53 protein-coding genes (2 of these 53 running past the window's edge) are annotated in these 57671 nt (G+C 39.6%); 39 read left to right on the top strand and 14 right to left on the bottom strand.

Translation table 11 applies throughout. From position 1 onward, the window contains the following. Nucleotides 1-1375 carry the 3' portion of a bifunctional folylpolyglutamate synthase/dihydrofolate synthase gene (locus HXT59_RS06650; RefSeq protein ID WP_012913956.1) on the top strand. 83 nt of this gene lie to the left of the window's left edge, so 1375 of the gene's 1458 nt are visible here — the last part of the coding sequence; its start codon lies off the left edge, out of view; it ends in the stop codon at nucleotides 1373-1375. A 17-nt stretch (nucleotides 1376-1392) separates the two neighbouring features. Here HXT59_RS06650 and HXT59_RS06645 read toward each other — a convergent pair whose 3' ends face one another. The 4 genes from HXT59_RS06645 to HXT59_RS06630 all read right to left on the bottom strand — a co-directional run bounded on the left by HXT59_RS06645 (nucleotide 1393) and on the right by HXT59_RS06630 (nucleotide 6143). After that, complete coding sequence (locus HXT59_RS06645; protein WP_076002693.1) at nucleotides 1393-2121, bottom strand: aspartate/glutamate racemase family protein; 729 nt, start codon at nucleotides 2119-2121, stop codon at nucleotides 1393-1395. Nucleotides 2122-2156: 35 nt separating this feature from the next. After that, complete coding sequence (locus HXT59_RS06640; protein WP_081378923.1) at nucleotides 2157-3398, bottom strand: carboxylate--amine ligase; 1242 nt, start codon at nucleotides 3396-3398, stop codon at nucleotides 2157-2159. A 134-nt stretch (nucleotides 3399-3532) separates the two neighbouring features. Continuing rightward, nucleotides 3533-5338 carry a UDP-N-acetylmuramoyl-L-alanyl-D-glutamate--2,6-diaminopimelate ligase gene (locus HXT59_RS06635; RefSeq protein ID WP_102155356.1) on the bottom strand — a complete coding sequence of 602 codons (1806 nt, stop codon included), beginning with the start codon at nucleotides 5336-5338 and terminating at the stop codon, nucleotides 3533-3535. Between the two features lie 25 nt (nucleotides 5339-5363). Next, nucleotides 5364-6143, bottom strand: coding sequence for an exonuclease domain-containing protein (locus tag HXT59_RS06630; RefSeq protein ID WP_012913960.1), 780 nt, complete (start codon nucleotides 6141-6143; stop codon nucleotides 5364-5366). Between the two features lie 278 nt (nucleotides 6144-6421). On the opposite strand from HXT59_RS06630, the gene HXT59_RS06625 reads away from it, so the two are divergent. Then, on the top strand, nucleotides 6422-6970 hold the full coding sequence (locus tag HXT59_RS06625; RefSeq protein WP_410310530.1) for a sigma-70 family RNA polymerase sigma factor: 549 nt from the start codon (nucleotides 6422-6424) through the stop codon (nucleotides 6968-6970). A 68-nt stretch (nucleotides 6971-7038) separates the two neighbouring features. Here the strand turns inward: HXT59_RS06625 and HXT59_RS06620 are convergent, their stop codons facing one another. The 4 genes from HXT59_RS06620 to HXT59_RS06605 all read right to left on the bottom strand — a co-directional run bounded on the left by HXT59_RS06620 (nucleotide 7039) and on the right by HXT59_RS06605 (nucleotide 10154). Beyond that, on the bottom strand, nucleotides 7039-7113 hold the full coding sequence (locus HXT59_RS06620) for a 50S ribosomal protein bL37 (protein WP_369803150.1): 75 nt from the start codon (nucleotides 7111-7113) through the stop codon (nucleotides 7039-7041). Between the two features lie 137 nt (nucleotides 7114-7250). Next, entirely contained in the window at nucleotides 7251-7751 is a 501-nt protein-coding gene (ybaK, locus tag HXT59_RS06615) for a Cys-tRNA(Pro) deacylase (protein WP_004105119.1), read from the bottom strand. A gap of 179 nt (nucleotides 7752-7930) precedes the next feature. After that, nucleotides 7931-8986 carry a type I glyceraldehyde-3-phosphate dehydrogenase gene (gene gap / locus HXT59_RS06610; RefSeq protein ID WP_004573912.1) on the bottom strand — a complete coding sequence of 352 codons (1056 nt, stop codon included), beginning with the start codon at nucleotides 8984-8986 and terminating at the stop codon, nucleotides 7931-7933. 370 nt (nucleotides 8987-9356) lie between these two features. Further along, nucleotides 9357-10154, bottom strand: coding sequence for a thiamine diphosphokinase (locus tag HXT59_RS06605; protein WP_033888660.1), 798 nt, complete (start codon nucleotides 10152-10154; stop codon nucleotides 9357-9359). Nucleotides 10155-10453: 299 nt separating this feature from the next. On the opposite strand from HXT59_RS06605, the gene asnB reads away from it, so the two are divergent. From asnB to HXT59_RS06555, 10 genes are all read left to right on the top strand, one after another. Beyond that, nucleotides 10454-12340, top strand: a complete 1887-nt coding sequence (gene asnB / locus HXT59_RS06600) for an asparagine synthase (glutamine-hydrolyzing) (RefSeq protein WP_076002696.1) — start codon at nucleotides 10454-10456, stop codon at nucleotides 12338-12340. A gap of 253 nt (nucleotides 12341-12593) precedes the next feature. After that, nucleotides 12594-13331: a translation initiation factor IF-3 gene (infC, locus tag HXT59_RS06595; protein WP_174182828.1), complete on the top strand. Its 738-nt coding sequence runs from the start codon at nucleotides 12594-12596 to the stop codon at nucleotides 13329-13331. Continuing rightward, entirely contained in the window at nucleotides 13312-13506 is a 195-nt protein-coding gene (rpmI, locus tag HXT59_RS06590; protein ID WP_004128670.1) for a 50S ribosomal protein L35, read from the top strand. Before infC ends, rpmI begins: the two co-directional genes overlap by 20 nt. Nucleotides 13507-13573: 67 nt before the next feature. Next, nucleotides 13574-13957 (top strand): 50S ribosomal protein L20, encoded by a 384-nt coding sequence (rplT, locus tag HXT59_RS06585; RefSeq protein WP_004105106.1) that lies wholly within the window; start codon nucleotides 13574-13576, stop codon nucleotides 13955-13957. Between the two features lie 94 nt (nucleotides 13958-14051). Beyond that, complete coding sequence (gene xerD / locus HXT59_RS06580; protein ID WP_102155769.1) at nucleotides 14052-15011, top strand: site-specific tyrosine recombinase XerD; 960 nt, start codon at nucleotides 14052-14054, stop codon at nucleotides 15009-15011. Nucleotides 15012-15059: 48 nt separating this feature from the next. After that, a complete protein-coding gene (locus tag HXT59_RS06575; protein WP_004110398.1) occupies nucleotides 15060-15899 on the top strand; it encodes a ParA family protein in 840 nt (279 codons plus the stop codon). A gap of 190 nt (nucleotides 15900-16089) precedes the next feature. Then, nucleotides 16090-18015, top strand: coding sequence for a translational GTPase TypA (gene typA, locus HXT59_RS06570; RefSeq protein ID WP_064621387.1), 1926 nt, complete (start codon nucleotides 16090-16092; stop codon nucleotides 18013-18015). A gap of 43 nt (nucleotides 18016-18058) precedes the next feature. Continuing rightward, nucleotides 18059-18466, top strand: a complete 408-nt coding sequence (locus HXT59_RS06565) for an alcohol dehydrogenase (protein ID WP_102155352.1) — start codon at nucleotides 18059-18061, stop codon at nucleotides 18464-18466. A 137-nt stretch (nucleotides 18467-18603) separates the two neighbouring features. Then, nucleotides 18604-19599 carry a prephenate dehydratase gene (locus HXT59_RS06560; RefSeq protein ID WP_102155350.1) on the top strand — a complete coding sequence of 332 codons (996 nt, stop codon included), beginning with the start codon at nucleotides 18604-18606 and terminating at the stop codon, nucleotides 19597-19599. Then, nucleotides 19593-20696: a prephenate dehydrogenase gene (locus HXT59_RS06555; RefSeq protein ID WP_102155348.1), complete on the top strand. Its 1104-nt coding sequence runs from the start codon at nucleotides 19593-19595 to the stop codon at nucleotides 20694-20696. Before HXT59_RS06560 ends, HXT59_RS06555 begins: the two co-directional genes overlap by 7 nt. A gap of 23 nt (nucleotides 20697-20719) precedes the next feature. Here HXT59_RS06555 and HXT59_RS06550 read toward each other — a convergent pair whose 3' ends face one another. Further along, nucleotides 20720-21013, bottom strand: coding sequence for a DUF6725 family protein (locus tag HXT59_RS06550; protein WP_102155346.1), 294 nt, complete (start codon nucleotides 21011-21013; stop codon nucleotides 20720-20722). 85 nt (nucleotides 21014-21098) lie between these two features. Here HXT59_RS06550 and HXT59_RS06545 point away from each other — a divergent pair, with 85 nt between their 5' ends. From HXT59_RS06545 to HXT59_RS06460, 18 genes are all read left to right on the top strand, one after another. Beyond that, on the top strand, nucleotides 21099-22067 hold the full coding sequence (locus tag HXT59_RS06545) for a tyrosine recombinase XerC (protein ID WP_102155345.1): 969 nt from the start codon (nucleotides 21099-21101) through the stop codon (nucleotides 22065-22067). Nucleotides 22068-22453: 386 nt separating this feature from the next. Next, nucleotides 22454-24082 (top strand): peptide ABC transporter substrate-binding protein, encoded by a 1629-nt coding sequence (locus HXT59_RS06540; protein ID WP_004110383.1) that lies wholly within the window; start codon nucleotides 22454-22456, stop codon nucleotides 24080-24082. Nucleotides 24083-24283: 201 nt separating this feature from the next. Next, nucleotides 24284-25210 carry an ABC transporter permease gene (locus tag HXT59_RS06535; protein WP_004105077.1) on the top strand — a complete coding sequence of 309 codons (927 nt, stop codon included), beginning with the start codon at nucleotides 24284-24286 and terminating at the stop codon, nucleotides 25208-25210. Between the two features lie 12 nt (nucleotides 25211-25222). Continuing rightward, a complete protein-coding gene (locus HXT59_RS06530) occupies nucleotides 25223-26215 on the top strand; it encodes an ABC transporter permease (RefSeq protein ID WP_004110381.1) in 993 nt (330 codons plus the stop codon). A gap of 24 nt (nucleotides 26216-26239) precedes the next feature. After that, nucleotides 26240-28264: a dipeptide ABC transporter ATP-binding protein gene (locus tag HXT59_RS06525; protein WP_102155343.1), complete on the top strand. Its 2025-nt coding sequence runs from the start codon at nucleotides 26240-26242 to the stop codon at nucleotides 28262-28264. Nucleotides 28265-28418: 154 nt separating this feature from the next. Further along, the gene (locus HXT59_RS06520; protein ID WP_012913973.1) at nucleotides 28419-29285 is read left to right on the top strand and encodes an exodeoxyribonuclease III; all 867 of its coding nucleotides are present in this window, start codon (nucleotides 28419-28421) and stop codon (nucleotides 29283-29285) included. Between the two features lie 179 nt (nucleotides 29286-29464). Beyond that, nucleotides 29465-30229, top strand: a complete 765-nt coding sequence (locus HXT59_RS06515) for a DUF3710 domain-containing protein (protein WP_102703420.1) — start codon at nucleotides 29465-29467, stop codon at nucleotides 30227-30229. Between the two features lie 24 nt (nucleotides 30230-30253). Beyond that, nucleotides 30254-31075: a DUF3159 domain-containing protein gene (locus HXT59_RS06510; protein ID WP_421784317.1), complete on the top strand. Its 822-nt coding sequence runs from the start codon at nucleotides 30254-30256 to the stop codon at nucleotides 31073-31075. A gap of 37 nt (nucleotides 31076-31112) precedes the next feature. Then, nucleotides 31113-32531 carry a class I SAM-dependent RNA methyltransferase gene (locus HXT59_RS06505; protein WP_421784316.1) on the top strand — a complete coding sequence of 473 codons (1419 nt, stop codon included), beginning with the start codon at nucleotides 31113-31115 and terminating at the stop codon, nucleotides 32529-32531. A gap of 399 nt (nucleotides 32532-32930) precedes the next feature. Further along, nucleotides 32931-33401 carry a GNAT family N-acetyltransferase gene (locus tag HXT59_RS06500; protein ID WP_004111719.1) on the top strand — a complete coding sequence of 157 codons (471 nt, stop codon included), beginning with the start codon at nucleotides 32931-32933 and terminating at the stop codon, nucleotides 33399-33401. 195 nt (nucleotides 33402-33596) lie between these two features. Then, complete coding sequence (locus HXT59_RS06495) at nucleotides 33597-34214, top strand: SAP domain-containing protein (RefSeq protein ID WP_421784315.1); 618 nt, start codon at nucleotides 33597-33599, stop codon at nucleotides 34212-34214. Nucleotides 34215-34708: 494 nt separating this feature from the next. Beyond that, entirely contained in the window at nucleotides 34709-35302 is a 594-nt protein-coding gene (locus tag HXT59_RS06490; RefSeq protein WP_421784314.1) for a DUF4097 family beta strand repeat-containing protein, read from the top strand. 91 nt (nucleotides 35303-35393) lie between these two features. Then, nucleotides 35394-35678 (top strand): hypothetical protein, encoded by a 285-nt coding sequence (locus HXT59_RS06485; protein ID WP_421784313.1) that lies wholly within the window; start codon nucleotides 35394-35396, stop codon nucleotides 35676-35678. A 105-nt stretch (nucleotides 35679-35783) separates the two neighbouring features. Further along, nucleotides 35784-36077, top strand: a complete 294-nt coding sequence (locus HXT59_RS06480) for a hypothetical protein (protein ID WP_219620829.1) — start codon at nucleotides 35784-35786, stop codon at nucleotides 36075-36077. Nucleotides 36078-36232: 155 nt separating this feature from the next. Beyond that, a complete protein-coding gene (locus tag HXT59_RS06475) occupies nucleotides 36233-36751 on the top strand; it encodes a ClbS/DfsB family four-helix bundle protein (protein ID WP_010248268.1) in 519 nt (172 codons plus the stop codon). Nucleotides 36752-37168: 417 nt separating this feature from the next. Next, nucleotides 37169-37927, top strand: a complete 759-nt coding sequence (locus tag HXT59_RS06470; RefSeq protein ID WP_064340703.1) for a hypothetical protein — start codon at nucleotides 37169-37171, stop codon at nucleotides 37925-37927. 10 nt (nucleotides 37928-37937) lie between these two features. After that, the gene (locus HXT59_RS06465; protein WP_421784312.1) at nucleotides 37938-39686 is read left to right on the top strand and encodes an InlB B-repeat-containing protein; all 1749 of its coding nucleotides are present in this window, start codon (nucleotides 37938-37940) and stop codon (nucleotides 39684-39686) included. A 624-nt stretch (nucleotides 39687-40310) separates the two neighbouring features. Further along, a complete protein-coding gene (locus HXT59_RS06460; protein ID WP_421784342.1) occupies nucleotides 40311-42284 on the top strand; it encodes a Dam family site-specific DNA-(adenine-N6)-methyltransferase in 1974 nt (657 codons plus the stop codon). A gap of 103 nt (nucleotides 42285-42387) precedes the next feature. Here HXT59_RS06460 and HXT59_RS06455 read toward each other — a convergent pair whose 3' ends face one another. From HXT59_RS06455 to HXT59_RS06435, 5 genes are read right to left on the bottom strand one after another with little or no spacing between them, the layout of a single operon-like run. Continuing rightward, nucleotides 42388-44124, bottom strand: a complete 1737-nt coding sequence (locus HXT59_RS06455; RefSeq protein ID WP_101892204.1) for a restriction endonuclease FokI C-terminal domain-containing protein — start codon at nucleotides 44122-44124, stop codon at nucleotides 42388-42390. A gap of 11 nt (nucleotides 44125-44135) precedes the next feature. Continuing rightward, a complete protein-coding gene (locus HXT59_RS06450; protein WP_064340555.1) occupies nucleotides 44136-44339 on the bottom strand; it encodes a helix-turn-helix domain-containing protein in 204 nt (67 codons plus the stop codon). Between the two features lie 18 nt (nucleotides 44340-44357). After that, nucleotides 44358-46643 (bottom strand): AAA family ATPase, encoded by a 2286-nt coding sequence (locus HXT59_RS06445; protein WP_421784311.1) that lies wholly within the window; start codon nucleotides 46641-46643, stop codon nucleotides 44358-44360. Nucleotides 46644-46654: 11 nt separating this feature from the next. Further along, nucleotides 46655-47290 (bottom strand): hypothetical protein, encoded by a 636-nt coding sequence (locus HXT59_RS06440; protein WP_421784310.1) that lies wholly within the window; start codon nucleotides 47288-47290, stop codon nucleotides 46655-46657. Nucleotides 47291-47300: 10 nt separating this feature from the next. After that, nucleotides 47301-48221 (bottom strand): hypothetical protein, encoded by a 921-nt coding sequence (locus tag HXT59_RS06435; RefSeq protein ID WP_410310750.1) that lies wholly within the window; start codon nucleotides 48219-48221, stop codon nucleotides 47301-47303. 458 nt (nucleotides 48222-48679) lie between these two features. On the opposite strand from HXT59_RS06435, the gene HXT59_RS06430 reads away from it, so the two are divergent. From HXT59_RS06430 to HXT59_RS06390, 9 genes are all read left to right on the top strand, one after another. Continuing rightward, complete coding sequence (locus HXT59_RS06430; RefSeq protein WP_421784309.1) at nucleotides 48680-49297, top strand: hypothetical protein; 618 nt, start codon at nucleotides 48680-48682, stop codon at nucleotides 49295-49297. A 12-nt stretch (nucleotides 49298-49309) separates the two neighbouring features. Next, nucleotides 49310-50068 carry a phage antirepressor KilAC domain-containing protein gene (locus HXT59_RS06425; RefSeq protein ID WP_421784308.1) on the top strand — a complete coding sequence of 253 codons (759 nt, stop codon included), beginning with the start codon at nucleotides 49310-49312 and terminating at the stop codon, nucleotides 50066-50068. Continuing rightward, nucleotides 50061-50429: a hypothetical protein gene (locus HXT59_RS06420; RefSeq protein WP_410310748.1), complete on the top strand. Its 369-nt coding sequence runs from the start codon at nucleotides 50061-50063 to the stop codon at nucleotides 50427-50429. Before HXT59_RS06425 ends, HXT59_RS06420 begins: the two co-directional genes overlap by 8 nt. A 185-nt stretch (nucleotides 50430-50614) precedes the next feature. Beyond that, nucleotides 50615-52642, top strand: a complete 2028-nt coding sequence (locus HXT59_RS06415) for a phage/plasmid primase, P4 family (RefSeq protein ID WP_421784307.1) — start codon at nucleotides 50615-50617, stop codon at nucleotides 52640-52642. A 397-nt stretch (nucleotides 52643-53039) separates the two neighbouring features. Continuing rightward, complete coding sequence (locus HXT59_RS06410; RefSeq protein ID WP_421784306.1) at nucleotides 53040-53375, top strand: hypothetical protein; 336 nt, start codon at nucleotides 53040-53042, stop codon at nucleotides 53373-53375. Beyond that, nucleotides 53347-53637: a VRR-NUC domain-containing protein gene (locus tag HXT59_RS06405; RefSeq protein ID WP_421784305.1), complete on the top strand. Its 291-nt coding sequence runs from the start codon at nucleotides 53347-53349 to the stop codon at nucleotides 53635-53637. Before HXT59_RS06410 ends, HXT59_RS06405 begins: the two co-directional genes overlap by 29 nt. Beyond that, nucleotides 53618-55057 carry an SNF2-related protein gene (locus tag HXT59_RS06400; RefSeq protein WP_421784304.1) on the top strand — a complete coding sequence of 480 codons (1440 nt, stop codon included), beginning with the start codon at nucleotides 53618-53620 and terminating at the stop codon, nucleotides 55055-55057. Before HXT59_RS06405 ends, HXT59_RS06400 begins: the two co-directional genes overlap by 20 nt. After that, complete coding sequence (locus HXT59_RS06395; protein WP_421784303.1) at nucleotides 55017-55445, top strand: sigma factor-like helix-turn-helix DNA-binding protein; 429 nt, start codon at nucleotides 55017-55019, stop codon at nucleotides 55443-55445. The genes HXT59_RS06400 and HXT59_RS06395 overlap by 41 nt, the downstream gene beginning before the upstream one ends. 142 nt (nucleotides 55446-55587) lie before the next feature. After that, a protein-coding gene (locus tag HXT59_RS06390) for a glycoside hydrolase domain-containing protein (RefSeq protein WP_421784302.1) crosses the window boundary here: on the top strand, nucleotides 55588-57671 show its 5' portion. Its footprint extends 127 nt past the window's final position; the window shows 2084 of its 2211 coding nt (coding positions 1-2084); its start codon is at nucleotides 55588-55590; its stop codon lies beyond the right edge, outside the window.

The following is a 57671-nucleotide window of genomic DNA, read 5'->3' as shown; positions in this document are numbered from 1 at the left end:
TAAAACTAATCTCGACTTGGATCGCATGCGTCTTATTCTCGATATTTTAGGTCATCCAGAGCAGTCTATGCGTGTTATTCACATAACTGGTACGAACGGCAAAGGTTCTACTGCTCGAATGGCTGAGTCAATTTGTCGAGCATACGGTTTGCGAACCGGATTATATACTTCTCCACATTTGGAGCGCGTAAACGAGCGCATTATGATTGACGGACAGGAAATTAGTGACAATCAGTTCGTTGATGTGTGGGATCAAATGAAAGACATTATCGACATGGTTGACGCTCGCATGGAAGCTGACGGTAAGCCAAAAATGAGCTTTTTTGAAGTGCTTACAGCCATGGCAATTTGGGCTTTTGCGGACGCTCCTGTTGATGTTGCTGTTATGGAAGTTGGCATGGGTGGCGAATGGGATGCCACTAATGTTATGAATGCTGATGCTGCAATTATTGGGCCGGTTGATATGGATCACATGCAATGGCTTGGAAACACTGTTGAAGAGATTGCTCGCACGAAGGCTGGTATTATTAAGCCAAATTGCACTGTTATTTTGGGTCCTCAGCCGCATGAAGCTAAGGTTTTGCCAATTATTAAGGAAGTTGCAGAGCGCAACCATGCTACATTATTGCGCGATTCTTCTTATGGCGATGGCGAACTTGAAGTTGTGTCTCGTACTCCTGCAGTTGGTGGACAGGTTGTTACTTTGCGTACACCTCTTGGCACTTATGAGGATGTTCCGGTTGACAAGTTTGGCAAGCATCAGGCTCATAATGCTTTGGCAGCTCTTGCTGCTGCGGAGGTTGTGCTGCCTGTAAGTGGTGCTTTGGATGGCGATTTAGTTGCAGAGGCTTTAAGTCAGGTTAAGGTTCCTGGGCGTATTGAGCAGGTTCGTACTTCGCCGACAATCATTATTGATGGTGGACATAACGTGAATGCTGCCGAGTCTCTTCGTGAAACTATTGAAGAAAACTATCATTTTGAGCAGCTTATTGGCGTTGTGGCAATGATGGCAGATAAGCAAGTTGAAGAATACTTGGGTGTTCTTGAGCCTATTTTGACGAAGATTATTGTTACGCGTAATTCTTGGCGCGACCGCGTAATGGATCCGGAAGAACTCGAAAAGATTGCTGTAGGCGTATTTGGCGAGGATCGCGTAATTCGTGTTGACGAGCTTCCGGATGCTATTCAAACTGCTGTTGATTTAGTTGATGAAGACGATGAGCTTGGTGTTGGCTATGGTCACGGAGTGCTTATTTGCGGTAGTTTCGTCACTGCAGGAGACGCGCGCACAATGCTTGTTGAGCACGTGAATCCGGATTTAAAAAAGCCGAAGGATCAGCGCGTAGCAATCCACCCAAATATTGACGAGTCCTGAAAATTAAGCTATTTCTGCTACTTCATTCGCAAAGATTTAGCTTTTTCTACAGTATTTTTTACGAGTACTGCTTGAGCGTCAACTAACGGTATTTGCGGAAGAGGGAAAGCTTCATTAAGCACGCTTAATTCTGTGCAACCCAAAATAAGTGCGTCGCAACGGCACGTTCCTGCAGGGTCGAGCATGTCGCTTAAAACGGACTCGTAACGGCGTAAATTAAGATTGCCTGTGCCTTTTACATCATCATAAATAAGTGATGTAATGCGTTTTTGCAAATCGTCGTCGGGTGCTACGAATGTGTATCCTGCTTCTTCTATAGCGCGCTGATACACTCCAGCTTTACGCGATCCTGCAGTACCTAAGAATCCAATACGGTTACATTTAGACTTTGGGTAACGTTTAGAAACTTCAGCTACAGCACCACGCGGCATATGTATAATTGGCACGTCGGTGAGTGCTTGGAACTTATCGTAAAAGTAATGCGCAGTATTGCACGTGAGCACAATAAATGAAGCACCTATCGCAGTTGCTTTAGCTATGTCGTCTGCAAGAGTAGGGAATGGGCTTTCGGATGATTCGCCAACAATATATGCTGTTCTATCTGGCACAGAAGCATCATTGAATACCACATAATCTAAAAACTCTTGATCGTTATGTGCATGCGTTTCTTTATTAAGTAAACGAATATAGCTTTCTGTTGCAAGTGTGCCCATGCCGCCAAGTACAGCAAAAAACGGACGTTTCATTGTCTCATATTCCCTTCAAAGTTACGTAATAATTTTCACGCTTTATTGCGGAAAAATTCTGCGTAACGCCTTGTGTAAATTGAAAACATATGACGAATCATCAACCAGCGTAGCAGATTCATATCTTTTTTATATTCTAGCGTAGTGCCCCAATCGCCGCGACGAATCATATTAAGACCGCGCTTCTTTTCATCGCCTTCTGCTACATAATTGCAAAATATCGATCGCGGAATCTCCATCCACAACTTTTCTCCACGACCGAACACAGTATTTCCGTCAAAAGGCTTATGGTCAATTAAATCTTCAACAAAATATTTAGCAATATTAAATCCGTTTAAAGTGACGAAATAGCTTGAACGGCCTTGGCGTAAATTGATTTCAAAAAGCTTATATTTTCCGTCTCTCTCATCGTATTTCATATCAAAATTAGCTACGCCAACGTAATGTATATCTTCCAAAAATGCTTTAATATTTTGGAAAACTTCTTCATTGTAGTCTGGAATAATAGCTGCATAATTGCCAATCGCTTCTGGAGTTGGATCCTCCAGCAGAGGGTGTCCTAGAAACATCATGCGCACATGATGATTGCTATCAACGTAAGCGTTTAGCACACGCATGCGGCTGTCGTCTCCAGGAATAAAGTCTTGCAAAATCATTTCGTCATCGTAGCCAGCTTTGTACGAGCGTTGAATAAGAGTATCAAGTTCTTGCGGAGTATTGATAATAAAAGCTTTTTTGCGTCCCTCAAAATCAATATCAAGCCATTTAGTGCTATTCGCTGGTTTCATAGCAATAGGGAAGCTGAATGGCAAATCTTCATAAGCGTGCGCTGCTACTTCTTGAGCGTTTACAACTTTAGTTTTTGGATGAGGAAGATTGTATTTTTCACAAGTTTTATAGAATGAGCTTTTAAGGCTAAGCTGGCGATTGAGCGAATTTGGCAATGTGTGGAAAGCAAAATATTCGTGCAATTCATCACCGCATTGGCTTAGAAGGTTCGCATATACGTCGCCGCAAGGAATAAGCAGAAGTTTGGTATTAGGATGCTCTTGATGCCATGATTTAGCAAAATTAAGCATTGTATTGCGGAATGTAGGAAGTTCTCCAAAGCCTGGAACAATTCTCACATCGACAATTTTGCTAAATTTCGTAGGTGAAAGTTGGAAGTGCGCAAAAGCAATTGAAGTAATGCCATATTCTTCATGGAATGCTCGAGCCATGCCGTATGCGTTTATATCGCTACCGAGTAACACAGGTTGAAATCGTTGATTCTTCATTTGTATCTTCTTCATTTGTTTTAATTTGTTATTTAACTTGTTTGTTATTTAGTTTGTTAGCTAGCTTGTTAGTTAGTTTATGTAGTAATTGCGTTTATTTTATTCGTATATTTTCATACTTTCGCATAAGCGTATTACAGACCAAAAAGACGCTTTATTACGAATGAATCACCCTCATACGGCACATGCTTTCGTTTGTTTTTAATCCAACGTTCATCGCCCTTACCAATAGCAAGAAGAATGTTTAATCTTCCATTTTTTTGTTCGCTACTTGCTGCATCGTTGTAAGCGCATTCTATTGCTTCAGCTCTGTCGATAATAATGCGTGAAGAAACATTTGGGTTCGTAACATAACTTTGCATATCCTCGCAAATATGCATTACGTCTTCAGTATCAGTATCTTCAGTAGTGAAAATAAACTGTTCTATGCGGTTTTGCGCGGCTTCAACAATTTCTTTACGACGGTCGACAGCTTTATCTCCTGTGGAACCAGTTATTAGCGTAATTCGAGGATTAAATTTGCCGTAGCGTTCTTCTACAAAGTCAAGAACTGATTTTGTAGAAATGTAGTTATGCGCATAGTCGACAACCGCAATCATGTTTGAGTGCGTGTCTTTGAAAACTTCCATGCGTCCAGAAATTTTCACATTCTCAATAGCGTGTAGTGCGTGTAAATCAGTATCCTGATTAATTCCCAATTCTCCTGCAATAGCGATTGCAGCTAAAGCATTTTCGTAGTTAAAATCTCCTGCAATAGACAATGCGAATTCGTCAATAGGGCAGTAGTGCACGTCTTCTTCGTAGTCGTTATCTTCATAGTCGTCGTCTTCGCTTGAGTCTCGCATAGCGATGCAATGTGATTCACTATTTTCTACTGGCATTGCAATGTAGTCAGGAGTAAGTAATTCCGTGTAATCGTCATCGTTAGCAGGCGCGCAATAATTTATGCGATCGTCGTCAAGATCATCGAAATTGTCATTTTCGCAAGCATCGCCTTCTATTTCATCTTTTTTAATGCGAGCAAAAGTTGTTACGAGCACATTGTTGCGTTCCGCATCTTGTAAAAGAAGATCTGCGTGATCTGTATCAGAATTTAGTACTAAACGCTTAGTATTTGCAATAATTTGTCGTTTGCAATACAAGTAATCTTCAAAAGTTGGGTGCTCAATAGGGCTAATGTGGTCTGGGCTAATGTTTAAGAATGCTGCAACATCGAATTTAAGACCGTATACGCGATTCACCTTATAAGCTTGCGAAGAAACTTCCATAACAAGATACTTCATGCCGTTATCTACAGCTTCGCGCATCATTTTGAAAGCATCAAAACTTTCAGGAGTAGTTAAATTAGATTCAACGTAATTTTTTCCGTCTACGCAATTATCTACTGAAGAAAACAGTGCTGCTTTACCGTGCGAATGGGAGTTTAGGATAGCGTGAGTAAAGTAGGCTGTAGTTGTTTTGCCTTTAGTTCCAGTAATTCCAACAATAGTGAGTTTTTCTTGTGGATTTCCAAAGAATGCTGCTGCAAGCACGCTCATTGCTTTTTTAGCATCCGTAACAATTAAACCAACAGCTTTTGTGTATTGTGCGTAGCTTTGTTCAGCAACATATGCAGTAAGTCCTTTGTTGTCTGCATCTAAAAGATATTCCGACTTAAAATTGCCTTTAATAAACAGAAGTGTTCCAGATTTAATATCGCGAGTATCGTAAGTTGCATTAGTAAAGCACTTATCTGCATCAATATTTGAGAAATAATACGGATTTAAAGACCATATTTCATTGCGAGAATGAGTAGAGTCTATAGTTTTTTCTTTAGTATTAGCACCATTAGCACTATTAGTATCTTCTGCTTTACCATATTGAATCATTTCGCGTAACAAACCATAGTGTTGCAAAATTTCACTTGCGTTTGCTAGTGACAACGTGTTATGCATGATCATAATTTACTTCTTTTCACCAAATGTTTTATAGCCATGTTCCAGTAATAGGCTCACGTCCGTGAGATTGCAGCCATTGATTGAAGCTATCTCGCCAATTAATATAAGCTTCGCGCTGCCAATCCATCATAGTATTCAGTCTCATGCAACTTACTGACTCATATAGTTTGCTCATTGGAGCAATCAAATCAAGAGCTGCAACTGTGTCTGCTGTAGCATCGTGGAAATCTCCGATTGGTTCAACCCCGTAAAACTGAGATGTAATAGTGAGAGTACGCTTGCCGGATCTTCTAGAAACAGCCCTATCGATAACAAGAGGGTCAACAGTAAGAATGTCATTAGCGTTTAGTGCATGTATTGGACAAGTTGCGCGTTCTTCTAGCGCAGTAAGATGCCAATGCTTCAAGTCGTGACGTAACATTGCAATATCAAATGGAGCGTTATAAGCAAGTAGTGGAATATTCTTAGCTTGAGCCATGCTTACTGCACGTGCAAGGAATTCAAGTTCTTCTTCAGGCTCTCCGCCGTGTTCTTTGAGGTATTCATCTGTGAAACCATTTACTTCGCTTGCTTTAGGATTCATAGGCTGATGAGGGTTAATTAACCAAGTTGATACCACATCTCCAGTGTGAGCTAGTTCAGGATTGCGTAATACTAGAGTTGCAGAAACAATGGCATCTTTACCAATATTTGCACCTGTAGTTTCAGTGTCGAAACCAAGTAACCATGATTCAGCAAGTAATGTATTCTCATCTTGCTTAGGTGCTAAATCTAAAGCATTTAACAATTCTTGAATATGAGTTGGCATAGTCACAATACTACCGCAATGTCACGCAATGTCACACTATGCCGCGCTGCGTTATTGTGCTGCGATGTGTTATCATCTTGCGCTGCGTTGCACTATGTAGCACGATAAATCAGTAGCTATATGTGCAAAATGAAAGTATTATTGACTATATGAGTGAGCAAATCGAGAAGACAAATGTTATGTGCTCTAAAAGCGTAAGAGCTAAAAAACAAAGTGCAAAAAATTGTAATGCTCGCTTATTTAGTGATCGTTTAGTAAATACTAAGCAAAGTTCTGCAATGGAAAGTCGACGCAAAAGATTTGAACAACTTGTATCTACTTGCGTTGATCCTTTATACACCCAAGCTATGCGTCTTACGCAAAATGCGCAGGATGCGCAAGATTTAGTGCAAGATACTTTTGAGCGCGCTCTTAAATCTTTTGAAACTTTTCAGCCTGGCACAAATTTTGCTGCCTGGATTAACAGGATTGAACGAAATTTGTATTTTAATCAGTACGCGAAAGCGAAACGAAGCCCTAAACGTGCTAATGATGAAACTGGTGACTACAATGATTGGGATATTTATGAGGCTTCTAATCATTGCGCAAAAGGAATGCTTTCTGCTGAACAAGAATATTTAGAAGGGTTTGCTCCACAAGAGATTATTGCGGCGCTTAGTAAGTTGCCACCTGAGCGTAGAAAAGTTTTTATTGAAGTTGCTATTCGAGGTAAATCTTATAAACAAATTGCGCAAGAAGAAGGCGTAAAAATAGGAACTGTTATGAGTAGACTTAACCGCGCTCGCATGCAACTTAAACGTGAGCTTTCTGATTATTCTAGTGAATAAAAGTATGTTAAAACGAAAAAGCCCACGATTGACGTGGGCTTTACAGTATGTATAAGCGAATTTATAGCTTAAGCATTTGGTCTTTTGCCATGATTCGCTGCTTTTTTACGACGCGCCTTGCGCTTGCGGCCACGCATACCCATAATGCACTCCTTAACGATTAATGAACAACCTTAGGGATTATCGCACGTTGCCAAGACGTTATATTTGCCAACGTACTAATCCCGTGCGAGTAATCACTTGTTGGTAGCAATATTTGCAGTAATAAAGCTTATGTTGCTTATGCTGCTATATCAGCTACAGTTGCGTTTAATAATGTTACGATATCTTGAGGATTAAGAACTACGTCCAATCCTCGTTTTCCTCCAGAAACAAGAATCTCATCAAATTGCATTACGCTACTATCTAGTACTGTTTCATGATGCGTTTTTTGTCCGAATGGTGAAATTCCGCCAACTACGTAGCCGCTTTCTCGTTGCGCGACTTCTGGGCTTGTCATACTTGCTTTCTTTGCGTGTACGGCTCCTGCAATTGCTTTCATATTGAGACGTCCGTTTACTGGAACAATTCCAACTACTCGCTTTTCACCAGTGTCAACCATGAGAGTTTTGCAAACTTGAGCTGCGCTTACGCCTAGCTTTTCAGCAGCCTCAATTCCGTAGCCGTCGTCCATGTGATCAGCGTCATGCTCGTATTGCGCTATGCGGAAGGTGATGCCTGCGTTTTCGAGTTGCGCAATAGCAGGAGTTGCTTTTCCGGTTTCTGCATGTTTTTTACTCATTTTGTTACCGTGCCTTATACTCAGCCATCAAATTCTGTTACATGATATGCTATACCGACTGTTGACTTAATGTATATTAAACATATAAACCCCTTGTGTAGCTTAGAAAGCAGCACAAGGGGTTTTTGATATATTAAATATTCGCACAACCAGCTATTGCTGATTGATGCTTAGCGAAATCACTCGGAGATTTCAGCGAAGTAAAGAAGGGTGCGAATCATGTTGGAGGTGAAGCCGTACTCGTTGTCGTAGAAGGTGACGGTACGAGCCAAAGTTACACCGTCAACAGTGTTCACATCGGTCTGAGTTGGATCGAAAACGCCACCGTGGGTGTCGCCGATGATGTCAGAAGACACGATACTGTCTGCATTGTAACCGAAGTACTCGCAGTTTTCGAAAGCCTTCTTGAAAGCGTCGTTAATTTCTTCAGTGGTTGCTGGCTTCTCAAGAACAGTAGTTAACTCGGTAACAGAGCCGTCTGGAACTTGAATGCGCTGTGCGTGACCCTGGAGCTTGCCGTTAACTTCTGGCACAACCTTGCCGATTGCCTTAGCAGCGCCGGTGGAGTGCTCAATGGTGTTGCAAGCTGCGGAACGGTTGTTGCGTGGCTTGGAGCCGCGTGGGCCGTCGAGAATCATCTGAGTGCCGGTGTAGGCGTGAATTGTGGTCATGAAGCCGGACTTGATTCCCCAGTTATCTTGAAGCAACTTCACCATTGCGGCCATGGAGTTGGTGGTGCAAGAACCAGCGGAAACAATGTTATCAGAAGCCTTCAAGATTTCGTGGTTAACACCGAACACAACTGTTGGAGTGGTTTCGTCCTTAGCAGGAGCAGAAATAAGAACCTTCTTAGCGCCTGCGTTCAAGTGAGCCTGGGACTTTTCTGCAGAAGTGTAGAAACCGGTGCATTCGAGAACGAATTCAACGCCATCGTTCTTAACCCATGGAATGTTATTTGCGTCTTTTTCGGCGTAAACCTTATAAGTCTTGCCATCTACAACGATTGCGTCTTCGGTGGAGGTTACCTCAACTGGGGTGCCGTCATCGTGGCGGAATGTGCCGTGGGTGCTGTCATACTTGAGCAAGTAGGCGAGCATCGAAGGGGTGGTCAGATCGTTGATGGCTGCGACTTCGATGTCACCTGCTTGACCGCCGCGAGCTTGAAGCTCAAAAATACGACGGAATGCGAGACGACCGATGCGACCGAAACCATTAATACCAATCTTGACTGTCATGTGGTTCTCCCTTGAGTGAGACCTCGTGCGCAACGTTTTAAGCCGCGCTATTTTCGCGATGAAAACTCACGCATTTAGGTCATCGTTATTTGAATTAACGGTGTTCATTTTAGTGTGCGGTATGTACGAAGAGTTGTAATATAGCTCACTTTTATTGCAATCATGCACTGTGAGAACAGTGAGCGTTAACATGCTGTGTTTTATGAGTGTTTTTGTGAATTTTTTGATAGTTTCTAGTTGCGTTTTTGCATAACATTTTACGAATCAATATTCTTCAATTGAACAACGCATGTAATTTTAAAAAGAAAAAGGCTGACGAGTTTTCAAGTAAAAGATCCTCGTCAGCCATTTGTGCAAACTAAAGTTTGCGCTATTCGTTATACGTCATTGCTTCAGCAGCTGCAGTAGTCGAATATGTTGGAGTAGTCTCGCTTTCAAGAGGAACTGCTAATGCTTCCGATATAGAAGCATCAACTTCGCCTAAATCTCCAATTGGTCTTTTAAACCAGCTCACCTGTGGCAATGGAGCGTTAATAGGGAAGGTTACAATAAGTGTTCCTTCATGAACGTCAATATGAGCCGGCGTATCATTTAATAATTCGTTACTTAAACCTTGTACTGCATCTCCATGCATGGTTGCGTGTTTAAGCTGATACTTTAATCCAACTTCATTTACATCATTAGAAACTGGAGTATGAGAAAAAACGGAAACTATGCGCAAATCATTTCCAGATGATGCTGGAAAATCAAGAGATCCATCATGTATTGCTGTAACAATTTGACCGTCGCCGTACAAGAATCCAATTCCACCGCGACGCGCTAAACGAACCATAAGTTGAATATTAGAAATAGTATGGTCAACTCGACCACCTAATCCTCCGAAAATATGAAATTCTCGAGAGCCTTTAGCCCAACCGACTTTCAACGCAGAAAGTAAGTCCGGATCATCTTTTTCTGCAGGCAATCTAGTAATAACTGCATCAGTAGGGAGCTTTAATCTAACAGAGTCAAAATCGCCGATGAGCGCATCCACATGCAAACCTAATTTACATGCATGATCCCAGCCTCCATCAGCTGCAATTGTTAAAGCGCGATCTGGCACATGCTCACGCGTATGATCGTAATAATCTCCTGCTGCTAATACTACGCAGCGTTGCAAAGGTTCCATAGCAACATAATAACGCTGCATTTGTACTGATGACATACATTTATAACAAGAGTTTATAAGCGTAGTGTCAACCAACATTTGACTATGTTTTATGCCATTTTTTGGATTTGGTTTTAGCGTATTTTATTGCTTTTATTCCGGCAAATACAGGAATTTTTAGACTAATACTCGCTTAACATAAAGTGCTTGGTGTAATATTGCATGGCAAGTTAGATTTTCCAAGTTATTATGGATTTTCGTTAATTATTTGCTAGTAGACTAACGTAATGCTGTGTTGTATATTCTACGAGGAGAAATAAATGTGCGGAATTGCAGGGTTCATTAATGACACCCCAATTAACGTCAAAAGCCAAATTGTAAAAGATATGACAGATGTGATTGTGCATCGTGGTCCTGACGAGTATGGAACTATGATTGACGAACACGCAGCACTTGGTTTTCGTCGACTTAGCATTATAGATCTTCACGGTGGATCCCAACCTATGTACAACGAGGATGGGAATCTTGCAGTTACTTTTAATGGCGAGATTTATAACTACAAGCCACTTCGCGAAGAACTTATTAAAGCTGGTCACACTTTCCACACTGATTGCGATACAGAAGTATTAGTGCACGGATACGAAGAGTGGGGTAAAGGCTTACTTAATCGTTTACGCGGAATGTTTGCATTTGTTATTTGGAACAAGAGTACTCAAGAATTGTTTGGCGCTCGCGACCATTTCGGTATTAAGCCTTTTTATTATGCGCAAATGAACGGTACTTTTATGTATGGATCCGAAATTAAATCTTTACTGCGCCATCCAGATTTTAAGAAGGAACTTAACGAAAATGCGCTTAAGCCGTTTATGACATTCCAATATCCTGCAATTAACGAAACTTTCTTCAAAGGCGTTTTTAAGCTGCGTGAAGGTAATTGCTTTACGTATAAGAATGGCGAAATGAAGATTGAGCAATATTACGATCCTAATTTCAAAGAAACAAAGCAACGCTTGAATGAATTAGTTGATTCTATCGATAAAACAGTTTGTGATTCTGTTCAAGCTCACCAAATTGCGGATGTTGAAGTTGGTTCGTTCCTTTCTTCTGGAGTTGATTCAAGTTATGTTGCCGCTGTTGCGCGCCCTGAACACACATATTCTATTGGTTTTGCTGGTGGAAGATACAATGAATCCAAACAAGCAAGCGAATTGGCAAAAATTATTGGCTTAAACAATAAATCTGAAATTATTGACGCCGCTGACGCATTTCGTTATTTCCCACAAATTCAGTGGTATTTGGACGAACCTGATTCTAACTTCTCTTGCGTCCCATTATTCTTCCTTGCAAAATTAGCTTCGCAAGATTTACGCGTTGTGCTAAGCGGTGAGGGAGCAGATGAATTATTTGCAGGATACATTGATTATGGTGTTCACACGCGTTCTAAACTTATTAAAGTTGTGACTCGCATGCTTGCAAAGTTGCCAAAAAAGTTGCGTTACGCGATTGGTCGAGCTGCAAAAGGAAAGCATTTCCACGGAGCATGGCATTTGTACGCTAATTTGGCTCCAGCTGAGGAGCATTTTATCGGTCAGTCAAAGGTTTTCAATGAGGAAGATGCTGTAAAACTTTTGAAACCTGAGTATCGCAAAGGTCCTAGCGTTCGCAGCATCGTCGATGCTATTTACAGTAGAATTGCTGGTAAGGGACTTTCTGAAGTTAAGAAAAAGCAATATCTTGATATGCATCAATGGATGCCAGGAGATATTTTGCTTAAGGCAGATAAAATGACTATGGCACATTCTTTGGAGCTTCGCGTGCCTTTGCTTGATCGCGTGCTCATGGATGTTGCAGAAAAAGTTCCTACTAAATATTTAATTACTGACGAAAATACGAAGTTTGCTTTCCGACAAGCTGCGTCCCGTCATTTGCCAAAAGCTTGGTATGACAGAGAAAAACTTGGTTTCCCTGTGCCAGTTAAGGATTGGTTGCGCGAGGAACGTTTTTATAAGATTGTGCGTAAGACGTTTGAAAGTGACGACGCTGCTAAATTCTTCGATAGAGATGCTTTACTTCGTATGATTGACGATAATTATGCAAAGAAAAATGACGATCGTCGTAAGATTTGGACAGTTTACACATTCCTGACTTGGTATGATGTGTACTTTAATCATGATGGATTGAAGCCTGAGCCGATGCAGTTAGCGTAGAAATCGCATAGTTCTGGCTTTGATTTGCGGCAGTCAAAACACATTTCGTGTGTTGGCTGCCTTTTTGTCAAGGCTTCTAGTAAAATAGATATTCGGCTTGAGTAATCAAGAAAGTGGGATGTCCCCACCTGGAAGCCTACTGTGGTTTCGGGTTCATGACTTCGGTCACGCAAGTTAGCTCTTGTGCTGCTTGCTGCGCTGTTATATAGCGTTTTATTGATATGAAGTGGTGAATCTTAAGCTCTTGGACTTCTTGGTGTATTACATCTTACAAGTATTTAGAAGGATTGGAGTCATCATTAGCGACGAACCACGCATTAACGAGGAAATTCGAGTCCCTCAGGTGCGCCTTATTGGTCCAAAGGGCGAGCAAGTGGGAGTTATCGCAACCTCTGTCGCGTTAAACCTTGCAAGGGAAGCTAACCTCGATCTTGTCGAAGTTGCACCTACTGCTAAGCCTCCAGTAGCCAAGCTTATTGACTACGGTAAGTACAAGTACAACGAAAAGATTAAGGCTCGTGAAGCACGTCGTAATCAGACCGTCGCAGAGGTTAAGGAAATTCGTTTCCGTCTCAAGATCGACGATCACGATTTCGATGTGAAGAAAGGTCATGTGCTTCGTTTCTTGAACGGCGGAGACAAGGTAAAAGTAACTATTATGTTGCGTGGCCGTGAGCAATCTCGTCCGGTTGGTGGCGTTGAATTGTTGCGCCGACTTGCAGATGAGGTCTCTGAAAGTGGCACAATAGAGTTTGCGCCAAAGCAAGAAGGTCGAAATATTATTATGACTCTTGCTCCAAAAGGCAAGAAAATTCATACACAGTCTGAGCAACGTCGTCGTGGCGCTGAATCTCGCGCTGAGCGTCAAGCTCGTCAGGCTGCTCGTCTTGCAGCTAAGCAAGAGGTTCAGTCACAAGCTGCAGCTGCAGTAAATGCTATGCAATCCGATCAACATCACAAGGAGGGCAGCAATGCCGAAGATGAAAACTAATTCCGCAGCGTCCAAGCGCGTTCGTCTTACCGGTACCGGTAAGGTGATGCACGATGGTAGCGCCATGCGCCACAACTTGGAGCACAAGTCGGCTCGTAAGCGTCGTGCTCTTTCTGAAGATAAAGTATTGGCTACTGCGCAGAGCAAGAAGCTTAAGGGCTTGCTCGTTAAGTAAGTAACAAGTAAGAATTGCTTGTAAACGAATACGCAATCGAAAATTTTAAGAAAGCTGAGGAATACTTATGGCACGAGTAAAGCGCGCAGTAAACGCTCACAAGAAGCGTCGCGTTGTTCTTGAGAGGGCTTCTGGCTACCGCGGTCAGCGCTCCCGTCTTTATCGCAAGGCAAAGGAACAGCTGCTCCACTCATTCACTTATAACTTCCGCGACCGTAAGGCTCGCAAGGGTGATTTCCGCAAGTTGTGGATTCAGCGCATTAACGCAGCAGTTCGCGCTGAAGGCATCACTTATAATCGCTTCATTCAGGGCTTGCACTTGGCAGGCATCGAATTGGATCGTCGCGCTCTTGCTGAGCTCGCAGTTTCCGATATTGAAGCTTTCAAGGCTGTTGTTGAAGCTGCTAAGGCTGCATTGCCAGCTGATGTAAACGCTCCAGTTGAAGCCTGATTTTGCTTTAATAGAGTTCTATTTTAAGCCCACCGATTTAGGTGGGCTTTTTCTTTTAAATCAACAAATTTACTTATTAGCTATAATTGTTTATATGCGCTCAAATCTTGATTCTGACAATAAGAAAAATAATATTCCTGAAGAGTTTGCACTTCATATTCAACGCTTTATTGCGCATATTGATATTGAGCGTGGTCTTTCTAAAAAAACAGTATCTGCGTACGCTTCAGATTTGCAAGATTACACATGCTGGCTTTACGATGAACGAAAAATAAAAAATGTTACTACTATTTCTCAATTAGATATTGAATCATACATTCGAACTTTGAATGAATTAGGGTTGGGAACTAGAACAGTTGCGCGTCGACTTGCAAGTATTCACGAATGGCACCGCTTTATGCTTGCTCATGGCGATATACAAGCTGACGTTTCAGCGCAAGTAAAAGCTCCAAAACAAGCCGAGTATTTGCCGGATGTTTTAAGTATTGAAGAGGTAAATAGAGTTATTGAAGCTGCTGGAAATTTTGGTAGCGAGGACGCTATTTCGATTAGAGATGCAGCTTTGCTAGAATTTTTGTACGCTACAGGAGCGCGAATTTCGGAAGCAGTTGGCGTAAAATTCGAAGATATTGATTTAAACGAATCTGTTGTAAAACTTACAGGTAAAGGCTCTAAGCAGCGTTTAGTTCCGATTGGTGGTTGTGCTGTTCGTGCTCTTCGTAACTATATGGAGAAATCTCGCCCAGAATTAGCGTTAAAGGGCAAACGTGAATTGCACACAATTTTCTTAAATAAGAGAGGTAATGCACTTTCTCGCCAATCAGCATGGGCAATAGTAACGCAAGCTGGCGAGCGTGCAAAACTTGACAAACCATTGCATCCGCATACGCTGCGTCATTCTCTTGCCACGCATCTTATTGCAGGTGGTGCTGATGTGCGCACAGTTCAAGAGTTGCTTGGACATGCTTCAGTTACAACAACTCAAATTTATACGCATATTAGTCCCGACGCATTAGTTGAAGCTTACGTAATGAGTCATCCTCGAGCTAAATAATTTTATGCTCAGAGTTTCGTGAGTATACCTGTTGATAAAGTGGGGAACATGCCTACTGATTTACTTGGACGCGAATACGAAACTTTTCATGCACCAGAGCCGTTAACTTCACATGGTCCTGCTCGCATTATTGCAATGTGCAACCAGAAAGGTGGAGTTGGTAAAACTACAAGCTCCATTAATATTGCTGGCGCACTAAGTCAGTATGGTCGTCGCGTTTTGATTGTTGATTTCGATCCGCAAGGTGCAGCAACAGTTGGACTTGGAATTAACGCAAATGCGCTTGATAATACAGTTTATACGGCATTATTTGATTCGTCTGTAGACGTTCACGACGTAATTCGTCATACTGAAACAGAAAATATTGATATTATTCCTGCAAATATTGATTTATCCGCAGCTGAAGTTCAGTTAGTAACCGAAGTAGGACGAGAGCAAATATTGGCAGGTGTATTGCGCAAAGTGCGCGACGAATACGATGTTATTATAGTCGATTGTCAGCCTTCTCTTGGCTTGCTTACTGTAAACGCGTTAACGGCAGCTGATGGTGTGATTATTCCACTTGCTGCAGAGTTCTTTGCTCTTCGAGGCGTGGCTCTTCTTATGCAATCAATTGAGAAGGTACAATCTCGTATTAATCCAAATCTTAAAGTATTTGGAGTTCTTGTCACTATGTACACTCGCACACTTCATAGTGAGGAAGTGTTGCAGCGCATTTATGAAGCTTTCCAAGATCGCGTTTTGCACTCTGTGATTTCGCGTTCTATTAAGCTGCCAGATTCTACAGTTGCTGCAGTTCCTATCACTATTTTTGCTCCTGAACACAAGACTGCAAAAGAGTACCGCGAAGTTGCGCGTGAGCTTATTGCTAAAGGTGTTGTTGCGTAAGTTCTTGTTGTTTTGCGTTAGTGTGGATTAAAAGCTGTCTGCGCTCACTAGTAAAATCGGTGCGGTTTGGCAGTTTACCTATTTGGGTGCTTGCCAATAAGGTATATAGCTACTGTTTCAGCCGACATTTATAGCTTAAGCGGTTGCATGTTAATAATTACTTAAACGCGAAGAATGGAAGAGGTTTGTGATGACTGTTCGCGGTGATATTCGAAATGTGGCAATTGTGGCGCACGTAGACCACGGTAAGACCACTCTGGTAAACGCCATGCTTCAGCAGTCGCACGTATTTTCTGAGCGTGAAGAAGTTCCAGATCGCGTTATGGATTCCAATGATTTGGAACGCGAAAAGGGCATTACTATTCTTGCTAAGAACACTGCTGTGCAGTACACAGGTCCATTAGCTGAAAAGTATGGTCATCCAGAAGGTATCACTATTAACGTTATTGATACTCCAGGTCACGCTGATTTCGGTGGTGAGGTCGAGCGTGGTATCTCTATGGTTGACGGCGTTGTTTTGTTGGTTGACGCTTCTGAAGGTCCTCTTCCACAGACTCGCTTTGTGCTTCGTAAAGCTTTGGAAGCTAAGCTTCCTGTTATTTTGTGCGTAAATAAGGTAGATCGTCCAGATGCTCGTATTGAAGAAGTTGTTGGCGAATCTACAGATTTGCTTCTTGGCTTGGCTCAGGATGTTGTCGAGGAAGGTATTGACCTCGATCTCGACGCTTTGCTTGATTTGCCAGTAATTTATTGCGCTGCTAAAGCTGGTTATGCTTCTGTTAATCAGCCTGAAAATGGTGGTTTGCCAGATAACGATAATTTGGAGCCATTGTTTGATTCTATTATTTCAAACATTCCAGCTCCTGAATACGAAGAAGGCGCTCCTCTTCAAGCTCATGTTGCAAACATTGATTCCTCTGACTTCTTGGGTCGTCTCGGTTTAGTGCGAATTTACAACGGAACTTTGGAAAAGGGCAAGACTTACGGTCTTTCTCGCGTCGACGGTTCCATTGAAAACTTCCGTGTTTCTGAGCTTCTTCGCACTCAAGGTTTGGAGCGCACTCCTGTAGCTTCTGCAGGTCCTGGCGACATTGTTGCTGTTGCTGGCGTAAACGACATTATGATTGGCGAAACTATCGTTGACCAAAACGATCCAAAGCCGCTTCCATTAATTCATGTCGACGATCCTGCAATTTCTATGACTTTCGGAGTAAACGATTCTCCTCTTGCTGGAACTGAAGGCAAGGATCATAAGCTTACTGCTCGTATGATTAAGGATCGTTTGGACCGCGAGCTTATTGGTAACGTTTCTATTAAGGTTATTCCAACTGAGCGTCCAGATGCTTGGGAAGTTCAAGGTCGTGGCGAGCTTGCTTTGGCTGTGCTAGCTGAGCAGATGCGTCGCGAAGGCTACGAGCTTACAGTTGGTCGTCCTCAGGTTGTTACCAAGACTATTGATGGTCAAATTAATGAGCCTATGGAAAGCACTACGATTGACGTCCCAGAAGAGTACATGGGTACCGTCACTCAGCTTATGGCTGATCGCAAGGGTCGCATGGATTCTATGAGCAACCACGGTTCTGGTTGGGTTCGTTTGCAATTTACTGTTCCATCTCGCGGTCTTATCGGTTTCCGCACTGCTTTGCTTTCTGCTACTCGCGGAACTGGTATTGCAAGCTCTATTTCCGCCGGTTATGCTCCATGGGCTGGTCAGATTGTGACTCGTCAGAATGGTTCCATGGTTTGTGACCGCAAGGGTGTTGCAACTCCTTATGCTATGCAGCGTTTGCAAGCTCGTGGCGTATTCTTCGTTGATCCACAAAGCCCAGTTTACGAAGGACAAATCGTTGGTATTAACAATAAGCCAGATGAGCTGGATGTAAATATTACGCTTGCTAAGCACATGACTAACATGCGTTCTTCAACCGCTGATGTTCTCGAGACCTTGACTCCGCCAATCAAGATGAGCTTGGAAGAGTCTCTTGACTTTGCTAACGAAGACGAATGCGTGGAAGTTACACCTGAAGCAATTCGCGTGCGCAAGATTATTTTGAGCCGTGACGAATGGTATAAGTGGCGTGCTAAGCAGCGTCGTCAAAACAACAACGCTGCATGATAATCGCAATATACCAATTAGTAATGGAACGTTAGGTTTTATTATGTCGTCGAAACCGTGGTCGCATCGCTTGCCTTCGTGGGGTAGGTATGCGACCACGTGTGTTTCTGCAGTAATATGCGCGTTGATTGGTACTTTTGCTCATCGCTGCGGTGCAATGGATAACATTCCTTACGGATTCGTATTGTCTATGCTTTTGCTGTTTTTGTCTGCTTGGTGTGCAAGATCTCGTAGTGGTTGGAGTGGATTACTTATTCACGCAATAGTTTTCTCCGCGTTTGCTTGGATTCTCGCATTAGATTTTATTGGCAGTGCAATTCTAGTACCTGTTGGTTTCACAATACCGTTGCCATGGTGTTCGCAATATGTTGGATATTTTTGGCTTTACGGCGTTCTTGTTGCTCACTTAATTTTGCTTTGTATGCCTCAGCGTTGGTTTGTTATTGAATAGTGAAATGAGCAAAGAATTTGCAATAATTTAAGCGTGACTTCGCTGTGAATTTTGCATACAAAGAAGTATTAAGCAGTATTTTTTACAGTAGTCTTGATTACAATATTCTTAACTGCAACAGTTTTTAAGGAATACTTATGAATAGTAGTAACAGTAAGTTCTCACGTAAATTATGCTATTTAGGGCCGGAAGGTTCTTTTACTCATCAAGCAGCTTTAAAAGTTCAGCAGCAGTTACAATCATTTGAGAATTTGCGACTTATTCCAACTGCTTGCGAGAATGTTCTTAGTATTGCTAGTGAAATTGAAGAGCATCAGCATTGGGGTGTTATTGCGTGGGAAAACAATATTGAAGGCGTTGTAATACCTAATTTAGATTTACTCATTGATGCAAAAAATATGGTTGGTATTGCTCGAATAGGTGTCGATATTAGTTTTGATGCTGTTATTTGCAAGTCAGATTCAATCGATAACTGTTCTACTATTGTTGCTCACCCTCACGCGTTGGCACAATGTCGTAAGTTTGCTCAAGAGCGTGGATTGAAAGAAAAAACTGCGTCTTCAAATGCTGCTGCTTGTAGGGATTTAGTTCCTGGAGAAGTTGCTTTATGCCCTAAAATTTGTGCTGATTTATACAATAGGCAGATTGTGAGTGAAGCAGTTGAAGATTTTTCTGGCGCGCGAACTGAGTTTTTAGTGCTAGCTCCTCGAGATCAGGCTTTAGATTTTGTTAATGTGCAGCGAGAAAACTTTTCATCATTTTCCTCAATTATTGCATTTATTCCGCGTTGCACAGGTGCTGGAGTGTTAGCAAATTTGCTTGATGTTGTGCGTGATCATGGTCTTAATATGACTTCCTTTATGTCTAGACCGATTAAAGGGCGAGGCGGTTTATACAGTTTTATTGCAGCTGTTGATGCTGCTCCTTGGGATTCTACGTGTAAAGCTATGATTCAAGAGGTTGTTGAACATGGTGATTGGGTTCGAGTTTTAGCAGTGTATTCTTCTGATAAACGCAAGAATCCGGTGATGGATGATTGGATGCTACCTCATGGTGGAGTGTGCGTTGAACCTTCAGTTGATGCTTTACGTAATTTGAACGTAATGCGTGCAGAAAGAGAATTATTATGGTAGAAGATGCTGAATTTTCGCAAAAATTTTCTGTTGGTATTGTAGGTCTTGGTCTTATTGGTGGATCTCTTGCAAAAAGACTTGCAAAATTGCCTGAATGTAACGTTTATGCGTGGAATCGGCATCATAATCCATACGAAGAAGCTGAAAATTTAGGAATTACTTGCGTGGACAATGTGCAAGATTTAGCTAAGCTTCGACCAAACGTTCTGATTTTATGCAATTCTCTAGCTTCTATGCCAAGTATTTTGCATGAAGTTGCACCTTATATTGACAAATCTTGCACAACTATTAGCGATGTTGGCAGCGTAAAAACTTTAGTTCGAGAGCAAGTAAAAGATGCAGGTTTGCAAGATTGTTACGTTGGTGCGCATCCGATGGCTGGTAGTGAATTTACTGGTTGGAAAGCTTCTAGTGATGAGCTTTTAAATGGTGCTTTGTGGGCTTTAACTGTTGATGATTCTACTGAGTTTTGGCGAGTTAGAAATATTTTGCAAATGATTGTTTCGCTATGCGAGAATCGTGCAATAGTTTTGGATGATGCAACGCACGATAATTCTGCAGCTCTTATTTCTCACATGCCTCATGTTGTTGCAACAGCTCTTGCAAACGTATTATGTGAACAATCTAATCGTGCTATTGCTTTACAACTATCTGCAGGTTCCTGGCGGGATATGACACGAGTTGCTCTTACTGATCCTCAACGCACTCGTGCTATGGTAAGTGAAAATCGGCATAATACTGCGAAATTATTGCGTTCCGTAATTTCTGAGCTAACTTTTGCTGCAAATATGTTAGATAATGATGTTGAAACCGCGGATGCTTTAGAGCAAGAGTTTTTTGCTAAAGCTCAATCTTGGAGAGAATATAAATACCTGCAGCGCAACTCGTCTAAAACTAGTACGCAACAAAGTGACGATGCTAAGCAAAATGATGATGCAAATAGCAGATTGTGGAAGTATGATTCTCAAATCAATTGGCAGCAGGAATTACTAGAATCCGCGCGCTCAGGTGAATCTATTGTTGAAATCTGCGAATCTAATACTAACGAATCTTCGCAACTACTATTGCGCTCAGATGCTTCCTTGAGAAATGTGTAAAACTTGCTCCTCATCAGACAATTCTACAGACTAAGCGGCTTTTGGAATTTGCGTTCTGGGATTGGCTTTAATCGGTAAATAGTGTTGGCATCAATGAACATTTCTTCGGCAGCTCTAGTGCCGTTTGCTGCAGGATCTCGAAGTAAATGAAGCATTACCCCGTCCCACTCGAGTACGTGCCCAATCGCATCATGATACTCGATTTTTTGTGTTCCATCGTTATTGTCTTCTATAATTTTGTAAGTTCTTACTACTATGCGCGAGCCTGCAGGTATTTGCTTCGGTAGTGTAGTTAAATTCCGTGTTTGTGTGTTCATAACATGCTCCTTGTTGTATTATGCATGTGACTGAAGTATATGGCAAACGTTTTGTTTTAAACTTTTATGGAAGGGTGAGTTAAGCATGAGCAACAATAAATTTGTTTCTGAAAATTTCTTAGGCTTACCTTCTAAATATATGAGTTTAATAGATGATTATATTGATTATGTTCGTGCTAATAAAGGCTTGGGTGAACGCACGCAGAAAGCTTATGCCAGTGATATTTTGCAATGTTTAGCATGGTGTAATCGGCACGGATTTAATAATATTTCGGAGCTTACTACGGATGATTTGCGTTCGTGGATGGCTGATGAGTTGCGAAGTCATGCGCGTTCAAGTTTGGCTCGCAAAGTAGTCGCGGTGCGTGGTTTTTTTGCGTGGTGTCAGCATGTTGAATACATAAGCAGTAATCCTGCAGAAATTTTAATGACGCCAAAAATTAAAAATATGCTGCCATCTGTTTTGGATGAATATCAAGCAGAATCATTAATGAATAATGTTGATTCTAAAGCTAATGTTTCACCTTCGTGTACCAAAAATCAGAAAGCTGTAGGACTTCGCAATGCTGCAATTCTGGAGCTTTTATATGCGACTGGTATTCGTGTTGGTGAGCTTACTAGTTTAAATATTCAGGATATTAATTTTTCCTCGCACACTATAAAAGTTACTGGTAAGGGAAATAAGCAGCGTGTTGTGCCTTTTGGGGTTCCTGCTTATAAAGCTTTATCTGCTTGGATTTCTAAAGATGGACGAGAAATTTTATTGCGAAATTCTGTTGAAGAGGCAGTATTTCTTGGTACTCGCGGAAAGCGTATTGATCAGCGTTTGGTAAGGCAGATTGTGCATGACGAGGCTAAAAGTGCGCATGTTCCGGATATTTCTCCTCATGCTTTGCGGCATAGTGCTGCTACGCATATGTTGAATGGAGGGGCAGATTTACGCGAAGTGCAGGAATTATTGGGTCATTCATCGCTTAATACTACTCAGCGTTACACTCATGTTTCTATTGAATCTTTAAAACGTAAGTATTCTCAAGCTTTTCCGCGTGCATGATAGTAAATGTTTTAAGCATTCAATTATTCATATTTAACATGTTTTTTACATAATAAATATGTTAATTTACATTTTTGTAATATACATATATCTATAAAAAACAATAAATTTTACTATATAAATAATAAAATTTTCGGTATTTATAATTAAATCTAGACTTAAATAATTAATTATTACTAATATACAATATTTTTTTCAATTTTCTTTTACTATTGCATTGTTTGTAAAAATACGTATCATTGAATTTTAATCAACGAAGAGGCCTCGTCATTGGCTTGCGAGAATCCATCTGGCAATAAAAACCGGATGGATTTTTATGTTTTAGCTGATGTTTGGCTTTTTTGTGATATGACAATCCTGCCTACCAGACGTTAGGAGAAAAATATATGAAGAATAAGGCTTTGGCTTTCGCTGCTGCTGCCTGCTCGCTGGCAATGTTACTTGGTGGCTGTGGCTCTTCCGCTAAGAATGCACAAACAAACGGTGGCAAGGTTATTATTACCGTTTCAAACTCTGAGCCACAAAACGAATTAGTCCCTGGAAATATTAACGAAAATGCTGGCGCTCGTCCTGCCATGTTGGTTAATTCCACGTTGGTAACTTTCGATGAAAAAGGTAATCCTGTGAATGAGGATGCTGAAAGCATCACTCCAAATGCTGATGCTACCCAGTACACCGTGAAGGTTAAGAAAGGAAAGAAGTTCAGCGATGGCACTCCTATTACAGCCGAAAGCTTTGTGAAAGCTTGGAGCTTCGTCGCTAACGCTAAGAATGCTCAGAAGTGTGCTTCCTTCTTCCAAACCATTAAGGGTTATGCTGATTTGCAGAAGGATGGTACTAAGGGTGACGAACAGCTTTCTGGTTTGAAGGTTGTTGATGAAAATACTTTTACCGTTGATTTGGAACAGCCAGATTCTGTATTCCCAATTAAGGTTGGCTACTTGGCATTTGCTCCACTTCCGGAATCCTTCTACAAGGATCCAAAGGCTTATGGCGAAAAGCCTGTTTCTTCTGGTCCATACTTGTTCAAATCTTGGGATCACAACAAGCAGATTGAAGTTGTGAAGAACCCAGATTACGATGGTCCACGTAAGGCTCAGAATGATGGCGTAACTTTCAAGGTTTATACAGATGGTAACGCTGCATACCGCGATGTGCAGGCTGGAAACCTCGATATGACTGATAATATTCCAGATACCCAAACTAAGACTTTCCAGAAAGATACAACTGTTAAGGCTTACAACCGTCCAGGTTCTGTAATCCAACAGTTCACTATTCCTTCAAGCCTCCCGCACTTCGATGTAAAGACTGAAGAAGGTAAGCTTCGTCGTCAAGCTATTTCTATGGCTATAGACCGTAAGGTGATTATCAACAAGATTCTCAATGGCACTGCTTCTCCTGCGAACGAATTTACTTCTCCATTGACTCCAGGCTATAAGGCTGATCTTAAGGGTCATGAGAACGTAGAATTTAATGCAAAGAAAGCTAAGGAACTTTGGGCTAAGGCAGATAAGATTTCTAAGTATGATGGATCTCTTACTTTCTCCTACAATGCCGATGGAAATGCAAAGTCTGTGTTTGATGCTGTTGTGAATTCCCTCAAGAATAATCTTGGAATCAAGGCTGAGACCACTCCAATTCCTACATTCCAGGAATTCCGTAATGCTTGCGCTAAGCGTCAGATTAAGGGTGCATGGCGTGCAGGTTGGATGCCAGATTATCCAAGTGCAGAAAATTACTTGACTCAGGAATTTGCTTCCGTTGCAGCTGATGGCAATGGTTCCAACGAAGGTGATTATAAGAATCCAAAGTTCGACGATTTACTTAAGAAAGCTGCATCTGCTAAGCCAGAAGAGGCTATTAAGCTCTATCAGCAAGCAAACGAAATCCTTCTTGAGGATCTTCCATCTGTCCCATTGTTCTACTCGAACGCTAAGGCTGTGATGGTTCCAACTTTGAAGGGCTTCACAATGGATTGGCAGAATATGCCGCTGTACTATCAGCTTCACAAATAAGCTGGTAGCTAATTAAGAAAACAGCATAGTGTTACATACTTTTTAGAAAGTTAGTAGGTAACACTAGTTGGTTCCTCTTAATAATTTAATATCGCTTATTGCGAAATTGCTGCTCCAGCTAAACTAGTTAAATAAAACTATTGAGCTGGAGCGGCACTTTGTTGTTTTTTGAGTAAGTTTTAACAATTCAAGGAGAATTCGATGGGTAAGTACATTCTGCGTCGTATTTTGCAGATGATTCCTGTTGTTCTCGGCACAACATTATTAGTTTATGCTTTAGTATTTGCTTTGCCTGGAGACCCAGTAAAAGCAATGTTTGGAGAAAAACCTGTTAATCCTGCAGTGGCTGCACAAATACGAGCCGAGTATAACTTAGATAAACCATTTATTATTCAATATTTACTTTTCTTAAAGAATGCTCTTACCCTCGATTTTGGTCATACTTTTGCAGGTCAACCAGTTATCGATGAAATTGGTCGTGCATTCCCAGTTACTGTTCAACTAGCAATTATGGCATTCGCTTTCGAAGCAATATTTGGTGTCATATTTGGCATAATTTCAGGTTTGAAGAAAGGCAAGTGGTATGACAGTGTGATCCTGGTTGTATCACTTCTTCTTATTTCTGTTCCAACATTTGTGACAGGTTTCGTAGGACAATACTTATTTGGTGTTAAATGGCGTATATTACCAGTTACAGCTAGTAACGATCCTGGATTCTTCGATTTGCTTCTTCCTGCAATGGTTCTTGGTTCTGTGTCTATGGCGTATATCATTCGACTTACAAGATCTGAAATCTCTTCAAATATTTCGCTTGATTATGTGCGTACAGCTCGTGCAAAGGGCTTAAAAGAAGGCTCTGTTATTGTTCGCCACGTTTTGCGCAACTCGCTTATACCTGTCGTCACCTTCTTAGGCCAGGATTTGGGTGCTCTTATGGGCGGTGCAATGATTTCGGAAACAATCTTCAACATTCATGGCGTTGGATTCCTCACATATCAAGGGATTCTAAAAGGAGAAGGAAACCTTGTTGTTTCCATTGTCACGCTTTTGACATTGATATTTGTATTTAGCAATTTTCTTGTTGATATGTTGTACGCGGCTCTTGATCCGCGCATTCGTTACGCGTGAGGGGAGTACACTATGGAAGATAATTTGATGAAAAATGATTTGATTGCAAATAATGCTTCAAATTGCAATATATTACCGGGGCAAGAACGCTACGTTGCACCATTAGACGATACGCCTATTCAAGAAGTGGATTCCGTAGACGAATCCGCTGCTGCAACGAGTATGTGGGCAGATACTTGGAGAACTTTGCGCAGGAATCCATTGTTTATTGTTTCTGCAATTTTGATTATTGCAATTATTTTTGTTGCATTCTTCCCAAGCATTCTTACAAAGCACAATCCTAATTATTGCGTTTTGGAACACTCTCTTGAGCCAGCTTCAGCCGCGCATCCATTTGGTTTTGATATGCAAGGTTGCGATATTTATGCTCGAGTTGTTTATGGTACTCGTACATCGCTAAGTGTTGGTTTGCTTGCAACTATTTTGGTTGTACTTGTTGGTTCTTTAATTGGTGCGTTAGCAGGATTCTTCGGAGGCTGGGTTGATACTATTCTCAGCCGAATAACTGATATCTTCTTGGCTTTACCAATGCTTCTTGGTGCAATCGTAGTTTTACAAATGTTCCGTACATCTAAATCAATTTGGAAAATTGTGCTTGTTATGGTGCTTTTTGGATGGGTTAGCGTTGCTCGTATTGCACGAAGCGCTGTTATGGAATCAAAAAATCTTGAATTCAATACCGCATCTACTGCTTTAGGATCTACTCCAATACGTAATCTTTTCAAACACATTATCCCGAACTCTTTGGCTCCAATCATTGTTGTTGGAACAACTTCGCTTGGAACTTATATTGTGTTGGAAGCAACATTAAGCTTCCTTGGAATTGGTTTACCAAGTACTACTGTCAGCTGGGGTGGAGATATTTCTACCGCTAGAAATGTTCTTACTACGAACCCAGAAGTCTTGTTCTATCCGTCTATTGCACTCGCAATTACTGTGCTCGCCTTTATTATGATGGGTGATGCTGTAAAGGATGCATTAGATCCGAAGAGCCGTAAGGCGTGAATTTAGCGTGGAGGAATAAAACTTATGAATACAACACGTAAAGATATAGACATTCGCGCCATGCAGCTAGAGCAAGGGCCATTGTTGGAAGTAAAAAATCTCCAGGTTGATTTCACAACAGACTCAAAAAAAGCTGTTCATGCTGTTAGAGATGCTAGCTTCTGTGTTTATCCTGGTCAGTGGGTTGCAATTGTAGGTGAATCTGGTTCAGGAAAGTCCACTTCTGCAATGGCTGTTCTTGGTCTTCTTCCTGGAACTGGTCATGTTACAGGTGGATCTATTAAGCTCAAGGGTAAAGAAATTAGCAGTTTGAAGCCAAAAGAGATTGCTGCTTTGCGTGGTACTGCAATGGGTCTAGTTCCGCAGGATCCTATGAGCAACTTGAACCCTGTGTGGCGTATTGGCGAACAAGTTAAAGAAGCATTAATCGCAAATGGTGTTGACGTTGATCACGAGAAGCGTTCTTCATTAGCTGAGGCTCTTGCAGGCGATTCTGTTCAAGTCAAAAGCAATGAGGATGAAACATTCCTTGGCTCTAAAGAATTGCCAGAATTGATTGAAGTTGCTAAGAAAGCTTTGAAAGAAGTTGGGCTTGATGAGCATAACGATGCTGAAAAGTTCAATGAAGCTATTGATTACTACAAGAAAGAGTGGGTTCCAGGCTCTGAAACTCGTTGGCGCGTAGCAGACGATTTAATCAAATATGGTGTAAATGACGACAAAGCTTGGGAAATTGCCAAAAAGTATGTTGTAGGTGCAAGCGTTGAAGATCGTATTGCTGGTTTGCTCGATGAAGCTGGTTTGCCAGATGCTGCAACTCGTGCACGTCAGTTCCCACATGAGTTTTCCGGTGGTATGCGTCAGCGCGCTTTGATTGCTATTGGTTTGGCTTGCCGACCGGACTTGCTTATTGCAGATGAGCCAACTTCCGCTTTGGATGTTACTGTGCAAAAGCGTATTCTTGACCATTTGCATACACTAACTGATTCGCTCGGAACTTCTGTTCTCTTCATTACACACGATTTAGGTTTGGCTGCCTCTCGCGCGCAGCATGTTGTTGTTATGTATAAGGGTCGTGTTGTTGAGTCTGGCCCATCGTTGGAAGTTTTGCAGCATCCTCAGCATCCGTATACAAAGAGACTTGTTGCTGCCGCTCCAAGCTTAGCTTCTCAGCGCATTATTTCTGTTAAAGAACACGGTGGTAACGCTGATAACTTGCTTGAGCATCATGTAGTAGGTGAGCAAACTCTCGAAAAAAGTGAGCATATTATTACTGTGGATCACTTAACTCGTGAGTTTAAGCTTCCTCGCAAGAAAGAGCTTTTTAAGGCTGTTGACGACGTTTCATTCTCTATTAAGCGTGGTACGACGTTAGCTATCGTTGGTGAATCTGGTTCAGGTAAATCTACTGTTGCGAATATGGTTTTGCGACTTCTTAAGCCAACAAGTGGAACTGTTACTTACGAAGGTAAGAATATTTCCGATTTAAAGGGTGCGGATTTGCTTGACTTCCGTCGCCATGTGCAGCCAGTTTTCCAGAATCCGTATGGTTCTTTGGATCCTATGTACTCAATTTATCGTTCAATTGAAGAACCTTTGCGTATTCATAAGATTGGTGATAAAAAGAGTCGTAAAAACCGTGTGGTAGAGCTTCTAGACATGGTTCGTATGCCTGCTTCAGTTATGACTCGATTCCCGAACGAACTTTCTGGAGGACAGCGTCAACGAATTGCGATTGCTCGTGCTATGGCTTTGGACCCAGATGTTATAGTTTGCGATGAAGCTGTATCTGCTTTGGATGTGCTTGTGCAAGATCAGGTTTTGCACTTGCTTAACGATTTGCAGGCGGAGCGTGGTTTGAGCTATTTGTTCATCACACACGATTTGGCTGTCGTTCGTCAGATTGCAGACGAAGTTGTTGTTATGCAGCATGGAAAGCTTGTTGAGCATGCAACTACAGATGAGGTATTCGATCATCCACAGATGGAATACACTCGCGATTTGCTCGATGCAATTCCTGGTGGAAACTTGGAACTTGGCTTGGATTAATTTAATCTAAATATTTAATCTAATCTAATAAAATAAAAATAAAGGTGCAGGGTTTATAAACTTGGTTAATAACTGGGTTTATAAATTTCTGCACCTTAATTTTTGCTTTGTGCAGCGCGCATATTTGTGTAATGCGCATATTAGAGTTAGATTTATGATTACAATTACTACTTCAAACTTAAATGGTATTCGTGCAGCTGAGCGCAAAGGTATGCTTAACTGGTCTGACGCGCATACTCCAGACGTGTGGTGTATGCAAGAAGTGCGCGCTCCGCAGGATGCAATCGACCCAATTATGACAAAAATTGAAATGGGATATCGTACGTCTGAAAATATCGTAAATTCTATAAAAAACGATAATTTTACTTATACAAATGAAGTTTGCCGTGTAAAAGGTCGAGCTGGAGTAGCTCTAGTTACGTCTCTTCCTGTAGTTGAAAAACGCTACGGTTTGCCTGGCTTAAACGAGGATGTTGATTCTGGGCGATGGGTTGAAACTGACGTGCGTACCCCTGAAGGGTATGAAATTACTATTGCTTCTGTGTATGTTCATGCTGGAAATGTGGACGATCCGCAAAAAATGCAGCAAAAATTCCGCTTTTTAGACACAATGCTTATACGCTTGGGGGAGCTTCGAAATATTGCAGCAAGTGGCGGAAATCAAGCGATTTTGTGCGGTGACTTTAATATTGCGCATACTTCACTTGATATTAAAAACGCTAAGGCTAATGAAAAAAGTGCAGGATTCTTGCCAGAGGAACGCGCTTATATTGATCGCTGGATTAACGAATATGAATTTGTGGACGTTATGCGCATGCTTGCAGGAGATATTCAAGGACCATACACTTGGTGGAGTCAGCGCGGTAAAGCTTTCGACAATAACGTTGGCTGGAGATTAGACTACCAGTTCGCAACTCCTGAAATTGCGGAAAGCGCTCGCGGATTTGTGATCGATCGTGCTGAAAGCTATGATGCGCGATGGTCTGATCATGCGCCGTTAAGTATAAAGTATGACGTGTGATGCGTGAGTATTAATTTACATAATGTGAAATAACTAAGTAATCGCACGTGTATATGAATGTACTATATACGCAAATTTTTCAGTGCTTTGCTTGTGCTATTCTGGTAAAGTTAGGCAATTTACAATAATAAGTAATAAATATATTTTTGTAGATTTGTTGTTTTAAGAAATGAGGAATAATGGGTTGGTTATTTGGCCGACATGAAGAAGAAAAATCTTCAAAAGTTGAAGACAAAATCGTAGAGGTAAAAACTGGTCCATGGGATTTCAATGATGAAGATGCTCCTGATTTTAGCGATTATCTAGATTTTGGTTCAATCTATATCCCATATTTTCAAGGCATTGAGTTGCGAGTAAAAAAGCAGCATGAAACATCGCAAGTTCTTGGTATGACAGTAACTTATGGTTCTTCAAGCGTAGAAGTTGAAGCTTTTGCTGCGCCTAAAACATCTGGTATTTGGCTAGAAGTGTGCAAAGATTTGCTTGATGGTAATAGTCAAGCGTGTACAGTACAAGGCGAATTTGGTACTGAGCTACTGTTACCTGTAAAAGTTGGAGAAAAAACCATTACAACGCGTATTGTTGGCGTTGATGGTCCTAGGTGGATGCTTCGCGGAGTATTCTCTGGACCTGCAGCAACAGAGCTTGCAGATAATAATAACGAAACAAAACAATTAGACGAATGGTTTAAGGGGATTGTTGTAAATCGTGGTGAAGAGCCGCTTGCGCCTCGCGATTTTATTCCTATGCATGATCCAGTAACTAGAGAAGAAAAAGAAGCTGCTTTAAATGCAGAAAATAGCGGTAAAGATGGGGAAAATAATACGTCTGATGAAGATGCTAATAATGCACTAAAAAAAGACGATAAACCATTAGGTTACGACCAACAAGTAGAAGTAAAAACTACGCTTACACGCGGTCCAATGTTTGCTGAAATTAGATAATGCAAATAGTAGAAAGTTAATTGAATGGATTCACAAGAATCTTTACAGAAATCCGAAGAAGAGTTTTCTTCGCAAGAGTTTTCAAATGCAGTAAAACTCAACGATTCTGCGCAAACCAACGATTCTGCGCAAACCAAAAAACGCTCAGGACTAGCGACATTGGCTTCAATTGGAGCCGAAGGATCTACATTTTCTGTAATTGATTCAATGGGTGGCGTTCGAGGCGTAATCGAATCCATGCTTCCAGGCTTGCTGTTTGTTATTTGCTTCGTTGTAACACGAAATGTGCAAACAACGGTTATTGTTGCAGCTGTGATTGCTGTTTTGCAAGTTGTGATTCGTCTTATTCAAAGGCAATCGCTTATGGGAGCAATTAGTGGGCTTGTTTCCATTGGAATCTGCCTTGTTTGGGTGTGGACGAGTCACCAAGCGCGCGACTACTATATGATGGGCTTTATTACGAACGCTGTTTATGGTGTGCTTCTTGCTATTTCGCTGATTGTGCGCGTGCCTGCTTTAGGGCTTGTGATTGAGTCAATTCGCAAAATGCCTACGGAAAACTTTGGCTCGTGGCTTCACGAATGGCTCGATTATAAGCCGCTTAAGCGAGCGTATATGTATGTGACAGGATTGTGGATTGCTGTTTTTGTGCTGAGGCTCGTTTTGCAAGTGCCATTATATTTGACGAATCACGTTGTGTGGCTTGGCACAGTGCGTTTGATTATGGGATTGCCGTTTTGGGCGCTCGCAATTTGGGTTTCTTATTTGATTATTGCAACGCCGTTTATGCGTCTTCATCATAAAAATCATGAAGAGAAGCAGAGCGAAGAAAATCAGCTTAACTAAAATCAGCCTAACAAAACGCAAAACTAGGGGGTAGTTTATGCAAGTGACGATGCGAATCGAGCGATATGCGGATCAAGGAAGATGTGTAGGTCATCTTGACGGACGCGTTGTATTCGTGCGATTTGCGCTGCCTGGTGAGCTGGTTATTGTGCGTATGGATGAGCCGATGCGTGCAAAAGCGCACTTTTTCACTGGTGAAGTTGTGGAAGTTTTGGAGCCTAGCGCGGATCGTGTGGAGCCGCAATGGAAGCTCGCTGGTCCTTTGGCTCAAGGCGGCGGAGTTGGAGGCGCAGATTTAATTCACGTTTCTTTGCCTGGACAGATTCGTTGGAAGGCGTCCGTGATTGCCAATCAATTCCAGCGTTTAGCACATATGGATGTTGCGGATAACGATGTTAGCGTTGAGCGAATGCCAGGTGATGAGGAGCTTAACGGATTTAATTGGCGTACGCGCATGGAGTTGGTTGCGGATGATGAAGGGCGATTGTCTATGCGAAAGCGTGAGTCGCATGATCGCATTGCGATTGATACTATGCCGCTTGCGTCGCGCGCGGTTTTGGCTGTTGCGGATTCTTTGGATTTGTGGAATCGAGAATTTGAGCCAAATTCGCAAATTCGTCTTGCTGTTCCAGAGCCTCGGGTTGAGGGTTTGGATTTTAATGACAAGGCTGCGCTTCTTGATGCGATTGGCGAAAATTATGCGCTTATAGTAAATGATGAGTTGGTTGCAGGCTCGGCTTTGCTGCGAGAGCGCGTGCGAGTTGCGGTTGATGGTGATTCGTCGCGTATGCGTACTTTTGATTACGATGTTGACGCGCGCGGTTTTTGGCAGATTCATCGCGCAGCTCCAGAGCATTTGGTGAACTACGTTTTGGGATTAGTTCGTTCTGCGCTTGGTGGGCGTAGTAAGAATACGGTTTTGTGGGATTTGTATTCTGGATCTGGTTTGTTTACGATTCCGCTTGCAACTTTGGCTAATGTTGGCGGAGATTCTTATGGTGCTTATGATGCTGTAGGCGCTTTTGGTGCTGCTGAACCAGCTCGCGTGCTTAGCATTGAGGGTGCGCCGATTGCTGTAAAGAATGCAAGGCGAAACATTGGGCGTGCTGGTCTTAGCAGGGATGTTGTTGAAGCGCTTGAAGGCGATGTTGCGCAAACGCTTGAATCGCAGGTGTTTAAGGCGAGTAAGTCGTCTAAGATTGTTCGCCGATTTGCGCATCCTGATGTTGTTGTGTTAGATCCTCCGCGCGCTGGTGCTAAAGCTCAAGTTTGTAAGCAGATTGCGAAGTCTGGAGCAAGAAGCGTTGTGTATGTTGCTTGCGATCCGACTAGTCTTGCTCGCGATGTTGGAACGTTTAGTGAGCTTGGCTACAGCGTTCAGTCTTTGCGTGTGTTCGATATATATCCCAACACTCACCACGTCGAGAGTGTTGTATTGATGTCAAAGGCTGATTAGGTGGGTGCAAGTTTGCCCTTGTGTAGCAGGGGTTAGCGAGGGCTATCGTTAAAAGGTTTAATGCGAAGCGGCTTTAAGCTGGGTTCTCGCGGTTTTTGAGCGTGATTTTGCTGTATGAGGGAACATGTCGACGCTTTAGGGTCGAGTGCACAGGATGTTAACGTTAAAAAGTGCACCCACTTTGCACCCAGCTGGTGAAGTGGGGAATGTCAATCAACGTTGAAGCTCTAACCCTGCTATCGCGCGATTAGCAAAGCTAATCGATGCGAAGCAGAGGTAGGTCTCATGTCAAGAATCTCCAAGAGAAGCGACCGAATAGGAAGCTTCGATTGGAAAGATTCGACGGCGGAGGCTCTAGTATTGATGACAAGAATAAATTAGAGTTTGTGGAGGACTGGATTGAATATAAAAGTAAAAGAAATTGAGAATAAACTAGAAAAGGAATCTGTATCGAGAGAAGTATTGTATGATCTTCAAGAATGGTTTGGAATGCCAGAAAGTACAGAAGAATATATTCAAGATTCACAGGAAAAGCCTTTTCTTGCTTGTTATATTAATGATAAACTTGTTGGGTTTATTGTGTTAAACGCAACCAGCAAGGATTGTGCAGAGATTTTTGTGATGGGTATAAAAAAGAAATTCCATAGAATGGGAGTTGGCTCGGTACTTAACAAAGCATACGAAGCTATGGCAAGGAAGATGGGTTACACATACTCACAGGTAAAAACTGTTCAGATGGGACACTACAAAGAATATGATATTACAAATCATTTTTATATCGCGATGGGATATAAAGAATTGGAATGTTTTCCAACTTTATGGGATGAGTGGAATCCGTGTCAAATATATATTAAATATCTAGGAGTGTGAGAACTCTAAGTTTATTTGCTTGAAACCTTTTAACGATAGGCAGAGATAATTGTTAAAAGGTTCATGGATATGTTTCTGCATACGAACATGTCGATAAGACATACCTAGTGTTTACTCGTTTAATGTGAAAGCTGCGGCGGAGGCTCTAGTATTGATGACAAACGAATAGAAAAAAAGAGAATTGAGGGAAAGTGTATGTTAGAAAGTAGACCTGAATTTAAAGATATAAAATCATTTGAAGAATTCAACAAATATTATTGGTATCGAGAGGAGTTATCAAAAGTTTGTAAGTCTCTTGGATTAGAATATGGAGGAACAAAAAAGGAACTGAATTATATTATAGAAGAATATTTTAAGGGAAATAAAATAAAAAAATCTTCAAGGAATAAAAATAAAAAGATAACTGATAATATAACATTAAATACTCCATTACTAGAATGTGGATTTTCATTCAATCAAAAATTTAGAGACTATTTTTCAGAGCAAACTGGAATTAAGCCATTTAAATTTAATGCGAATATGGCAGAAGCTTGGCGAAAAGTAAAAAGAAAGAACGACAAAAATTTTACAATTAAAAATATGCTTGATGTATATAATGGAGACTCTGATTACGCAAAATATGATAATACTACTAACCAATGGAACCAGTTTGTAAAAGATTTTAACTTAGATGAACGTAGTGATAAATTTTCTAATAAGATGAAAGTTGCTGCAATTCTTTGGAACGAAGTGAGAGAATCTAACCAAAGTAAAGTATATTCAAAAGAGCTTTTAAGCAAATATGCAGATAAAATAAAAGGATATTGTAAATGAGTAAATTCTACATTATATAATGTGCATTATATATCAAAAATATAAAACTAGATATGTTTCCAAATACGTACTAGTATAAAAAACCTATGATATGTTTACCAATACGAGGAAAACATTAAAAAAAGTCAATGATATGTTCGCGAAAACGAAAAAATGAACTTTTTATCCATAGTGTTGACTCCAGGCACGTGGAGAGCGTTGTATTGATGTCAAGGGCTGATTAGGTGGGTACATTTTTGCCCTTGTATAGCAGGGATTAGCGAGGGTTATCGTTAAAAGGTTTAGCGTGCGGCGGCTTTAGGCTGGGTTCTCGCGGTCTTGGAGAGTGATTTTGCTGTATGAGGGAAGATATCAACGCTCTGGGGTCGAGTGCACAGGATGTTAACGTTAAAAGGTGCACCCACTTTGCACCCACCCTGTGAAGTGGTAAAATATAGCTCGAAAGGTAAAATGAAACCTGATTATTAGTATGTGCACGAGGAGGTGCTTAAGGAATGGATAATAAGAAGTTTATCGCAGAGACGAAAGATGTTCGTTTAACGGTGAAACGTGCTGATACCTTTGGTGTGAGCTTTGTTAACTGTGAACAAGATATATTGAGGGTTGAGGAAGCGCAAAATATTATAAGGCTTATTCAAACTAAAAAAGTCTCAGCTTTGAATTGGGTGAGGTGGCTTACTCAGGGTATGCCTGAAATTGTTGTGAGTTTGCCACATGATGTGGAAGTTTGTGAGGTTGAATCTGATTCTAATCGAGTGCTCATCGCAGATATTGAGATTGGTAAGCTTTATGTAGAAGTGAACAATGGTAGTGTGAAAGTTGTTAATTTGAAAGCTGATGATGTTTTTCTTAAATGTTGTAATGGGTCGGCTTCAGCAACAAACGTAGAAGTAACTCATGTTTGTACACTTGATACGTTAAATGGCATGAGTATTTTAGAAGGAACAATCACCAAGGATGCAAGCATTGAAGTAGATTGTGAGAATGGTGTCACCGAGGTTTCAGATAAGAAGAAGGTAAACTGTAAAAACGATGGATTTGCGCATTACATGGTGCACTGTCTTAATGGGAAAGCTATTGCGAAGTAGCAGACATATAGATCAAAAAAGAAGCAATAAAACTTGATATAAGTTGGAATTAGAGCGTATATAGATATACCAAAATAAAGGAGGACTATATATGCTCTATGTAAAATTTGATGATTTCGAAGATGTTAGCGTCATGGGAAATGAGAAAGACCATGGAATGTTTATTCCGATTAAGGATGGGAATGTGTATGCTGAGTGCGAACGGTGCGGTGTAGTTGAAAGGATTACCTCACCATGCAAATTCATTGCTAGCACATTTAGGTCAAGAGTGAACTTCAATGAAGGTTATGAACTTTGTGAGAAGTGCTTGCAAGAGGTTGAGTTTGTTACTGTCGCTTTGAGAACTGGAAAATTACCTAATCGAGAATTGAAATAACTGAAAAAGCAAAGCAGTGATAACCGTAGTAATACAGGAAAAACTAAAGGGTTAGACCAATTTCTGAAAATAGCCTAACAATCTCACATCGAGACGGTAGCACTTTTGTCCAAACTTGATGTCGATAAGCATATAAATATTGAAATTGAGCTGGATGAGTTTGATTTGACAAGTGCTGAGAGTAAGGCAACATATGCTCAAATCAAAGAATATGTTTGGAATAAATTTGAATTAAAAGTTTCGACATTATATATTGCACAGATAAAAAGGAAATGTGGAATAGAATTACGAGAACATTACAACAAGTCTAAAAAGGAGAAACAAATTATTCCACAGTGTACACCTGAAAAAGAAGAAGCCATTATGAATGCCTTGAGACACTTCAAAATGATTGAATAGAAAAGAATGACAGCATACGACTTTCTGCATTTATTACATTCCTACTTGGTATAGGAACAACTATTATTCTTTTCTTGCAAGGTATCAATTAGAAAATAGGGTCAATATAAAGAATGGTAGGATAATATCTATATATAAACCATGGAGGTAGGCATATGAGGTCTTATGAAAGTAAGGAAGAATTAAAGAATGAGATAAAGAAAACTTTTGAAAAATATATTTCAGAGTTTGACAATATACCAGAAGAACTAAAAGATAAAAGACTAGAAGAAGTTGATAGGACACCAGCAGAAAATCTTGCCTATCAAGTAGGCTGGACGACTTTAGTATTAAAATGGGAAGAAGATGAGAAAAAAGGTATAGATGTTAAAACACCATCAGATAAATTCAAGTGGAATCAACTTGGAGAATTATATCAATGGTTTACAGATACCTATGCCCATAAATCTCTATATGAACTAAAAGAACAACTAACAGAAAATGTAAAAAAAATTTATCTTATGATAGATGAATTAACAGATGAAGAATTATTTAAACCACATATGAGAAAATGGGCAGATGAAGCAACCAAAACTGCTACTTGGGAAGTATATAAATTTATTCATGTAAATACAGTAGCGCCATTTGGAACATTTAGGACTAAGATTAGGAAATGGAAGAAATTAGTTCTATAGATAGAAAAGTATAAATAAGTTTACTTAGGAGGATTTTATGGCAGTTGCAAATATCAAAGTTACATTAAATTGCCCAATAGGAAAGGTCGAGTTTACCTTCCTTGATGGGATCGTAATGAAAATAGACAAGTAAATAACGGATATACAATATATAAAGGCTAGTCAATATAGATTTTTTCTTGTATAATTAGCACAAGAAAAATTAGCATAAAAGGTTGACAAGCCATGAAAAGACTGACAAAATCCTTGACAGACAGACAGACAGACAGACAGACAGTGTAGTTCTGTCTCTTTTCACATAGAATTTTTTAATTGGCAGAAATATATACCTGATGGATAGGTATGTGTTTCTGCCTATTTTTATGCAATTTTTCAAAACAATAAAAAGAACATTATTGGATTAATAAGGAGGAAAATATGAAAACATTAGTAAAAAAGACAATGGGTTTATTGATGGCTACATTAGTAGCATTTGGTGTAATGGCTGGAACTACACAGGCATTTGCGGCTGAAGGACAACTTGTATATAAAGTTGATAGTCAATTAAATGTAAGCGGATCCTTTTTCTTAAAGAAAATTACAGGAACCGTTGATGTGAGTAAGACTGTAACTGCATCTCCAGTCACTCCAATTGAAGGGCAAAAAGACTCTTATGCAGGTACTATAAGCGCAAGCGTGGAAGCTGCTGACCTTTTTGAAGGAGCCTACAAAGTATATGAGAAAGAAATAAAAGGACAAGGTTTTGGACCTTGGAAATTTGAAAATATAATCATGTCCAGAGAAGGCGAAAAGTTCCCTATTGCTCAGTATACGGTAAAATTCCCTTCTAACTTCCACGTTGATAAGACGGGAATTAAAGCTACGGAAAATTCATCTGCTATCAGTGGTATTGAGGCTGAATATGTAGAAAAGGATAATTCAGTTGTTATCACTATTCAATTAGGAAATTGGAATGATTATCAAGAATTCTTTAAGCTTGTAGAAAGTGAACGTAATCAAACTGGGCATGAAATTAACGTAAATATCCCATATACCGTAGAAGGAAAAGAAGAATTACTTGGAACTATAACTGGTTCAGGAATTTGCCAATTATACAAATTTGGCAATCACCCAGTTAGTGATCCAATCGTTAACATTACCTCCCCATTAAAGTCACTTGAAATCAAGAGACCGTAGGAGGCTTTGTATGAAATTACTAAAAAATTTGGCTGTAACGATAGTATCAGCTACATTGATTGCATCAGCAGCATTTGTGTCACCAGTGTTTGCCGCGGATGATAGCGAACCGCTTCCATATTTAATTAAGGATTTGTCGGCTGCTGCACCTGAATATTTGACCGATAGTGCGCTAAAGAATACGTATTGGGTTGATGTGGAAAAGAAAGAGATAACCGATGGTTTTACAGGGAAAACTTATTATGGGGTATTTCCTAAGTATTTAACCTCTCCAAGTAAAACAGCGATTGCTGATTTTCCATTTAACTCTTTAGACGGCATGACTAGTACTCCAAATGCGGGGATAGTGAATAGCTCTAATACGTATTGGTTCTTGCCTGGAATGAACTTTGAAGAAAGATATGGTTATCTCGCAGGGCAAGATACGGCAGAAGGAGATACGAAACCAGGACAACATCCTACAAACCCTATTGAAAAGCGTGTCAACCCATTTGGTTTTGGGGAAAATGATTTATTAACTCAAGCTGAAATTAAAAAGCCAGTTGATAACCTTAAAGTATACGGCGATCTAAAGCTCAAGGATGCAACGGATTCCAAAGCGGTTGGTGAGCTACAGCCTGGGGATAAACTGAATCTTGATTTTTCAGTTAGTATCCCATGGTTTAAGCGTTATCTCAATGGTTGGACGCTAAACTATACAAGACTTGGTGGCATGAATGACGCTGATGTTGCGAAATTCCACAATAGCTACGGTAAGGTTGATGCAGAGTTTGCTTTTACGTTAGATATTCCAGATGGTGTAGAAGTAGCTAAGGATGCATCTGCTACAATTAGCGGAATTAAGGGGTTTTCTCCAAGTGTAACAAAAACAAATGATGGTAAAACACTCATTGTTACATTGAAGAAAGATAATGCTGCAACGACTCAAAAATGGCAAGACATTATTAACGAAGTTAAGAATGTAGATACTAGCAATATCATGATTTCAGTAACTGGTCTATCTGTGAAAAAGACAGTTATTGAAGGTAAGAAATATAGAATTCGTGGAACGGTGTCTGGTTTCTATGATTTTGCTAATTCTTCCACAGAGAATTTTGTGAAAGCAACAACTGCAAGAGAGAATAACTGTGCTAATCGCAATTATTTCTTCTTTGCAGCTGAACAAGACGCGAGTGGGCTTGATAATAATGGTGAAGAAAATAAGCCTAAACAAATCTCTTATTCTTTCCAAGTGAAGAAGCCTGCTCAAAGCACGGTTACATTCAAGGACGGCGATAAGACGCATGCAACGGTGAAAGTGGAAACCGGTAAGGCTATTGATACTGATGCGTTGACTAATGAGTCTATGCCGAAGGATCCAACAAAGGCAGGTTATACTTTCAAGGAGTGGAATACGAAGGAAAATGGTAAGGGTGAGACGTTTACGGGAGCAAGCGTAGTTAATGGCGATATGACTGTATATGCCATTTATACAAAAGATTCTGTGCCGACACCGGATCCAACTCCAAATCCTCCAGCTCCGACACCGAATCCACCAGCACCTACACCGAATCCAACTCCAAATCCGCCTACGCCGGAACTGAAGCCACAGCCTGAGACACCGGCTCCTAAGCCGCAGTCTGAAAAGCGTATTGGCATGATTCCTAAGACAGGCGAATCGGCGTCGTTTGCAGGATTGCTCGCAGCGCTTGGTTTCTCGATTGCCGGACTTGCAATTCTTCGTAAGAAGAAAATGATGGAAGAAGATAAAAATAAGTAGGCACTGCTTGTTTTAAGTAACTAACATTGTTGATTGTCAGATGGCTCTAGCGATATGTTAGAGCCATCTTTTTGTATGCTATTTTTTAAGTGTTATTTGAGATGTAAGCTTTCTTATTCTCAATAAGAAATAATATGATGCTCCAAGCTAAGGTTTCAGAGTTCCAAGGTTAAAGTTTCAGGATTCCTATAAATAGTTTCAGAGTTTAATGATGAGGTTTCAGAGTTCAAGGTCAAGGTTTCATTGTATCCAACACGTAATGAAACTAGATATGACTTTACAGGAAATGATACAAAGTTTAGTGGCTGTTGCTTAAAAGAACACTGTAAATAAGGGTTTATTGTAGGCTGGCTAAGCAGAAGAACGTGAATGAAGGTCTGGCGTGAATTGACGCTAGACTTTTACTTTTTAGGGGTGTCTTTTTTTGCTTTTAGGGGTGTTCTTTTGAGAATTGACATGTGAATAATATCTGTTTGATTTAAATTAAAACAATCCGCGTTGCGTGGTAATTCATCAAATGTTTAAAACTATTTTATTCATTTGACCTGCTAATATACTCGAATTACTTATTGACAAAAGAATTAAAATTAGTTAATCTATACAAGGATGAAAGGGGATGTGAATATGCGTTTTATAGGTTCTAAAGCAGCATTGCTTGGGGAAATAGAGAATATGATTTTAGAAAACATTCCCGATGGTGCGTCTACGTTCTTAGACCTGTTTGCGGGCACAAATGTTGTAGGAAGTTATTTTAAAGATCGATATACAGTCTATTCCAACGATTTATTATATTTTAGCTATGTTAACGCAAAGGCAACCATAGAAAATAACAAAGAACTAATGTTTAATGGTTTAAAAAAAATTGGTATTGACTCTGTGTTGGATTATCTTTCAAGTAGTGCTGAAGAATATGCTCTAACAGATAAAGTAGGCTACTATGAAGCAAATTACACACCTACTGGCAATGCCATGTATTTAACCGCTGATAATGGCAAAAGGATTGATTTCATTCGAGATGAAATTGATAATTGGTATTCATCAAGCTTAATTAATAAGGCAGAATATTATTATTTAATATCGGTACTCATAAACGCCATTCCGTATGTAAGTAATATAACAGGTACGTATGGTGCTTATCTCAAGCACTGGGATAAACGAGCTCTTAATTCATTAAACTTAGAACCTATTGAGGTTCTTAACAACAACAAAGATAATAAGTCTTTTAATGAAGATGCAAATCAACTTATTAAAAAAGTTTCTGCAGATATCACATATATAGACACACCATACAATACTAGACAATATGCTTCTAATTATCATTTGCTAGAAAATGTTGCTCTCAACCAAAAGCCAGAGCTTAAAGGTAAAACTAGATTGTTTAATTGGTCTAAAAATAAAAGTAGGTTTGCAATTAAGACAGAGGCTTTATCTGCACTGAAGGATTTAATAAACAATATAGACACAAACCATATAATACTTAGCTATAATACAGACGGAATAATTAGCGAAGAACAACTAGAAGATGTGTTAAAAAATGCCTCTGTAGATGGTAAAGTTGTCACAAAACGGATTCCATATAGAAAATATGTATCTAAAATAGCATCAAAAAATTCTGATGTAAGTGAGTTACTTTTTTATATTAGGAAGAAAAATATTGAGACTAAAAAAACAATAAATGTAAAGATGGAAAAGAAGGGTTGTAGCATCTGGAAAACCAGCAAAAAAGAGTATATTAAAAGTCCGCTTAATTATATCGGTGGAAAATATAGGATTCTAAATCAAATTATGCCATTATTCCCTAAAGATATTAAAACCTTTGTTGATTTATTTAGCGGAGGTGGAAATGTCGGCATTAACGTAAAAGCGGAAAAGTATTTCTTCAATGACATGAATTATAAGATAAATGAAATGTTTAGATATTTTTCCAAAGAGGATCCCGAGAGCTTGATTTTATCTATAAAAAAACGTATAAGCGAATATAAACTTAGTAAAGAAAATGAGCTGGGGTATCTTTCTTTTAGGAAAGCATATAATGCTGAGCCAAACCCTCTTGATTTATATGTGCTTACTTCATTTAGTTATAATTACCAACTAAGATTTAATAACTCCATGGAATTTAATAACCCATTTGGAAGAAATAGAAGTTCATTTAGTTCTAATATGGAAGAAAATCTAAAAAGATTCATAGGCAGGCTAAAACAAATCGACGCAACATTTACAGATGATTATTTCTCAGATTTTAATATTACTGAGCTTACAAAAAAAGATTTTGTTTATTTAGATCCGCCTTACTTAATTACTACTGGAAATTACAACGATGGTAATAGAGGTTTCTTAAACTGGAGTGATATGCAGGAACAAGAGATGTACAAGCTAATGGATAAATTGAGCAAAAAGGGTGTCAAATTTGCTTTAAGTAATGTTTTGTCGCATAAGGGTAAAGTTAATAATTTACTATTGGACTATATAAAAACACACAATGTATGTGTTAATCATTTAAAGTGTTCTTATAACAATTCTTCCTATAATTCTAGGGGAACTGGTAGCGAAGAAGTGCTAATAACGAACTATGATCCTTTAACCTATAGAATGTTATAAAAAATGAGACTTTTTGACCTATATCCCAACTTTTTCGATCATTTAAGGAAACTAATTAGAAAGGTAAATCCCATACTACTTATTGCAGTATGGGATTTACCTTTTACCAGGCTATTTCCTTATTTTTAAAGTATGAAGGAATTTGGCCTATCCCGAGCAATCCAGCTTTTACTTTATATGCACCAATAAGAAGTTGTTCGACATTAAGAGCACCGCCACACGTATTAGTTCGGTTATAAGTTGCAAGTAATTGATCATCAAATTTACCTACAAACTTACTAGAAACCCAAAGAAAATAAAACGCGGTAGAAGGAATACTTGAGTTAAAATTTTTCCACCATTCAACTGAATTTCTAGTAATACTACGCTGCTGATTGTCTTCGATATAACGAACCATTTCATCTTCCTGAGATATAGATTTGCTGTATCCATTACCATATGCCTTTGTGTCGATGATGATTCCAAAATGGCTGGTTTGTGCAATGGCATCCGGTTTTCTTCCTCCACCTAGATGCATTGCATCCAGCCCATAAACATTCTTAAATAAATCCGCTGTAAGTATCTCAAAATCTCTGTTTCGACTACTGTCATAAGCTATATCTAACAGCTCAATATATTTCATTGAAAGCCCTGTTAGCTTCAAGAACTTAGCCTTTACAGCATCAGCTGCTTTATCCTTAAGTTCAGCTGTAAGATCAAGATTAGGAATGCTAAAATCAAAGAAATCATCTTTTAGATTAACAACATTACCGTTATCTTCTATTCTTATTCCAAAATTATTTAAACCGTGTATATCATTTCTTATTATTTCAATATCATCATTAAAACCTAAAGTTCTTAGCGAATTTATGAGAGAACTAAAAGATTTTGTTGTTTTAAGAAATTGTAGAATATATGCTCTACGAGAACGAACATAATTCTTATTCTTGCCATCTACTGCAAGGAATTCCCACGTCAGGAATTTTTTAACACGATTGTTTTTAGAACTTCCATTAGCCTGATTTAATGCATGAATTCCCCGAGCTGTTATAGAATAATTCTGAAATCCAGCCTTTTCTCCATTATCTGTTTTAACAGTAGTAGCTTGTTTAGTAACATAACCAACTTTTTCTAGCCAATTACAGATCATCCTTGCGTATTTGTCACTTGTACCTTCTATGTCTGATTTGATTTTCTTTTGTTCTTCAATTGATCCAGTGACAAACCAGTCTTTCATTAGAGCTTCATCATATGATGTGAATCCTTTCTCGCCACTAAATCCCAGCTGTTTACCAATATAAAACTTAGTTACGGGTACTTTTGCCTTTTCTAAAATATTTAGCACCTGAGAAGCGGGAGGATAACTCAATAGCGCTTTTCTAAGAATGTCTTGTTCTGTATTGCTTTTCGATGGTGAAGCAGAAAATTTTAGACCTAGATCAGTTATTTTACACAAATCAGTTTCTCTGTCATGTTTTACAAAATTTAAGCTAAGTGCCCACCGCAAATATCCATCTGCAGTCCAGTTATCTGTCCACATTTTTCCTGTTGTTTTTGATGATTGAGGTAGAATGGTAACTTGTATTAAACCATCAGCAATAGCCTCTTTTCGATTTTTGGCGGGATTGCCAGACGCGTTTTTGGATGTTCCTACTAGTTCTGTATAACTAAATTCATCAGAGTGGTTGTTTAGTTTTTGTAAAAGTTGATTTTTAATTCCCTGTAATGGAATATAGTTTGGAACAAGATTATGCGTTAAATTTGCATAGTGCAAGGATTTAGGGTCAAAAATTTGGACTACCAGCTTGAGTTTATCAAAATCTGAAGGGTTTTGAACCCAACCATATGTTCTAATAATCATTTAAAATCTCCTTATTCTTCTACATTTTCCATGATGTCTTCCAGTTTACAGTCCAATGCTTCGCAAATTTTGATGAGAACTTCAGTGGTGACGTTTTCACCTTTGCCAAGTTTGGCAATTGTTGATGAGCTGATTTTTGCAGCATTTTGCAAATCAGCTCTGTTCATGTTTTTATCTATTAGTAGTTTCCATAGTCGGTTATAGATTATCTTCATTTTTTTTGTTCCTCTCATTTAGCTTTTATTCATCATCATTTCGTAGTGCTGACTTTGGTTCATAAGAGTAAAAATCTTCTTAAATGTTTCTTTTGTTTGTGAAACATCCACACAGTCGTCTACGTAGTTGATTCCGTCAGTTATGCCAAACGATGATTTCGTTTGTATGTAGGACAGCATTGCGGATGCCAACTGGTATGCCGAATAGTCGTTATTACCGTTTTCGTCTGTGCAGATAAACTTCTCTTTGTTTTGTTTGAGAATTACATCTCTTAGCGTTGTTCCGTCATAACCACATAGCTGAAGGAAGTAATATTCCAGTATTCTTCTTATGACATTCATAAGAGGAATCGGTGCGTCTAATATTCTATACTCTTCCCATAGTGCCGCATAGGAGTTTTGTACTGGATTGTAGTTCATCATTTCCGATGGAATCTCAGGGTTTTGTTTTTCGCAAAGACGAACCGATGATTTGTTGTCATTCTTGGACACTAAATAGAAGTTAACAAACCGGTAGTCTTTCACTCTGTCGTAGGTTATTTCTTGATGGAAATAAGTGTTATGAGTGAGTATGAATAATTGTTTTATATACCTGTCTTTTACGTACGCGTCAGTAGGATGTACGTTGTTTTCGCAGACACATATCATTTCTCGGATTAAAGCACTGACTATAAATAGAGTACTGCTGTCCATACTGGAAACTGGATCGTCAATGATTACAATCTTGTCAGTGTTTTTCTCGTCTGGAGTGTCACTGCCTTTAATTTGATGGTAGAAGTAGAGGAATGCTATGAAGTTCTTTTCACCTTCACTGAGGTTTGAAGCTATAGAGCCGTCATTTCGAATCACCTCATAGACGTTAGCTGTACTAACTTTTTCTCGTAGATAGAAGCCTTGGAATCCTGAATCTTTTAATAGCTGGTTGATGCTTTCAACGGTATCCCTAGTGTTTACCGTATTTTTAAGTAGGACTGAAATTTGGCTACCTATATTCTTAATTACTGAAGCGTTAGTCTGCAATCGACTGTCAATCTGTCCCAGCTCTTTTGTAATAGCACCAAGACTTGTTTTATAAGCCTTTATTTCATCTTTTAGCATATAGGATATGAGTTCCCATACTTGTTTTCTGCATTCCTGCTGTTTAGCCGGTTTGGTTGAAACGATAGCGTTATGCTCATCGATTGATTGGTTGAACTTTTCAATCATATCTGCCAGTTCATCAAGTAAAGGTTTTGTTGCTTCCAGTTCGTATGCTATGGCATAATCCTGCTGTTTTTTAGCAATAAGCTCCAAATTGCCGGCAATGACACCTTTTAATGCACTTAGCTTATCTTTATATGCAGCTATTTCAGCATCAGAAATATTTGATTCAGGTATCTTTGACATTGGAACAAAGAGAGTGTTTGCCGAGTCTTTATAATCTGCCTGTAGGTTTGTGATTGCTTGTGTTTCTTTCTCGAACTGTTCATCAAAGCAGGCTTTTATATCATCTTCAAAACTAGCAGGTAGTTGTTGTTGGCAAAAAGGGCATTTACCATCAGAAACAGAATGATAGTGAGCCATTCCTTGCTTTACCCAAGCAGTGCTGTTCATAGCTTTGATGAAATTGGCGAAAGGCGTATCTGAGCTACTTATAATCTTTTTCTCAATCAAATCCAAATTAGCAATATTATCTAATACAGCAGTATCCTTGATAACAGAAAATTTTTGAAACGCTACAGCATTCTTAGAATATGCAGTATCGTATAGGTTTTTAAGCTGAGACAAATCATGGTTAACTGCATTATAGTCTTTGAGTACTTCTTCTGCGAAAGTACTCTTTTTTAGTTTACCCATAACTGTTTGTTTAAAATCGTTTCTAATTGTTTGAGTTTTAGACCAACAGTTTTCTTCGAAAGATGCCTGTATTTTTATACGTTCATCTTCCTTATTGTTTTTAGCGGCGGATAGTTGGCAATTTTCTTCTGATAATTTTTCTTTTTGATTGGTCAAATCATTAATTTGGTTTTGAATCTGAATATTTTCTTCATTGAAAGTGAAAACACCAGGTAGATTATCGTAGTTTGCAAGATTAGCTTTGATGTAATCGGCATTATAAACATATAGCTTACAATCTTGTGATGCTGTATTGTTCGACCACGTAATACCACTGCTGTTTTTTAAAGTTTCAGCAATGGTGGATTTACCAGATCCATTATTCCCGTAGAAGAAATTAATAAAAGTAGGGGTAATAGTTACAGGATTGAGTTTGTAAGTAGCACCATCAATATGTAAAGATTGAATACTGGCTGGTATTTTTTTCATAAAGATACCTCCTAAAAAATAGAATCCTTAAAATCTATTTTTGCTTCTGTTAATTCTTCAATGAGATTGACAGGTTTAATAGCCCAATGAGAGTGATTGAGTTCAGTTATAGCTACATCCATGCTTTGGATACCTAAATCAAAAGCAACTTCACTAATCTTTTTTAGCGGGATTGGTTTTTTATCCTCAAATTTGCATTTCAGAACAATCTCGCATGAGTCTTTTCTAATTTTTTCTATTATTCCAACGTACCCATATTGATCGTCTGAAGCTTTGCCATAATACTCTGTTGTTTCAGGTACTACAAGAATTGGAAATCGCTGAATCTCTTTAATTGCGTCAACGGATAAATAGGCGTACTTGTCTCGTAGTTCATCTTCTGTATAAAAGGCTTCTATGGCTCTTTTCTTATCTACCTTTACAAAAACACTATCAATAACAGAACTGCCTACAACAAGATTATAGTAATCATACATTAAACCATCAGTAGGCGTAGCTATTCCTTTATCTAGAGTGGGAACTGTTGGATAAGGTACAACAGTCATATGCTCTACATTATTTATGTTGTAGAGTTTGTTTGCATGTTGACTTATTTTGCCTGCTTCAGGCAACTGATTAGCGATGACTTTTTCTAATTCATTTCCCATACAGACACCTCTAATCTAAATGATCTACATGTTCGATGTTGTAGATTTTATTCGCATACTGATTAACAATTTTAGGGTTGTTAATAGCCTGAGTTATTTGTTTAGGTGACTGTTCTTCCTCATCACTTATATCATCAGCCTCAACGACAGGTATATCTGTCTCTGGGTTAAAAAATTCATTATCTTCTTTCACGTCTAGAGTTTTACTGCACTCAGCAACTTTTTCATTATTATAAACAGGCATTTCAAATCTTGAAATCTCGATATTTTGAGTAATTGTTGTGCCTATATCCTCATTAATCAATTTCCATTTACTGTTGATGCCGCTTTGTTTGTACCACGCTTCAAATGTTGATCTACCTAATCTATTGTTTGTTTTGTTTCTCAAAATATAATCCCACACGCTAACCAGAAAAAATTCCAAATTAATGTGAGTGACTGTTTGCAGTTGCTCCTTTTTTAGTTTGGTTTGGCAATTAATACTAAATTCTTCATCCGAACCAATGGATACATCTTTAATAATTGTTTCTAATATTGCTTTAACTAACCATTGCATTTTACGTTCAGCAAGGAAATCATTCGTCAGAGTCTTCATTTGTTGATATATGTGTAAATCATTTGACATTACACTACTGTGGAACGTTTTGATTGAAACCTCATCTCCTTGAGGAGTGTATGAGGATTTATGTGCGAGACATCGCTTGTAATTACTGGTACTTGTTTTGACGGATTCATCATATTGAGAAACATCCTCGCCAGTTATAACTTTTAGCAGGGATTTCATTAGATTCGAGTCGCTACACTCATCTTTATATCCGCTCATTCTAGATCGTGCGGATTTTTTTATTTTAGTGGCTTCAACCAGCAGGTTAAATAAGATACCACCGCTTAGATAAGGAACACGCACTGGAATGCTTTCTTTTGAAGTCATCTTAAATAACCCCCTTTTTTGAAAAATCTTAACTGTTTTAGTCCTTATTAACACCCTTTTCGATTGCGTTCAACTCTATTAACTATAGGTTAGAGATTGAAAGATGCGAGTCATGCAAATATTCAAAGTCTTTCACGCATATTTTATCAAAAAAGTTTGGTTTTTGATAGACCGAACTAAAGGAAAAAGATGCGTATTGAAAGTCTTTTAATGCAAAAGCATTCTTGTTCTTTCTAAACGCGAGGCATCAGCCTCAACCTCTATGCGGAAATATCCCTTAGCTAAGGATTATTCGGAGTCCGCATAGAACAACTAAATAAGTACAGCGGTCTTACCGAATAAGGCAGCTGCAAGTAAAGATGAAGGAATTCTTCATTCTAGCTTGTGGTGTTTTGTCATGCCTTATTTGAGCTGAATTCAAGGAAATCCTTCATCGGAAATCAGATGGAGGATTTTTTATGAGAATTCAATTACGCTGTGACAAGCATTTTACAACATTCGACCTCAAGCTTGATGAGGTTAAAGGCTGGCTTAATATCGACCTTCTTCCCGATGAAAGCGAAGAAGAGTTTGAGAAAAGAGCACAAGAAAAGGTAGATGCTGAGTTTAACCGTCCCGAGTATAACTCTCTGCATAAATATGAGAGGCATAAAGGCTTTACTAAACCTTACAGCAGTGAAGACGGTGAGGAAGCCGATGATTATGAGTCTTGCATGAGCGATGTTAGAGACCCCGGCATCTTTTTCAAAACAGTAAATCAGATTAAAGCTTCAGAAGAATATAGGGCAGTAGAGTCGTTTGTTTACTCGATTTTAAAGCCGGATGTGGCGGATCTTTTTATGGCTGTCCGTATTAGGAATATGGCGATTAACGAAAAGGCTGCATCCATGCTTAGCCGTGATGCTTTTGAAACGGATGCTGATTATAAAAAAGCCGTGGATCGCTTGGCTAACAATATTACGCATAAGCTTAAGCGGGCTGAGAAAAAGTTAGTAAAGAATATTAAAAAAGCGTCAGATTTTGGCATTCGCCGTGGCTACTTCATAGGAGGAACCAACTCCTCCAATAAAAATTAGGAGGTAGCTACTATGAAAGAGCTAATCAAAATCAGTTATAACAATGAACGTCCGACTGTAGATGGCCGTGTTTTGCATCAAGCACTTAATATCGGAACACCTTATGATAAGTGGTTCCCAAGAATGTGTGATTACGGTTTTGTTGAAGATAAGGACTTTTCGACATTTTTGTCGGAAAGTACTGGTGGAAGACCAGCAACCAATCATCAGCTTACTATCGATATGGCAAAACAGCTATGTATGATTCAGCGTACAGAACTTGGCAGAAAATTTCGAGAATACTTTATTTCTGTTGAAGAGAAGTGGAACTCGCCTGATGCGGTAATGGCACGTGCGTTGCAAATAGCCAATAGGAAATTGAGTCTGCTTGAATCGCAAAATCTGAAGCTTACCAATACTGTAGCTTTGCAAACACAGCAGATAGCAGAGCTTAAACCGAAAGCCAGCTATTACGATGTGGTGCTTAAATGCAAAGACATAATCTCCATGCGTGTGATTGCAAAAGATTATGGTAAATCGGCACAGTGGATGAACAACTATTTACATGATCTTGGTGTCCAATTTAAGCAATCTGATACTTGGCTTTTATATCAAAAATATGCTGAGAAAGGCTATACCAGCACAAAAACGCATGCTTATGAAGACGCTAAGGGCATTACTCATTCAAAGGTTCACACCTATTGGACTCAGAAAGGCAGGCTTTTCATCTATCACCTCATGACACAACACGGGATCTACCCCTTGATTGAACAGGAGGCAAAAGATGAGTAAGTCTTATAAAAAACATTTAGAAACAACACCGAACTTTAAGCCTATCGTCTACATTTGTGCTCCCTACCGTGGAGATAAGGAGAAAAACGTGCAACACGCTATTCAGTGTGCAGCTTACGCGTACTCACGCGGAGCAATCCCAATCACTCCACACCTGCTTTTCCCGTTCATGGATGATGAGAATCAAAAGCATAGAGGGGATGCGATGTTTATGGACATTATCCTCTTAGGCAAATGCAACGAACTATGGGTGTTCGGAGAAAAAATCACAGGCGGCATGCAAGTAGAAATCAATCTGGCTGAAAAACGCAGGCAGCCGATTAAGTATTTTACAGATAAGGATTTAGGGGGTGAATGTTGATGCTTGAATGCAAAATTTATACAGCTTCCTGTGTGGGAAACAGTAGTAACTGCTTGTATCCTGACGAAATAAAAGTCTGTGATCGAGATAGTTTTAATAAGGCTATCTCTTTTGACCATGTCACAGCACAGTTTACTAACAGTTATAGGTCTAAAGATAATTTCATTTCATCTACCTGTATTCCGATGGACTGTGATAACGATTATTCTGATGTTGGTAAAGACTGGGTGACGCCTTTTGATGTTGCTTTAGCGTTTCCGAACGTGTGCTTTTACGCGTCTTATAGTAGAAACCACATGAAAGACAAGCATGGGAAATGTGCAAGACCACGTTTTCACGTGTATTTTCCAATTGAAGAAGTAAGCGATGCTAAAGCTTATGTGGAGCTTAAAACAAGGATTCAATCAGTATTCCCGTATTTTGACAGTAACGCTCTTGATGCGGCACGTTTTCTCTACGGTGTTAAAACTCCACAGGTAGAACTTTACGAGGGTGAAAAAACAATCACTGATTTTCTCTCTGAAGAAGCTTTTGGTGAATTTGATGCAGAAACAGAAGAAATACCATCAGGGCAGAGAAACTCTAAGCTTAGTCATATTGCAGGAAAACTCATCAAACGTTATGGTGCGACAGATGAAGCGTATGAGAAGTTTTTGAGGGAAGCAGAACGGTGTAATCCTCCTTTGCCTGACGCAGAATTATCTAAAATCTGGTATTCGGCTAAAAAGTTCGGGCTTAAAGTAGCAAGTCAGGAAGGTTATATTCCGCCTAGCGAGTATGGGAAAAGCTATGAGGAGTATAAGCCGGATGATTTAACGGATATTGCGATGGCTGAGGTTTTTGCCAAACATAACAAGAATAAGGCTGTTTATACGATGTCTGCCGGCTGGCTTTACTGGACGGGCAAGAAGTGGGAAGCGTCTGAGCTTAAAGTTATGAAACTTTACATGCTTATTGCTAAAAAAGTTTTGAAAAATGCTGGTATCGAGTTTAAAACAGCTTACGAAGAGTTCATTCAAGCTGAATCATCAGGTGATAAAGAGCAGGCGGATAAAGCGAAAAGTGAAGTGAATCGGGCAAAGCAGTATCTTTCGTTTGCTAAGAAGATGAATGATCACAGTAAAGTGTCCGGAATATTAAAGCTTGCTAAATCCATGCTGGAAGTTGCAAACGAAGAACTGGACCGTGATGCTTTCATTCTAAACACGCCTTGCGGAATCGTGGATTTAAAGACAGGCATGCTAAAAGCACATGATCCGTGTTCGTACTGTACGAAAATGACCGCTGTTTGTCCTTCACAGGAGAACATGGGATTGTGGCAGACAACACTTGATATGGTTACCGCAGGCGATAAAGAGTTTCAGACATTTCTTCAAAGCCATGCGGGTAGTACGCTTATAGGTCAAGTGTTTGAAGAATCGCTTTTGCTAGTGTACGGGTCAGGCGGCAACGGTAAGTCGACCGTGTTTAACGCGGAAGCACATGTGCTTGGAGATTATGCGGGGAAAATACCTGCAGAGTCTTTAACTACTCGGGCTAAAAACGTGAAGGTGGATTTAGCGGAGCTTTGCGGTAAAAGGTTTATTCTTGCCTCGGAAACCGAGGAAGGACAAAGGCTTTCTATTTCCATGCTGAAACAGATAGCAAGCGTGGATGATATTTCAGCTGAGAGGAAATATTATGCTCCTTTTACGTTTACACCAAGCCACTCAACTATTCTCTACACGAACCATCTTCCGAAGGTCGGTTCAAACGATAAGGGAACGTGGCGGAGAATCTTTGTTGCACCGTTTACGAAAGAAATCAAGAATCCGAAAACAGACTATGTTGATGAACTCTTGCGAAAAGCAGGTGGGGCAATACTTCAATGGATGATTGAAGGAGCCAAGATTTATATCCAAAACAGTTATAAATTCCCTACTTGTAAGGTGGTAGAGCAGGCTAAGGACGCTTATCGGGCTGAAAACGACTGGATAGGCCATTTCATTACTGATTATTGCATTAAGGGCGTGAATGAAACGGAGATGAGTAGGAGTCTTTACTTGTCTTACCGTCAGTGGGCAAACCTTAACGGTGAATATGTTAGAAACGATAGGGATTTTTCTAAGGCTTTACTGTTGGCAGGTTATAGCAAAAAACGGACGGGTAAAGGCTACCAGTGGTGTGGTCTTTCCATCAATCCGAATTTGCAGGCACAGGAGGATTTTCTTTGATGGAGAACGCGGTAAAACTTAAAGATACTTCCTGAAAAATGTATAGGCGTGTAGGCAAACGTTTCGTATGGTAAAAACCGGGTTCAAAGAGAAAAGTTCTATGAGATTTTTTCATACACGAAAATAGGCGTTGCCTACACGCTACCATGCACGCTTTCAAGAAAGAAAAGCCTGATAAATAAGGTTTTTGTATTATAGTGTACCCTTTTTCTTTACTTTTTATATAAGAGAAAAAAATAAAAGAAATATAAGTGTATATAGAGAAAAGTAAAAGATGGGTCTAAAGCATACATGGCTACACAAATAACATTCGCCTGATGTAAACGGGCAAAACCAACGAATGAAACAACTCTATTCAATAAATGAAAAATAAGATTTGAGAAAGGTGGAATAAACCATGATTAACAAACAAGAGAGAACAGTAGAAACCTACAAGCAAGCAGGAGCAGCAATGCGACTGACTAAGAGTCTGATTAACCAATTAGTGGTTGATATCAGCCCGGTGCTTTTAGCGAAAGATCAAGACAGACTGTTAAAAGCCATGAACATGATTGATGAAGTATCCTCGCATGCTGAGGACAACATGTTCAAAGATCACCCACAGTTAAGCAATCACTATATTGACGTGTTTTACGGCGATGTTTCTGATGAGCCGAGAAATGAAGTGGATAAGAAAATCATTGAGATGGCAAAAGAGGTATCTGATGGGCTTTTTACGAGAAAAGGAAACTGAGCGAAAACTCGTTTGTGAAGTCAAAGCAATGGGAGGACTTTGTTTAAAGCTTACCAGTCCTTCCGTTGACGGGCTTCCTGACAGGCTAGTTTTACTTCATGGCGGCAAGATTGGTTTTGTCGAGCTTAAAGCACCAGGTAAAAAGCCTAGAGTTTTACAGGTGAAACGGATGAAGGATTTACAGGCTTTAGGTTTTAAGGTTTTCGTGGTTGATGAGAAGAGTCAGATTGGAGGTGTGATTGATGCGATACGAGCCACATGAGTATCAAAAGTATGCGACTGATTTTATTATTACACACCCGGTTTCAGCGGTTTTGCTTGAAATGGGACTTGGTAAGAGTGTGATAAGTCTTACAGCGATTAACGACCTGATGCTTGACTCGTTTGATGTTTCCAGAACTCTTGTTATCGCTCCTCTTAGGGTTGCAAACACTACGTGGCCTTTAGAGTTAGAAAAGTGGGAGCATTTAAAACACTTGACTTATTCTGTGGTAACGGGTAGTGAGAAGGAGCGGATTCAAGCACTAAAAACGCCTGCTCACGTTTATATTATTAACCGTGAAAACGTGGAGTGGCTGATAATGAAAAGTGGCCTGCCGTTTAATTTTGACATGGTTGTGATAGATGAGCTTTCAAGTTTTAAATCGTATCAGGCGAAACGTTTTAAAGCATTACTGAAGGCTAGGCCGAAAGTTAAAAGGATTGTTGGTCTTACAGGAACTCCTTCTTCTAACGGGCTAATGGATTTGTGGGCTGAGTTTAGGCTGCTTGATATGGGTCAAAGGCTAGGCCGCTATATTACGTATTATCGGCAGAACTTTTTTAATCCTGATAAGCGTAACCAGCACATGATTTTTTCTTATAAGCCTAAAGATGGTGCTGAGAGTTTAATCTATAAGCAGATAGCTGATATTACGATTTCGATGAAGTCGAAAGACTATTTGAAAATGCCTGCGTGTGTGATAAACGAGGTGAAAGTAGAGTTATCCGGTAAGGAGCGAAAACTTTACGATGAGCTTAAAGCAGATATGGTGGTGTCGTTGGAGGGTAAAGAGATTGATGCGATTAACGCAGCGTCTCTTTCAAATAAGCTTCTTCAAATGGCAGGCGGCGCGGTTTATAACGAGTGTAAAGAAAGCGTTCATATTCATGATCGTAAGCTTGATGCTTTAGAGGATTTAATCGAGGCTGCTAACGGTAAACCGGTGCTTGTAGCTTACTGGTTTAAGCATGATCTTGAGCGGATTAAGAAACGTTTTAACGTGCGTGAGATTAAAACGAGTGCTGATATTGCTGACTGGAATGCCGGCATGATTCCTGTAGCGTTGATTCATCCGGCTTCTGCAGGTCATGGTCTTAACCTACAGGCTGGCGGCTCTACACTTATCTGGTTTTCCCTGACTTGGAGTTTGGAACTTTACCAACAAACAAACGCCAGGCTTAACCGTCAGGGTCAAACCGACACGGTTGTAATCCATCACATCATCACTAAGGACACGATTGATGAAGACGTGATGAGGGCTTTAAGCATGAAGGCTAAAGTGCAGGATGCTTTAATCGAGTCGGTTAAAGCAAGACTATCAATTAACGAAGTGAGGGAAAGGGGTTCTATAGAGAACTTACCTCAAAATGGAGGTAAGAATGAACAAAAAAGAATACTTACGGCAAGCCTATCTTCTTGATAAGCGGATTAAAGCTGACATGGATGAGGTAGTAAGACTGCGTGAGCTTGCTACAAGTGTTTCTTCATTAAGATACGACAGAGAGTATGTGCAGACAACTCGAAGCATAGAAGCTCCGTTTGTGAAAGCTCTTATAAGGGTTATGGATTTAGAAGCAAAGATTAACATGGAGATTACGATGCTTATCAGTTTGAAAGAGCAGATTTTGGATGTGATTTCTAAACTTGAAAGCGTGGATGAGCAGATGATTTTACGCTACCGTTACATGAGTAACATGACGTGGGAGGAGATTGGCAACGAACTCCATGCTAGCAGAATGACAATTATCAGATGGCATGGTAAAGCGTTAGAACACATGGTTTTACCAGATAATCTAATCCAAATCTAAAAAATGGTACGGTTTGGTACGCTCTGATACGAGACGTTACAGCCTTCTATATGGTATTATAAACTTAGCAAAAATTATAAATACTAAGCCTTGGAAGAGTAATCTTCCAGGGCTTTTTTCATGCCTAAAAGGAGGGCACAACATGGATCAGATGGTATTACTAACACAGCAATGGTTAAACAAAACCTATGGCGATAAGCCTGGGTTTGGTTCAGTTATTACTGATGGGAATACTGGTTGGGATACAATCAATGGGCTTATTAGAGCTTTGCAGATTGAGCTTGGTATAACAGCAACAGCAAATAATTTTGGTGCTGGTACAACACGTAAATTTAATCAACGTTATCCACATGGTGTTAAGCAACAATCCGATAGTGATAAGTCGCAAAGTAATGTTTACTCGATTATTCAAGGTGCTTTATGGTGCAAGGGTTACTCTACTGGTAATGGTATTACACAAAACTTTTATGGTGGTACTGGGAATGCTATTAAAGAGTTGAAGAATGATATGGGCATTGGTGGTGATTCTACTGTCACAATTGATGTAATGAAAGCTCTTCTTTCTATGCAGCAGTTCGTTTTACTAAAGCGTTACGGTGGTATTGACGTTATTAGAATTATTCAACAAACTATTAACCGAACCTATAAGGATTATACAGGTATCATTCCTTGTGACGGCTTGTATGGTCGAGAAATGAATACCGCACTTATCCAAATTTTACAGTCGTTAGAAGGCTATTCGCCTGATGATGCCACGGGTAATTTTGGACATGGTACACGAGGTAATTTGAAAACTATTAGCAGGCAAAACGCTTCTTCCTATGGTAAGTGGGTATGGCTAGCAAAAGCTGTACTTAATTGTATTAGATATGATTGTCTTCAAAATGAGAATTGGGATGATGATTTTGCTGAGCAACTCACTAAATTCCAGAAAGACTATAAGCTTCCAGTCAGCGGAGCACTTGATGTTAACACGTGGATGTCGTTGTTAACTAGTAAAGGCAATCCAGACAGAGCTGCCAAGGCGTGTGACTGTGCAACGGTACTAAATGCTCAACAAGCTAAAGATTTAAAAGCGGCAGGATACCAGATTGTTGGAAGATATTTGACTGGGTATGTTGGAAAGTCAACATCTAAAGCTCTAACTTTAGATGAAATTAAAAACATAAAAAACGCTGGTCTTTCCGTATTTCCAATTTATCAAGATGGAGGATATTATCCTGAATATTTTGCGAATCCTAACCAGGGAACTGTTGATGCACAGGTTGCTATTTCCGCTGCAAAAAGGATTGGTATTCCTTCTGGTAGTACAATATACTTTGCTGTTGATTTTGATGCTTATGGATATCAGCTGGACAGCATGATTTTACCGTATTTCAAGAAGATAAGTTTACTATTCAACAGTTGTGAAAATATTAAGAAATACCAAGTTGGTGTATATGGCCCAAGATTAATCTGCTCAAAAGTAAGCAAAGCAGGATATGCTAAATATTCGTTTGTAGCGGATATGTCTACTGGTTTTAGTGGGAATTTAGGTTATGCAATTCCTAACAATTGGGCGTTCGACCAATTTAATGAATTCTCTTTCCAATCTAGACCGACTTTTGCTCTTGATAAAGATGCATATTCTGGAAGAGATAAAGGTATCGCAAAATTTGATAGTGTAACAAAAATGACGAAAGGCGAACTAGAAAAAGAAAATATAAAAGACAAAGTAAATATTGCAAGAACACAGTTTGTGTATGATGTAGTAGAGCCTCTACATCTGCTAAATCAGCTTACTAGTTTTGGTCTTTCATATAATAAAGAAATTATTCTTAGTTATACTGAACTGCCTACTATTAGTATTCAAACCTCGGTAGAAGCAGTAACAGAATTGATGACAGTGCCTAATAATTCCTACAACGTTTCGATAGAACTAAATAGTGATGGTTCTCTAAGTGCTGCATGTGAAAATAAAATTTCTAAAATTGCTAAAGATATTAGAATTATGAAGGGCGGAGACATGATTCAAAAATCTATAGCAAATATTGCAGCATCAGTAAAATCGGGTGATATTGCATTCACTGGAAAAGTTATTTCTCCAAATCAAGTGGAGTTAGCTATTGAGGTAATGTCAGAAAATCTATTACCAACATTAGATGATGTTGATGAACATATAACGGTGATTGTAAAATACTTAATTACATTTCGTGATTTTACAATAAAGGTTCCTGAAATTCCTGA

Source organism: Gardnerella sp. KA01001 (assembly GCF_049244025.1).
Lineage (GTDB): Bacteria > Actinomycetota > Actinomycetes > Actinomycetales > Bifidobacteriaceae > Bifidobacterium > Bifidobacterium swidsinskii.
This window is presented reverse-complemented; position numbering and strand designations above follow the sequence as displayed.

Coding starts and splice junctions, on each gene's coding strand:
- HXT59_RS06645 (WP_076002693.1), bottom strand. CDS start 2,121: ATGAAACGTCCGTTTTTTGCTGTACTTGGCGGCATGGGCACACTTGCA.
- HXT59_RS06640 (WP_081378923.1), bottom strand. CDS start 3,398: ATGAAGAATCAACGATTTCAACCTGTGTTACTCGGTAGCGATATAAAC.
- HXT59_RS06635 (WP_102155356.1), bottom strand. CDS start 5,338: ATGATCATGCATAACACGTTGTCACTAGCAAACGCAAGTGAAATTTTG.
- HXT59_RS06630 (WP_012913960.1), bottom strand. CDS start 6,143: ATGCCAACTCATATTCAAGAATTGTTAAATGCTTTAGATTTAGCACCT.
- HXT59_RS06625 (WP_410310530.1), top strand. CDS start 6,422: ATGGAAAGTCGACGCAAAAGATTTGAACAACTTGTATCTACTTGCGTT.
- ybaK (WP_004105119.1), bottom strand. CDS start 7,751: ATGAGTAAAAAACATGCAGAAACCGGAAAAGCAACTCCTGCTATTGCG.
- gap (WP_004573912.1), bottom strand. CDS start 8,986: ATGACAGTCAAGATTGGTATTAATGGTTTCGGTCGCATCGGTCGTCTC.
- HXT59_RS06605 (WP_033888660.1), bottom strand. CDS start 10,154: ATGGAACCTTTGCAACGCTGCGTAGTATTAGCAGCAGGAGATTATTAC.
- asnB (WP_076002696.1), top strand. CDS start 10,454: ATGTGCGGAATTGCAGGGTTCATTAATGACACCCCAATTAACGTCAAA.
- rpmI (WP_004128670.1), top strand. CDS start 13,312: ATGCCGAAGATGAAAACTAATTCCGCAGCGTCCAAGCGCGTTCGTCTT.
- rplT (WP_004105106.1), top strand. CDS start 13,574: ATGGCACGAGTAAAGCGCGCAGTAAACGCTCACAAGAAGCGTCGCGTT.
- xerD (WP_102155769.1), top strand. CDS start 14,052: ATGCGCTCAAATCTTGATTCTGACAATAAGAAAAATAATATTCCTGAA.
- HXT59_RS06575 (WP_004110398.1), top strand. CDS start 15,060: ATGCCTACTGATTTACTTGGACGCGAATACGAAACTTTTCATGCACCA.
- typA (WP_064621387.1), top strand. CDS start 16,090: ATGACTGTTCGCGGTGATATTCGAAATGTGGCAATTGTGGCGCACGTA.
- HXT59_RS06565 (WP_102155352.1), top strand. CDS start 18,059: ATGTCGTCGAAACCGTGGTCGCATCGCTTGCCTTCGTGGGGTAGGTAT.
- HXT59_RS06560 (WP_102155350.1), top strand. CDS start 18,604: ATGAATAGTAGTAACAGTAAGTTCTCACGTAAATTATGCTATTTAGGG.
- HXT59_RS06555 (WP_102155348.1), top strand. CDS start 19,593: ATGGTAGAAGATGCTGAATTTTCGCAAAAATTTTCTGTTGGTATTGTA.
- HXT59_RS06550 (WP_102155346.1), bottom strand. CDS start 21,013: ATGAACACACAAACACGGAATTTAACTACACTACCGAAGCAAATACCT.
- HXT59_RS06545 (WP_102155345.1), top strand. CDS start 21,099: ATGAGCAACAATAAATTTGTTTCTGAAAATTTCTTAGGCTTACCTTCT.
- HXT59_RS06540 (WP_004110383.1), top strand. CDS start 22,454: ATGAAGAATAAGGCTTTGGCTTTCGCTGCTGCTGCCTGCTCGCTGGCA.
- HXT59_RS06535 (WP_004105077.1), top strand. CDS start 24,284: ATGGGTAAGTACATTCTGCGTCGTATTTTGCAGATGATTCCTGTTGTT.
- HXT59_RS06530 (WP_004110381.1), top strand. CDS start 25,223: ATGGAAGATAATTTGATGAAAAATGATTTGATTGCAAATAATGCTTCA.
- HXT59_RS06525 (WP_102155343.1), top strand. CDS start 26,240: ATGAATACAACACGTAAAGATATAGACATTCGCGCCATGCAGCTAGAG.
- HXT59_RS06520 (WP_012913973.1), top strand. CDS start 28,419: ATGATTACAATTACTACTTCAAACTTAAATGGTATTCGTGCAGCTGAG.
- HXT59_RS06515 (WP_102703420.1), top strand. CDS start 29,465: ATGGGTTGGTTATTTGGCCGACATGAAGAAGAAAAATCTTCAAAAGTT.
- HXT59_RS06510 (WP_421784317.1), top strand. CDS start 30,254: ATGGATTCACAAGAATCTTTACAGAAATCCGAAGAAGAGTTTTCTTCG.
- HXT59_RS06505 (WP_421784316.1), top strand. CDS start 31,113: ATGCAAGTGACGATGCGAATCGAGCGATATGCGGATCAAGGAAGATGT.
- HXT59_RS06495 (WP_421784315.1), top strand. CDS start 33,597: ATGTTAGAAAGTAGACCTGAATTTAAAGATATAAAATCATTTGAAGAA.
- HXT59_RS06490 (WP_421784314.1), top strand. CDS start 34,709: ATGGATAATAAGAAGTTTATCGCAGAGACGAAAGATGTTCGTTTAACG.
- HXT59_RS06485 (WP_421784313.1), top strand. CDS start 35,394: ATGCTCTATGTAAAATTTGATGATTTCGAAGATGTTAGCGTCATGGGA.
- HXT59_RS06475 (WP_010248268.1), top strand. CDS start 36,233: ATGAGGTCTTATGAAAGTAAGGAAGAATTAAAGAATGAGATAAAGAAA.
- HXT59_RS06470 (WP_064340703.1), top strand. CDS start 37,169: ATGAAAACATTAGTAAAAAAGACAATGGGTTTATTGATGGCTACATTA.
- HXT59_RS06465 (WP_421784312.1), top strand. CDS start 37,938: ATGAAATTACTAAAAAATTTGGCTGTAACGATAGTATCAGCTACATTG.
- HXT59_RS06460 (WP_421784342.1), top strand. CDS start 40,311: ATGCGTTTTATAGGTTCTAAAGCAGCATTGCTTGGGGAAATAGAGAAT.
- HXT59_RS06455 (WP_101892204.1), bottom strand. CDS start 44,124: ATGATTATTAGAACATATGGTTGGGTTCAAAACCCTTCAGATTTTGAT.
- HXT59_RS06450 (WP_064340555.1), bottom strand. CDS start 44,339: ATGAAGATAATCTATAACCGACTATGGAAACTACTAATAGATAAAAAC.
- HXT59_RS06445 (WP_421784311.1), bottom strand. CDS start 46,643: ATGAAAAAAATACCAGCCAGTATTCAATCTTTACATATTGATGGTGCT.
- HXT59_RS06440 (WP_421784310.1), bottom strand. CDS start 47,290: ATGGGAAATGAATTAGAAAAAGTCATCGCTAATCAGTTGCCTGAAGCA.
- HXT59_RS06435 (WP_410310750.1), bottom strand. CDS start 48,221: ATGACTTCAAAAGAAAGCATTCCAGTGCGTGTTCCTTATCTAAGCGGT.
- HXT59_RS06430 (WP_421784309.1), top strand. CDS start 48,680: ATGAGAATTCAATTACGCTGTGACAAGCATTTTACAACATTCGACCTC.
- HXT59_RS06425 (WP_421784308.1), top strand. CDS start 49,310: ATGAAAGAGCTAATCAAAATCAGTTATAACAATGAACGTCCGACTGTA.
- HXT59_RS06420 (WP_410310748.1), top strand. CDS start 50,061: ATGAGTAAGTCTTATAAAAAACATTTAGAAACAACACCGAACTTTAAG.
- HXT59_RS06415 (WP_421784307.1), top strand. CDS start 50,615: ATGGACTGTGATAACGATTATTCTGATGTTGGTAAAGACTGGGTGACG.
- HXT59_RS06410 (WP_421784306.1), top strand. CDS start 53,040: ATGATTAACAAACAAGAGAGAACAGTAGAAACCTACAAGCAAGCAGGA.
- HXT59_RS06405 (WP_421784305.1), top strand. CDS start 53,347: ATGGGCTTTTTACGAGAAAAGGAAACTGAGCGAAAACTCGTTTGTGAA.
- HXT59_RS06400 (WP_421784304.1), top strand. CDS start 53,618: ATGCGATACGAGCCACATGAGTATCAAAAGTATGCGACTGATTTTATT.
- HXT59_RS06395 (WP_421784303.1), top strand. CDS start 55,017: ATGAACAAAAAAGAATACTTACGGCAAGCCTATCTTCTTGATAAGCGG.